This window comes from Pseudomonas sp. 910_23 (assembly GCF_052850795.1).
The window spans coordinates 57,672-115,342 of record NZ_VXCZ01000012.1 but is presented as its reverse complement, the minus strand read 5'-3'; the positions used below and the strand labels follow the sequence as shown (position 1 = coordinate 115,342).

The 57,671-nt window shown below is 61.6% G+C and carries 35 protein-coding genes and 1 pseudogene (2 of these 36 cut by a window edge); 18 read left to right on the top strand and 18 right to left on the bottom strand.

Going from position 1 to position 57,671, the window contains the following annotated elements; genetic code table 11:
* A protein-coding gene (locus FW800_RS16165) for a N(5)-hydroxyornithine transformylase PvdF (protein ID WP_446437966.1) crosses the window boundary here: on the bottom strand, window positions 1-224 show its start. 604 nt of this gene lie to the left of the window's left edge; 224 of the gene's 828 nt are visible here — the first part of the coding sequence; the start codon lies at window positions 222-224; its stop codon lies beyond the left edge, outside the window.
* Window positions 225-426: 202 nt separating this feature from the next.
* Here FW800_RS16165 and FW800_RS16160 point away from each other — a divergent pair, with 202 nt between their 5' ends.
* Together FW800_RS16160 and FW800_RS16155 are read left to right on the top strand one after the other, a co-directional pair.
* Window positions 427-2,079, top strand: a complete 1,653-nt coding sequence (locus FW800_RS16160; protein WP_446437965.1) for a cyclic peptide export ABC transporter — start codon at window positions 427-429, stop codon at window positions 2,077-2,079.
* A gap of 117 nt (window positions 2,080-2,196) precedes the next feature.
* Window positions 2,197-4,638: a TonB-dependent siderophore receptor gene (locus FW800_RS16155; protein WP_032876307.1), complete on the top strand. Its 2,442-nt coding sequence runs from the start codon at window positions 2,197-2,199 to the stop codon at window positions 4,636-4,638.
* Between the two features lie 173 nt (window positions 4,639-4,811).
* Here the strand turns inward: FW800_RS16155 and FW800_RS16150 are convergent, their stop codons facing one another.
* Together FW800_RS16150 and FW800_RS16145 are read right to left on the bottom strand one after the other, a co-directional pair.
* Complete coding sequence (locus tag FW800_RS16150) at window positions 4,812-16,661, bottom strand: amino acid adenylation domain-containing protein (RefSeq protein ID WP_446437964.1); 11,850 nt, start codon at window positions 16,659-16,661, stop codon at window positions 4,812-4,814.
* A gap of 3 nt (window positions 16,662-16,664) precedes the next feature.
* Window positions 16,665-30,698 (bottom strand): non-ribosomal peptide synthase/polyketide synthase, encoded by a 14,034-nt coding sequence (locus FW800_RS16145; RefSeq protein ID WP_446437963.1) that lies wholly within the window; start codon window positions 30,696-30,698, stop codon window positions 16,665-16,667.
* A 210-nt stretch (window positions 30,699-30,908) separates the two neighbouring features.
* On the opposite strand from FW800_RS16145, the gene FW800_RS16140 reads away from it, so the two are divergent.
* The 3 genes from FW800_RS16140 (at window position 30,909) to FW800_RS16130 (ending at window position 32,748) form a co-directional block, all read left to right on the top strand.
* The gene (locus FW800_RS16140) at window positions 30,909-31,160 is read left to right on the top strand and encodes a type II toxin-antitoxin system HicA family toxin (RefSeq protein WP_032876316.1); all 252 of its coding nucleotides are present in this window, start codon (window positions 30,909-30,911) and stop codon (window positions 31,158-31,160) included.
* The gene (locus FW800_RS16135) at window positions 31,157-31,516 is read left to right on the top strand and encodes a type II toxin-antitoxin system HicB family antitoxin (RefSeq protein WP_103735389.1); all 360 of its coding nucleotides are present in this window, start codon (window positions 31,157-31,159) and stop codon (window positions 31,514-31,516) included. Before FW800_RS16140 ends, FW800_RS16135 begins: the two co-directional genes overlap by 4 nt.
* Before the next feature lie 227 nt (window positions 31,517-31,743).
* Entirely contained in the window at window positions 31,744-32,748 is a 1,005-nt protein-coding gene (locus tag FW800_RS16130) for a family 2 encapsulin nanocompartment cargo protein terpene cyclase (RefSeq protein ID WP_103735388.1), read from the top strand.
* 12 nt (window positions 32,749-32,760) lie between these two features.
* Here the strand turns inward: FW800_RS16130 and FW800_RS16125 are convergent, their stop codons facing one another.
* Window positions 32,761-33,933 (bottom strand): MFS transporter, encoded by a 1,173-nt coding sequence (locus tag FW800_RS16125; RefSeq protein ID WP_446437962.1) that lies wholly within the window; start codon window positions 33,931-33,933, stop codon window positions 32,761-32,763.
* Window positions 33,934-34,064: 131 nt separating this feature from the next.
* Between FW800_RS16125 and FW800_RS16120 the strand changes: the two genes are divergently transcribed.
* Window positions 34,065-34,652 (top strand): TetR/AcrR family transcriptional regulator, encoded by a 588-nt coding sequence (locus FW800_RS16120; protein ID WP_446437961.1) that lies wholly within the window; start codon window positions 34,065-34,067, stop codon window positions 34,650-34,652.
* On the opposite strand, the gene FW800_RS16115 is transcribed toward FW800_RS16120, so the two are convergent.
* Window positions 34,636-35,991 (bottom strand): MATE family efflux transporter, encoded by a 1,356-nt coding sequence (locus FW800_RS16115; protein WP_078821098.1) that lies wholly within the window; start codon window positions 35,989-35,991, stop codon window positions 34,636-34,638. The two genes, FW800_RS16120 and FW800_RS16115, sit on opposite strands and share 17 nt — an antisense overlap.
* A gap of 84 nt (window positions 35,992-36,075) precedes the next feature.
* On the bottom strand, window positions 36,076-36,924 hold the full coding sequence (locus tag FW800_RS16110; RefSeq protein ID WP_032876330.1) for an IclR family transcriptional regulator: 849 nt from the start codon (window positions 36,922-36,924) through the stop codon (window positions 36,076-36,078).
* A gap of 225 nt (window positions 36,925-37,149) precedes the next feature.
* Here FW800_RS16110 and FW800_RS16105 point away from each other — a divergent pair, with 225 nt between their 5' ends.
* Genes FW800_RS16105 through FW800_RS16075 form a run of 7 tightly spaced genes read left to right on the top strand, consistent with a single transcriptional unit; the run spans window position 37,150 to window position 43,589 of the window.
* Window positions 37,150-38,178, top strand: coding sequence for an ABC transporter ATP-binding protein (locus FW800_RS16105; RefSeq protein ID WP_005787624.1), 1,029 nt, complete (start codon window positions 37,150-37,152; stop codon window positions 38,176-38,178).
* The gene (locus tag FW800_RS16100; protein WP_446437960.1) at window positions 38,175-39,020 is read left to right on the top strand and encodes an ABC transporter permease; all 846 of its coding nucleotides are present in this window, start codon (window positions 38,175-38,177) and stop codon (window positions 39,018-39,020) included. Before FW800_RS16105 ends, FW800_RS16100 begins: the two co-directional genes overlap by 4 nt.
* Before the next feature lie 4 nt (window positions 39,021-39,024).
* Window positions 39,025-39,819, top strand: a complete 795-nt coding sequence (locus FW800_RS16095; RefSeq protein ID WP_005787620.1) for an ABC transporter permease — start codon at window positions 39,025-39,027, stop codon at window positions 39,817-39,819.
* A complete protein-coding gene (locus tag FW800_RS16090) occupies window positions 39,819-40,109 on the top strand; it encodes a (2Fe-2S)-binding protein (RefSeq protein WP_005787618.1) in 291 nt (96 codons plus the stop codon). The genes FW800_RS16095 and FW800_RS16090 overlap by 1 nt, the downstream gene beginning before the upstream one ends.
* The gene (locus tag FW800_RS16085; protein WP_223018660.1) at window positions 40,106-41,449 is read left to right on the top strand and encodes an FAD/NAD(P)-dependent oxidoreductase; all 1,344 of its coding nucleotides are present in this window, start codon (window positions 40,106-40,108) and stop codon (window positions 41,447-41,449) included. The genes FW800_RS16090 and FW800_RS16085 overlap by 4 nt, the downstream gene beginning before the upstream one ends.
* Window positions 41,446-42,543, top strand: a complete 1,098-nt coding sequence (locus FW800_RS16080) for an NAD(P)/FAD-dependent oxidoreductase (RefSeq protein WP_223018659.1) — start codon at window positions 41,446-41,448, stop codon at window positions 42,541-42,543. Before FW800_RS16085 ends, FW800_RS16080 begins: the two co-directional genes overlap by 4 nt.
* Before the next feature lie 14 nt (window positions 42,544-42,557).
* Window positions 42,558-43,589 carry an ABC transporter substrate-binding protein gene (locus FW800_RS16075; protein WP_032876340.1) on the top strand — a complete coding sequence of 344 codons (1,032 nt, stop codon included), beginning with the start codon at window positions 42,558-42,560 and terminating at the stop codon, window positions 43,587-43,589.
* On the opposite strand, the gene FW800_RS16070 is transcribed toward FW800_RS16075, so the two are convergent.
* Window positions 43,534-44,241 (bottom strand): isochorismatase family protein, encoded by a 708-nt coding sequence (locus tag FW800_RS16070; protein WP_256858639.1) that lies wholly within the window; start codon window positions 44,239-44,241, stop codon window positions 43,534-43,536. The genes FW800_RS16075 and FW800_RS16070 overlap by 56 nt on opposite strands.
* A 127-nt stretch (window positions 44,242-44,368) precedes the next feature.
* Window positions 44,369-45,142, bottom strand: coding sequence for an L-iditol 2-dehydrogenase (locus tag FW800_RS16065; protein WP_032876342.1), 774 nt, complete (start codon window positions 45,140-45,142; stop codon window positions 44,369-44,371).
* A gap of 242 nt (window positions 45,143-45,384) precedes the next feature.
* Here FW800_RS16065 and FW800_RS16060 point away from each other — a divergent pair, with 242 nt between their 5' ends.
* The gene (locus tag FW800_RS16060) at window positions 45,385-46,332 is read left to right on the top strand and encodes a helix-turn-helix domain-containing protein (RefSeq protein ID WP_446437959.1); all 948 of its coding nucleotides are present in this window, start codon (window positions 45,385-45,387) and stop codon (window positions 46,330-46,332) included.
* On the opposite strand, the gene FW800_RS16055 is transcribed toward FW800_RS16060, so the two are convergent.
* Window positions 46,326-47,126, bottom strand: coding sequence for an aminoglycoside phosphotransferase family protein (locus FW800_RS16055; RefSeq protein WP_446437958.1), 801 nt, complete (start codon window positions 47,124-47,126; stop codon window positions 46,326-46,328). The genes FW800_RS16060 and FW800_RS16055 overlap by 7 nt on opposite strands.
* Before the next feature lie 208 nt (window positions 47,127-47,334).
* Between FW800_RS16055 and FW800_RS16050 the strand changes: the two genes are divergently transcribed.
* A complete protein-coding gene (locus FW800_RS16050) occupies window positions 47,335-48,285 on the top strand; it encodes a nucleoside-specific channel-forming protein Tsx (protein WP_005787604.1) in 951 nt (316 codons plus the stop codon).
* A gap of 14 nt (window positions 48,286-48,299) precedes the next feature.
* Entirely contained in the window at window positions 48,300-49,331 is a 1,032-nt protein-coding gene (locus tag FW800_RS16045; protein WP_005787602.1) for a purine-nucleoside phosphorylase, read from the top strand.
* Between the two features lie 47 nt (window positions 49,332-49,378).
* Here FW800_RS16045 and FW800_RS16040 read toward each other — a convergent pair whose 3' ends face one another.
* From FW800_RS16040 to FW800_RS16015, 6 genes are all read right to left on the bottom strand, one after another.
* Complete coding sequence (locus tag FW800_RS16040; protein WP_032876348.1) at window positions 49,379-50,338, bottom strand: quinone oxidoreductase family protein; 960 nt, start codon at window positions 50,336-50,338, stop codon at window positions 49,379-49,381.
* A gap of 28 nt (window positions 50,339-50,366) precedes the next feature.
* The gene (locus tag FW800_RS16035) at window positions 50,367-50,540 is read right to left on the bottom strand and encodes a DUF1427 family protein (RefSeq protein WP_005787598.1); all 174 of its coding nucleotides are present in this window, start codon (window positions 50,538-50,540) and stop codon (window positions 50,367-50,369) included.
* 69 nt (window positions 50,541-50,609) lie between these two features.
* Window positions 50,610-51,386, bottom strand: a complete 777-nt coding sequence (locus tag FW800_RS16030) for an AraC family transcriptional regulator (RefSeq protein WP_446437957.1) — start codon at window positions 51,384-51,386, stop codon at window positions 50,610-50,612.
* A 116-nt stretch (window positions 51,387-51,502) separates the two neighbouring features.
* Window positions 51,503-51,673, bottom strand: a complete 171-nt coding sequence (locus tag FW800_RS16025; RefSeq protein WP_032803483.1) for a metallothionein — start codon at window positions 51,671-51,673, stop codon at window positions 51,503-51,505.
* Window positions 51,674-51,762: 89 nt separating this feature from the next.
* The gene (locus FW800_RS16020) at window positions 51,763-52,218 is read right to left on the bottom strand and encodes a DMT family transporter (RefSeq protein ID WP_032876352.1); all 456 of its coding nucleotides are present in this window, start codon (window positions 52,216-52,218) and stop codon (window positions 51,763-51,765) included.
* A gap of 4 nt (window positions 52,219-52,222) precedes the next feature.
* Window positions 52,223-52,711, bottom strand: coding sequence for a DMT family transporter (locus FW800_RS16015; RefSeq protein WP_446437956.1), 489 nt, complete (start codon window positions 52,709-52,711; stop codon window positions 52,223-52,225).
* A gap of 117 nt (window positions 52,712-52,828) precedes the next feature.
* Here FW800_RS16015 and FW800_RS16010 point away from each other — a divergent pair, with 117 nt between their 5' ends.
* A complete protein-coding gene (locus tag FW800_RS16010) occupies window positions 52,829-53,761 on the top strand; it encodes a LysR family transcriptional regulator (RefSeq protein ID WP_103735378.1) in 933 nt (310 codons plus the stop codon).
* A gap of 32 nt (window positions 53,762-53,793) precedes the next feature.
* Window positions 53,794-53,892: pseudogene (locus tag FW800_RS16005) on the top strand (PIN domain nuclease); the annotation flags it as partial.
* 47 nt (window positions 53,893-53,939) lie between these two features.
* On the opposite strand, the gene FW800_RS16000 reads toward FW800_RS16005, so the two are convergent.
* From FW800_RS16000 to FW800_RS15990, 3 genes are all read right to left on the bottom strand, one after another.
* The gene (locus tag FW800_RS16000; protein WP_446437955.1) at window positions 53,940-55,262 is read right to left on the bottom strand and encodes an Nramp family divalent metal transporter; all 1,323 of its coding nucleotides are present in this window, start codon (window positions 55,260-55,262) and stop codon (window positions 53,940-53,942) included.
* Window positions 55,263-55,303: 41 nt separating this feature from the next.
* The gene (locus tag FW800_RS15995) at window positions 55,304-56,857 is read right to left on the bottom strand and encodes a DUF726 domain-containing protein (RefSeq protein WP_446437954.1); all 1,554 of its coding nucleotides are present in this window, start codon (window positions 56,855-56,857) and stop codon (window positions 55,304-55,306) included.
* Between the two features lie 260 nt (window positions 56,858-57,117).
* Window positions 57,118-57,671, bottom strand: the 3' portion of a protein-coding gene (locus FW800_RS15990) for an autotransporter-associated beta strand repeat-containing protein (protein WP_446437953.1). Its footprint extends 10,846 nt past the window's final position; only the last 554 of its 11,400 coding nucleotides appear in the window; its start codon lies off the right edge, out of view; its stop codon occupies window positions 57,118-57,120.

The following is a 57,671-nucleotide window of genomic DNA, read 5'->3' as shown; positions in this document are numbered from 1 at the left end:
TCCGCTACCAACTGCTGGTCGCGCGGGTTTTGCTCATCGTCGTCATACACCACGCCCACCAGGTTGTAGACCTCGCCCAGCGGCGTGTCGTTGAGCGAGCCCACCAGAAACTCCAGCACCGACTTCATGTAGCGCTCGTGGTCCTTGTAGGCCACCGGCTGCCCGGCCTTGTCGGCAGCGGCATTTCTCAGGGACCAGACATACACCAGGTTCTTTTTCGTCATTTGTTTCGCTCTCGCTGAAAGGGCCGCGCACAGCGTCGATACGCGTGCGCCTACACAACAAGAACGAACCAGGCCCCAGGCAATTTATCGCCCACGGCCACCGCCCGGCACAGCGAGCTAAATAGTCACGCTGGCACTTCGTTTGTCATGGGTAAGGGTCTGTGTGCCCAGCCCCCTCTTTTTCATTTCCCGGGAAGTATTTATGACCGACCCCAAGCGCGGCGCCTTCAAAGGTTTGCTCGCATTGCTCCGGCCCTTTCGCACCATTGTGACGGTCTCCGTCGCCCTCGGTATGGTCGGCGGCCTGGCCATCACCCTGCTGCTGGCAACCATCAACAATGCTCTGCATTCCGAGGGCGGCATGACACAGGGCGTGGTCCTGACCTTTGCCGCCTTGTGCGTGGTGGCGCTTATCAGTTCGATCATTTCCGACATCGGCACCAACTATGTCGGGCAACGGATCATTGCCGCCCTGCGCAAGGATCTGGGTGAAAAGGTGCTGTCAGCTCCGATCGGACAGATCGAGCAGTATCGCTCCCACCGCCTGATCCCGGTGCTGACCCACGACGTGGACACCATCAGCGATTTTTCCTTTGCCTTCACGCCCCTGGCCATCGCCGCTACCGTTACCCTGGGTTGCCTCGGTTACCTGGCTTACCTGTCGGTGCCGATGTTTCTGATGATGGTGGTCGCGATCATCGTCGGTAGCGCCGTGCAGTTCATTGCCGGCGGCAAAGGCATCCAGGGCTTCGACCTGGCCCGTAGCCACGAAGATGAATTGCAGCGCTATTACAATGCGATTGCCTCCGGCGCGAAGGAATTGCGCATGCACCGCCCGCGGCGGTTTCGCATGAACACCCATCGCATCCAGGAAACCGCTGACCGCATCAGCGACATCCAGGTGCGCTCGGTCAATATTTATATTCTGGCCAAGACCTTCGGCTCGATGCTGTTCTTCGTGGTCATCGGCCTGGCTTTGGCGATGCAGGCGTACAACCCCAACCCCGACCCTACGGTGATTACTGGCTTCGTGCTGGTGCTGTTGTACATGAAGGGGCCGCTGGAGCACCTGCTGGGTTACTTGCCGGTCGTGGGCAAGGCCAAGATTGCCTTTGGGCGCATCAGCGAACTGTCGGAGCGTTTTTCTTCGCCAGAGCCCCACTTGTTGATGGACGACAGTGAAGCGCCAAAGCCGCTGGTCAACAGCCTTGAACTGCGCAGCGTCAGCTACAGCCCACCAGCGGTAGAAGGCAGCCAGCCGTTCCATCTGGGGCCGATCAACCTCAGCATCAAGCAAGGCGATATCGTATTTATCGTCGGCGAAAACGGTAGCGGCAAGACCACCTTGATCAAGCTGCTGCTGGGCCTGTATCCGCCTCAGGCTGGCGAGATTGTGCTCAACGGCACAGCGGTGACCGACCCTGAACGCGACGATTATCGGCAGTTGTTCACTACGGTGTTTTCTGACTACTACCTGTTCGACGATTTGGTACAAGGCAGCGCCGCCCAGTCCCTGGACAGCGCGACCAAATACCTGGAACGCCTGGAAATCGCACACAAGGTCAGCGTCAAGGATGGCGTGTTCAGCACCACCGACCTGTCCACCGGCCAGCGCAAACGCCTGGCCCTGGTCAATGCCTGGCTGGAGGAGCGCCCGGTACTGGTGTTCGACGAATGGGCTGCCGACCAGGACCCGGCCTTTCGCCGCATCTTCTACACCGAGCTACTGCCGGACCTCAAACGCCTGGGCAAGACCATCATCGTGATCAGCCATGACGACCGTTATTTCGACATTGCCGACCAATTGGTGCGCCTGCGCGCCGGCCAGGTGGTGCATGAAATGGAGCCTGCATGATGCATCGGAATATTTTTTCCGGTTTTGCGAAGTAGGAACGTCTCACTAGTGGTAATGAGAACTAACCTCAATAAACACTTATAATTGCCCACTTAAAACACAGAAGAGAAAGCATCCATGCCAGCACGACTCGGTCTCAGCCCCCTGAGCAAAGCGCTATCCATGCGCCGGGCCCTGAACATCAACCTCTTGCCGAGTACCCTGGCGCTGGCTGTGTCGATGCCAATTGCAGGTTATGTGCAAGCCCAGGAGATCGAGCTGAATATTCCTGCACAGTCGCTGGGGAGCGCACTGCAGGAATTTGGCCGCCAGACCAATGTGCAAGTGCTGTACAGCCCAGGCGACGTACAGGGCAAGAACAGCCGCGCCGTCAAGGGCAAAATGCAGCCGCAGCAGGCCATTGACGCGTTGCTGGCTGGCAGCCAGACCACCTATAGCCTCAATGGCAATACCTTGACCGTTGCCGCCGCCAGCAGCGGTGGCGGGCTGGAGCTGAGCCCCACTGAGGTGACCGCCAACTACTTGGGCAACATCACCGAAGGTTCCGGTTCCTACACGCCGGGCACCATTGCCACGGCTACGCGCCTGACCCTGACGCCGCGGCAAACGCCGCAGTCGATCACCGTGGTCACCCGCCAGCACATCGAGGACTTCGGCCTCAACAACATGGATGACGTGATGCGCCACACCCCGGGCATCACCGTGTCAGCCTATGACTCCGACCGCACCAACTACTACTCTCGTGGTTTTTCGGTCAACAGTTTCCAGTACGACGGTATCCCGTCCACCGTGCGCAACGTTGGTTATTCGGCGGGCAACACCCTCAGCGACATGGCGATCTATGATCGTGTCGAAATCCTCAAGGGGGCCACGGGCCTGCTCAATGGCGCGGGCTCATTGGGCGCTACCATCAACCTGATCCGCAAGAAACCCACCTCGGATTTCAAGGGCCACGTCCAACTGGGCGCGGGCTCCTGGGACAACTACCGCAGCGAAGTGGATGTCAGCGGCCCGTTGACCGACAGCGGCAATGTCCGTGGGCGTGCGGTGGCGGCATACCAGGACAAAAAGTCCTTCATGGACCACTACTCGCGCAAGACCGAAACCTACTACGGCATCACCGAATTCGACCTCTCCCCGGACACCATGCTGACGGTGGGCTTCGATTACCAGGACAACATTCCGCAGGGGTCGAGCTGGTCCGGGTCCTTCCCGTTGGTCAACTCCAACGGCAGCATCAACAAGATGCCCCGCTCGTATAACAACGGTACCACCTGGAGTTCCTGGGAGCAGAACACCCGTACCGCCTTCGCCATGCTCGAACATGACATGGGTGACGGCTGGGTCACCAAATTCCAGCTAGACCACAAGATCAACAGCTACCATGCCGACCTAGGTTCGATTCAATTCGTCCAGCCAGCAGCCGATGGCACCGCCGAGATTAATGGCCAGAAATACACCGGAGAGACCAAGAGTACATCGGCTGACCTCTACGCCACCGGGCCGTTCAGCCTGTTTGGCCGCGAACATGAACTGGTGGTGGGTGGCTCCATCGGCACCTCGCGCTGGCAAGGCAAGGGCTACTGGACGCCGGAATGGCCAGGCGGTAACAAGGTCGACTTCTATAATTGGAACGGCCATATCGCCAAGCCGATCTACGGCCCGGCCCAACAGCACATCGATGACACCATCCGCCAGACCGGCTACTACCTGACCGCACGCTTTAACGTGATAGACGACCTGAACGTGATCCTGGGTGGGCGCGTGGCCAACTATCACGTCACCGGCAACAATCCTTCCTACAAGGAAACGGGTCGCTTTATTCCCTACGCCGGCGTGATCTACGACCTCAACGACAACTTCTCGGTATACGCCAGCTACACCGATATTTTCCAACCCCAGGAAAGCACCTATAAGGACCGCAACGAAAAACTGCTGGAACCGGACGAAGGACAGAACTACGAGTTGGGCCTGAAAGGCGAGTTTTTCGACGGCCGCCTCAACACCAGCATCGCTTACTTCGAAGTGCATGAGACCAACCGCCCGATCTCGGACGATGCCTATAACAACCAAGTACCAGCCCCGCAAAACTGGGCGTTCAAGGGCTCCAAAGCCGTCACCAAGGGATATGAAGCAGAGATCTCCGGTGAGTTGAGCCCAGGCTGGCAACTGCAGGGTGGCTACACCCACAAGATCGTACGAGACGAAGACGACAAGAAGCTCTCTACCTTCGAGCCCGAGCATCAGGTCAACCTGAATACCACCTACAAGCTCAAGGGCGACCTGGACAAGTTCACCATCGGTGGCGGGGTACGCTGGCAGACCAAGGGCTGGAACTCAATCTGGAACGAGCCGCTCAAGCAAGATCAGGACATCACCCAGGAATCCTACTGGTTGGTGGACTTGATGACTCGCTACCAGGTCACCAAGAACCTTTCGGCCACCGTCAACTTCAACAATATCTTCGACAAGTCCTACTACAGCAACGTGGGCTTCTATAATTCGGCCGCCTACGGCGAGCCGCGCAACGTGATGGTCAGCACCCGCTGGGACTTCTGATCGCACACCTTGATCGACCGCACGCCCGGTGAGAGTTGAACGCTCACCGGGCGTTTTTTGTCGTACGAAAATAGTCTGTGGCTGCTTCATTGATCGGCATCAGCCAAAAAGACTATGCCGCTCACCCACAAAAAACCCGGATACAGGATCCGGGTTTCTCGTAAAGCGGCGGCTTACCTCATCGCATCCACCAAACTGCTGATGAACACCGCGCTGTCGATGATGCCGTCATGATCAGTCTCAATCATCACCGAGCGCTCGATACGCCCCTGGCTGATCACCGTCGCCATCTGCTGCTCAATCACTTCCTTGAATCGCCCTGCCCGGCTCTTGGCTGCCCACCAGCAACTGATGGGAGCCTTGATCGGCTTGAAGTCCGCCTGCAGCAAGCGCTCACTCAGTGCCCGGTCAACGTCCCAGGATATCTGCGCCTCATTGCCACGCAGCAGTTCCTCTTTGACGGCAGTAAATGCTTCGCCCAAGGTCTGTTCAGCCCAGCTCACGAATCCCAGCCATTGCTGCGCTTCATCCTCGGTATCCCGCCGGCATTGCTGCCAGGCACCCTGGATGGACTCGGCAAATTCGGGGAACATCACCCCCAACAAGGCGGCACGGCGCTCATTGGCTGAGACTTCGAGGTCGTCCTCGACCTCCACAGCATCCCAGTAGGGTTTGACCCACTGCGGCGGCGCAGCGTCGATCCAGCCGACAAACTCAACCTCGCGGCCGGCTTGCTCCAGGCCGTAGGCCACTTCCATGGCCAGATTACCGCCCAACGACCAGCCGGCCAGGCGGAACGCGCCATGGGGTTGGGCCGCCAACAATTGCGCGGTGTAGTCCTCGACCATCACCTGCCAATGCGGCACCGCGGCACCCTCTTCAGCCAATGCGCGACACATCACCCCGTACACCGGGCGCTGCTCACGCAGGGCCAGAGCAATCGCGGTGTAGCAATGCACCGAGCCGAAGCTTGGGTGGAACATGAACAACGGCGTGCCTTGCGTCTGCTGGTTAAGCTTGACGATCAACGACGCTCGGCTCTCGCCCTGCAAACACTTGACCTGCCCCGCCACGGTGGGGTTAAGCATCAATTGGCTGACGGAGAGGTTCACGCCGCTGACCTTGCGAATCCGCTCCTTGAGCATCAGCACCCGCAACGAATGGCCGCCGAGTTCGAAGAAATTGTCGCGAAGCCCCACACGCTCCACCTCCAGTACCTCGCGCCAGATCGCCGCGATCTGCTGCTCGATCTCGGTGACAGGTGCCTGGTGTTGCTCAGCGCTCTGAGCCTCAGGCTTGGGCAGTGCCTTACGGTCCAACTTGCCGTTCGGGCTCAGCGGCATCTGCGTCAGCACCACCCACTGCGCCGGGACCATGTAGTCCGGCAACTGCGCGGCCAGGTACGCAACCACCGCCGCCTTCCAATCCTCAAGCGGCTGCTGCAGCACCAGGTAACCCACCAGGTGCGTGCCGTCCACCGCCAGCACTGCGGCTTCGCGGACACTGTCGAGCTCCAGCAGGCGCGCTTCGATTTCTCCCAACTCGATACGCAGGCCACGCAGTTTGACCTGATGGTCCATGCGCCCGGCATATTCGATCACGCCATCGTCGCGATAACGCGCCAGGTCACCGGTGCGATACAGACGTGTGCCGCTACCGAACGGGTCAGTCACAAAACGCTCAGCGGTGAGTGCCGCACGGCGATGGTAACCCCGCGCCAAGCCAATACCGCCCAAGTACAATTCACCCAACACGCCCACCGGTGCAGGCTCCAGATTGTCATCCAACACGTAGCAACCCAGGTTGGCAATCGGTCGGCCAATCGGCACGGCATCGCGGCCTTCCTCGACACAAGTCCAGTGGGTCACATCGATAGCCGCTTCGGTGGGACCGTACAGGTTGTACAACCCGGCGTGGGGTAACTTGGCGAACACCTGTTGCTGGGCGTCCGCGGGCAATGCCTCACCGCTGCAGACGATGCGTTGCAGGCTCTGGCACGAAGCAACTGCCGCGTCTTGCAAGAACGCTTGCAGCATGGACGGCACGAAATGCAGCGTGGTGATCTGCTGCGAGTTGATCAGGCTCACCAGCCTGGCAGGGTCACGATGATCCCCCGGCGCCGCCACCACCAGGCGGGCGCCGGTCATCAACGGCCAGAAGAATTCCCACACCGACACGTCAAAGCTGAATGGGGTTTTCTGCAATACGCTGTCGCGGGCGTCCAGACCATAGGCCTGCTGCATCCAGCACAGGCGGTTGGTCAGTGCGTTATGGCGGTTGCCGGCGCCCTTGGGTTGGCCGGTGGAACCGGAGGTGTAGATCACGTAGACGAGGTTTTCGCCGTGCACGGTAATATCCGGGTTGTGGCTGTCGAACGCCTCCAACCAGGCATCGCCCTGCTCCAGCACCAGAGTGTTCACACCCGCTGGAACCGGCAGCTGCGCCAGCAGGTGGGCCTGAGTCAACAGCAGTTGCACGCCACTGTCTTGCAGCATGTAGGCCAGACGGTCACCGGGGTATTCCGGGTCCAGCGGCACATAGGCGCCACCGGCCTTGAGCACCGCCAACAGGCCGACCACCATTTCCACCGAGCGCTCCAGCGCCAGGCCCACCAGCACATCCGGGCCGACTCCGGCAGCCATCAAGCGGTGCGCCAGCCGGTTGGCCCGGGCGTTCAACGCGCTGTAACTCAGGGTTTGCCCGTCAAACACCAACGCCTGCGCATCCGGCGTGCGCAATACCTGAGCCTCGATCAAGCGGTGTACTGCTTGATCGAGCGGGTAGTCCACCGCCGTGGCATTCCAATCCTGCACCACCAACTGACGCTCGGCCTGCGCCAGAGACGGCAACGCGCCAAGACGTTGACTGCCATCGGTGGCCAGGGCCAGCAGCAACTGCTGGAAGTGCTCGGCCAATCGCTGGATATGCGCGGTGCTGAAGACCTGGCGGGCGTAATTGAATTCCAGGCCCAGTGTCTCGCCGAGGGCCAACAACACGGTCAATGGATAGTGGGTCTGCTCCAGGCTGTGCACTGCACCAAACCGCAACCCCGACGGTGCACCCTGCTCCAGCGCCTCGGACACCGGATAATTTTCAAACACCAGGATACTGTCGAACAAGGCTTCACCGCCCAGCCCGGCCCAACGCTGGATCTCGAACAGCGGCGTGTGTTCTTGCTCACGCAAGCCAACGTTCTGCTGCTGGAGCTGCTGCAACCAGTGGCTGACCGACATCTGCGCATCCGGCGTCGCCACCACGGGCAGCGTGTTAATGAACAATCCGACCTGCTGTTCAATCCCGCGAAGTTGCGCCGGACGCCCTGCCACCGTGGCGCCGAAGGCTACGGTGGCTTGCCCGGTGTGGTGATGCAACAGCAACAACCAGGCGCCTTGCACCAGGGTATTGAGGGTCACCTTGTGGCGCTGGGCAAAGGTTCTAAGCTGTTCGGTTTGCGCGGCATCCAGGCTCAAGCGATGTTCGCCATTGACCGCCAGGACCGCGTCCGCCTCAGACTGTGCGGAACGGGACAGACGCGTAGGCTCTTGCAGGCTGGCCAGTTGGTCTTTCCAGAACGCTTGACTGGCAGCTTTATCCTGCGCCTGCAGCCAGGCGATATAGTCACGATAACGCCCGGTCGGCGCGGGCAGCGCCTCGCCCGCATACTGTTGCAGCACCTCGCCGAACAGCTGCGAACCACTCCAGCCATCCATCAGGATATGGTGATTGGTGTAGATCAGGTGGTAGCTCGATACCCCCGTGCGCACCACCGTCAAGCTCAGCAACGGCGCCTGCTCCAGCACAAAGCCCTGGGCCCGTGCCGACTCGGCCAAGTCATCAAGGGCCTGGTTGCAGTCTGCACGCGTTTGCCAATCCAACTGCACAAACGGCAGGTGCGCCTGCTTGTAGACCACCTGCAAAGGCTGCTCAAGCTCCGCCTGCCAGACAACACCGCTGCGCAGGATCTCATGACGCTCCACCGCCACCTGCCATGCCTGGTGGAAGCGCGCTGCGTCCAGGCCCTGCACATCAATGCGCATCTGGTTGATGTAGTCACCCGAGCCTTCGCCGTACAGCGATTGGAACAACATGCCTTGCTGCATCGGTGACAACGGGTACAGGTCTTCGACCTCGGCCACGTTCAGCGCCAGGCCATCCAACTGTGCCTGGGACAAACGCGCCAGGGGGAAGTCCGACGGCGTCACGCCCTGGTGCGTCGACTCACAGCAGTGGTCGATCAGCGCCTTGAGTTCAGTTGCATATTCATCAGCCAGGCATTGCACCGTCGCCTCATCGAACATCGCCTGGCTGAAGCTCCAATTCAATTTCAGCTCGCCGCCAAAGACTTGGCCATTGATCTCCAGCCAGTTGCCCAAAGGCGCCTGCTGGCTTTGCTCGGCACCGCTGGCATCACCGGTCGGTGTGAACAGCCCTGGCTGTTCGCCATTGTCAAAACTGGCGTCAAACTGCCCCAGGTAGTTGAAGGTAATACGTGGGCGTGGCAAGGCCGCCAGCGTCAGTTGCGCCTCGGTATCGCCCAGGTATCGCAATGCGCCAAACCCTAGGCCCTTGTCGGGCACGGCGCGCAATTGCTCCTTGATGTGTTTCAGGGAAGTACCCAGGGAGTCAGCCGGAACCAATTGCAATGGGTAAAGGCTGGTAAACCAACCGACCGTGCGGGTCAGGTCGATCTCATCGAACAGGTCTTCACGACCGTGGCCTTCCAGCCGTATCAACATCGAGGCCTCGCCGCTCCAGCGTGTGATCACCCGCGCCAGGGCGGTGAGCAGCAGGTCGTTGATCTGGGTACGGTAGGCACTCGGCGCGTCTTGCAGCAAACGTCGCGTATACGTGCCGTCCAACTGCGTGCTCACGCTCAGCGCCAGCTGATTGCTCAAGCTTGCCTGTGGATCAGCGCCGGGCAAGCCGACCGGGCTGCCTTGCAATTGCGTCTGCCACCAGGCCAGTTGGTGTTGCAGCGCAGCGCTACGGGCATAGATCTGCAAGCGTGCGGCCCAGGCGCGGGTGGCGCTGGTCTTGGCGGGCAACGCCACAGGAGCGCCCTGCGCCAGTTGCTGGTAAGCGCTTTGCAGGTCTTCAAGCAGGATGCGCCACGACACACCGTCCACCACCAAGTGATGGATCACCAGCAACAAACGCTGGGAGCCATCGGCCAACTGCGCCAACACAGCGCGCACTAACGGTCCGATAGCCAGGTCGAGGCTGCGTTGGGCTTCTTCACCCAGGGCGTCCAGCTCCTCGACGCTGTTCAAGGTGGTTTGCCACAGCACCTGTTCAGCCTGGTGCTGATCGGGGCCGCGGTAAGCTGCGCTCCAGCCTTGCGGCCCCTCGACGAAAGTGCTGCGCAAGGCATCGTGATGCACGATCAACGCCTGCAGTGCCGCCACCAGCAGCGGCGCCTGCAACGGCTGGTGCGGTTGCAGCACCACAGACTGGTTCCAGTGGTGACGCTGGGGAATGTCATCGGCAAAGAAGCCTTGTTGCACTGGTAGCAGCAGCAACTCGCCGGTCAGCGCCGACTGGTCCAGTTGCACCGTGCCCTCGCCTTCCCGGGCGACGGTCGCCAGGCTTTGCACAGTCTGATGCTGGAACAGATCCTTGGGCGTGAAGCGCACCCCGGCCTGGCGAGCCCGGCTGACCACCTGGATCGAAATGATCGAGTCGCCACCCAGTTCGAAGAAGTTGTCATGCAAGCCGACTTGCGGCAGGCGCAGCACGTCGGCCCAGATGGTGGCGATCTTCTGCTCCAACTCGCTCTGAGGTGCCACATACACCTGCTGCATCTGGCTCACATCCGGCAGCGGCAAGCCCTTGCGATCGAGCTTGCCGTTAGGGGTCAGCGGCATACGTTCGAGGAACATCAAGTGCGTCGGCACCATGTAGTCCGGCAAGCGGGATTTCAACGCGCGACGTAAGGTTTCGCGGCCGTTTGATTGAGCGACTGCGTCGTCCAGAAGTGTTGAGTCCAGCGGCACGACATAGGCCACCAGCTGCTTGCCGGTCGGGCCCTCCTGAGCCACTACCACGGTTTCACCGACGCTGACCTGCTCGCGCAAACGCGCTTCGATTTCACCCAACTCGATACGGAAACCGCGGATCTTCACCTGATGGTCGACACGCCCCAGGTAGTCCACCACCCCATCCGGACGCCCACGGGTCAGGTCGCCGCTGCGGTACACACGGCTGCCCGGTTTGCTGTATGGGTCCGGCACGAAACGCTCGGCAGTCAGTGCCGGGCGCTCCAGGTAACCCCGGGCCACGCCCTCGCCGCCCAGGTACAACTCGCCTGCCACGCCGATGGGTTGCAGATTGAGTTGCGAATCCAGCACGTAACCACTGCGATTGCCGAGTAAGGTGCCGATGGGCGCGTAGACAGCGCCGCATGGGTCGCCCTTGCGCGCTTTCCACAGCAACGGCGTAACCACGGTTTCGGTCGGGCCGTAGCCGTTGAACAAATACGTTGGCTTGAGTGCACGCCATGCCAGGTCATAGCTGGCTTGAGCGACGGCATCACCACCGAAGCAATACACCCGCACCGCCGGTGGGTTGCCGTCGCGTTCGGCATGTTCGGCCAACTGTTGCAGGTACACCGGCGGGAATACCGCCATGGTCACGTTATGGCGGTGCATCTGCTCATAGGTGTATTCGGGCAACCACAGGCTGTCATCACGGATCAACACGCTGGCTCCGTTGATCAACGGGTGCATCCAGCCTTCGTGGGAGCCGTCGAAGGCGAACGACATAAAGTGCAGTTCGCAATCGGCCGGCGAGGTTTCATAACGCTCACCGGTGGCGATGATGTGCGCCACCAACGGGCCGTGAGACACCGCCACGCCCTTGGGCAGGCCGGTGGAACCGGAGGTGTAGATCACGTAGGCGAGGTTGTCGCCGTCCAGCGCCACATTCGGTGCTGTTTCGCTATAACCTGACCAGGCGTGTACCTGATCCACCGCCAAGGCTTCCAGGCCCTCCGGGATCGGCAACCGCTGCTGCACTGCCGAATGGGTCAGCAGCAATTTCGAGCGGCTGTCCTGCATCATGTACAGCAAGCGATCACGCGGGTACTCGATATCCAGCGGCACATACACGCCACCGGCTTTCATCACCGCCAGGAACGCCACCATGATTTCGGCACTGCGCGGCATGGCAATCGCCACGCGCACTTCCGGGCCGACGCCACGGGCAATCAGGGCATGAGCCAGACGGTTGGCCTGGCGATCCAGTTCGGCGTAGCTCAGGGTTTGCGCGTCGAACTTCACCGCCACCGCCGTCGGGTTTTCCCGGGCGCGATCGGCAAACAATTCGTGCACCCAGCGCTCGGCCGAGAAGCCAGAATCCGTGCGGTTCCAGAGTTGCAGGATCTGTTGTTGTTCGGCCGCGTCCAGCAAGCTCAACTGACTGAGCTGCTGCCGCGGGTTGGCAACCATCCCCTGCAGCAGGTTCTGCCAGTGGCGCGCCATGCGTTGCACAGTGCCAGCTTCGAACAGGTCCTGGGCATAACCCAGGGTGGCCCATATGCCTTCGGTGGACTCCTGGATATCCAGGTCCAGGTCGAAATGAGCGGTCTTGCTTTCCCACTCCAGCCCTTGCACCTGCAACGCTGGCAATTGGCGCTGAACCTGGACCTGGCCGACATCGGTCTGGTGGTTGAACATGACCTGAAACAACGGGTTGTGACTCAGGCTACGCTCAGGTTGCAGAGCTTCCACCAGTTGTTCGAACGGCAAGTCCTGGTGGGCCTGGGCCTCGACCGCGCGTTGCCGAACGTGCTGCAACAACTGCTCGACGCTCATCTGCCCATGCACATCCGCCTTGAGCACCTGAGTGTTGACGAAAAAGCCGATCAGCCGCTCGGTCTCGCTGCGATTGCGGTTGGCAATCGGCACACCGACGCGTATTTCTTCCTGGCCGCTGTAGCGGTGCAACAAAGTCTGGAACGATGCCAGCAGCAACATGAACAGGGTCACGCCCTGCTCTTGCGCCAACACCTTGAGGCCCTGAGTGAGTTCGGGCGCCAGCTCGAAGGCCAGGCGCGCGCCACGGTGGCTCTGCACCGCCGGGCGCTGGTGGTCGAACGGCAACTCCAGCACGCTCTGCTCACCGCCCAACAGCTCACGCCAGTAGGCCAGTTGGCGTTGCTTCTCGCCGGCGTCCATCCAGTTACGCTGCCATACGGCATAATCGGCGTACTGGATCGGCAACACCGGTAGCGGCACATCCTGGCCTTGGCTGTAACCGGCATACAACTGCACCAACTCCTCGACCACCAACTGCATTGACCAACCATCGGAGACGATATGATGCTGCACCAGCACCAACACATGCTCGTCGGCGGCCAGGCGCAGCAACGTCACGCGTAGCAACGGGCCTTGCTGCAGGTCGAACGGCTGGGCAATCAACGCTTCTACCCGGGCCTGAAGCTGGGCCTCATCGACATCAGTCTGGGTGATCGGCAAGGCCACCTGCGGTTCAATCACTTGCACCGCGCCGTCGTGATCCTGGCGAATATGGGTGCGCAAGCTTTCATGGCGCGCCAGCAAGCTATCGAAACTGTGCTGAAGCGCGCCTAGATCCAACTGCCCTTTCAAGCGTAATGCACTGGGGATGTGATACGCCGCACTCTGGGGCTCCAGTTGCCACAGAAACCATTGACGCTCCTGGGCATAAGACAGCGGCAAGGGCTGCTCGCGGCCCGCCGGCAGCAGAGGTGGCGCCGTCGGCATCGGGCTGTCCTGGGCCTGCAAGGCGGTGACAAATGCCTCCAGGCGTGGGTGTTCGAACACGGCCTTGAGCGGCACTTCCAGGCTCAGGGTCTGGCGAATCCGTGATACCACCTGCATCGCCAACAGCGAATGCCCGCCCAGTTCGAAAAAGTGCTGGTTCAGGCCCACGTGCTCGGTGCCGAGGACATCCGCCCAGATCGCTGCCACCTGTTGCTGCAACGGTGTGACCGGCGCCAGCCAGTCCTGTTGCAAGGCGGCGGCTTCGGGTTTGGGCAGCGCCTGGCGGTCCAGCTTGCCGTTGGGGTTCAAAGGCATGTGGTCGAGGAAGATCAGGTGCGCTGGCACCATGTAGTCCGGCAGGTGTTCACGCAAGGTCAGCATCAGTTGTTCGCCAGCCTCCGCGCGCTCGGTTTCAGACAGCGTCTGCGCCGGCACCAGGTAGGCCACCAGTTGGTTGTCAGCGGCCAGCAACAAGGCTTCACGCACACTGTCCTGAGCCAGCAGTACGCTTTCAATCTCACCCAGTTCAATGCGGAAACCACGGATCTTGACCTGGTGGTCGACCCGCCCGACATACTCCACCACGCCGTCGGCGCGATAACGCGCCAGGTCGCCCGTGCGGTACAGGCGCTCGCCTGCCGCGCCGAACGGGTCCGCGACGAAACGTTCGGCAGTCAGGCCCGGCCGTTGTAAATAAGCGCGGGCCAAGCCACTGGCGCTGGCGATATAGAGTTCACCGACTGCGCCCAGCGCCAGCAAGTTCAGGTCGCGGTCCAGCACATACAGACCACGCCCTGGCAGCGCCCGGCCAATCGGGCTGGCACCGGCGGCGCTGACGGCGCTCGCGTCGGTGCAGTCCAGCACACTGGAGACCACAGTGGCCTCGGTAGGCCCGTAGGTGTTGAGCAAGCGCACATGGCCGAGCCCGGCGCTCTGCCACAGGAGTGGGCCATCCAACGGCATGGCTTCGCCGCCGATATGGATCTGGCGCAAGGCACCATAAGACCTCGGGCCCGCTGCCAGGCAGTCTTGCAGGAACAGCTTCCAGTAGGCCGTGGGCAAGTCGGCCAAGGTGATGCCCTGGGCGATGATCTGCCGATACAGCTCGGCACCGTCCCACAGTTGCGGGCCGCGCAGTACTACGGTGGCACCGAGGGTCAGGGCCGGGTACAACTGCTCGACAAAACCGTCGAAGTTCAGGGTGGCAAACTGCAACACCCGGTCTTGGGCAACCAGTTGCGAGTAATCCGCCGCGATGCCAACGAACTCACTCAAGGCAGCATGGCTGATGGCAACCCCCTTGGGCTTGCCGGTGGAGCCGGAGGTGTAGATCACGTACGCCAGGCTCTGGGGCTCGACATCAGTCGGTAGATTGTCCTCGGAGCACTGCACCAATGGGGCCAGATCAATATCCACGGACGACACATGAGCCGGCAACGGCAGGCGCCCGCGCAGGTGGGATTGAGTCAACACCAGGCCGACGCCGCTGTCCTCAAGCATATGCACCAGGCGTTCGCGCGGGTACTCAGGGTCCAACGGCACATAGGCTGCGCCCGTCTTGAGCACCGCCAGCAAGCTGACCACCATGGCAAAGGAGCGCTCGATGCAGATCCCCACCGGCCCATGAGGGCCGATGCCCTGGGCCAGCAGGTAATGCGCCAGGCGGTTGGCCTGACGGTTCAGTTCGCCATAGCTGAGGGCCTGGTCATCCAGGGCCAGGGCCTGGCGGCCTGGCTGCCGGTCGGCCTGGGCTTCAAACAGCCGGTGCACCGCGTGCAGGGTGGTGGCACACGCCGGAGCATTCCAATCCTGGAGCATCACCTGTTGCTCCACGGCACTCAGCATCGGCAGCTCGCAGAGACGGCTGCGCGGTGCGTTCACCACCGCCTGCAACACGTGCTGCCAGTGCTGCGCCAAGCGCTCGACGGTAGCGGCGTCGAACAAGTCAGTGGCATAGGTCAGCGCAGCCCAGAGGCCCTCGGCGGATTCATGGGTATCCAGGCTCAGATCGAAATGGGTGGTCGGGCTGTCCCAATCCAGTTCCACCACACGCAGGCCAGGTAACTGCTGGCCTTCGCGGCCGCCCTGGGCATCGGTCTGGTGGTTGAACATCACCTGGAACAATGGGTTGTGGCTCAAGCTGCGTTCGGGCTGCAACGCCACCACCAGTTGTTCGAACGGCAGATCCTGATGGGCCTGGGCCTCCAGGGCGCGACGCTTGGTTTGTTGCAGCAGTTCGGCAAAGCTCATCTGCCCGTCGAGGTCAGCCTTGAGCACCTGTGTATTGACGAAGAAGCCGATCAACCGCTCGGTTTCGACACGGTTTCGGTTGGCATTCGGCACGCCAATACGAATGTCCGACTGCCCGCTGTAGCGATACAACAGGGCTTGGAACGACGCCAGCAACAGCATGAACGCCGTCACACCCTCCTGCTGCGCCAGGCGCTTGAGACCGGCCACCAGAGCCGGTGGCAGATGCACCTGCACGCTTGCACCGCGATGGCTTTGCTGCGCCGGACGCGAGCGGTCCAGCGGCAGCTCAAGCACCGGCTGCTCGCCGCCCAGCAGGGCCTGCCAATAGGCCAGCTGGCGCGCCTGCTCTCCGGCCTCCATCCAGCCTCGTTGCCACAGGGCGTAGTCGGCGTACTGGATCGGCAGCTCAGGCAGTTGCAAATCATGGCCCTGACTGTGAGCGGCGTAGAACTGCACCAGCTCTTCGACCATCACTTGCATCGACCAACCATCGGAGACGATGTGGTGCTGCACCATCACCAGCACATGTTCATCTTCGGCCAGTTGCAACAGCGTCACGCGCAACAACGGCGCCTGGTGCAAATCGAACGGCCGTGCGACTTCGGCTTCCACCCGCGCCATCAACTGTGCCTCGTCGATACGCGCCTGGTGGATCTGCACCCGCGCCTGGGGCATCACCGCTTGCCAGAGGCGTTCGCCGTCCTCGACCAGTTGTGTGCGCAAGCTCTCATGCCGGGCCAGCAGGCTGTCGAAACTGCGCTGCAATGCCGCCAGGTCCAAGTGCCCGTGCAGACGCAGGGCGCCGGGGATGTGATAGGCGGTGCTGTCCGGATCCAGTTGCCAAAGAAACCACTGGCGCTCTTGAGCGTAGGACAGCGGCAGATGTTGGCCGTCCTCGCGGATCGAGGCAATCGGCAGTTGAGCGAAACTCATGCCCCGGCTTTGCAGGCGCTGGTAAAACTGCTGGCGCTGCTCCAGAGGCAAGCGAAGAAAGCGCGACACCAAGTCGATATTAGGGTTGGAAAGCATGGTTCAAATCGCCTCTAGTTCGCTCAAAAAGTCACGCAGGTCATCAAAATCTTCCACGCTGCCGGCGCGGAAAGTGGCTGCCGCCTGCACGTAGGCACGCAGCGAATCGGTCTGGAACAGTTCCATCAGCGGCACGTCAAGGCCCAATTCGGCTTGCACCCGGGAGGTGATCTGGATCGCCAGCAAGGAATGGCCGCCGACTTCAAAGAAGTTGTCGTTCAGGCCCACTTGCGGCAGGTGCAGGATGTCGGCCCAGATCGCAGCGATCTGTTGTTCAAGCTCGGTTTGCGGGGCCACGTACTGTTGCTGCATCTGGCTCGCATCCGGCAATGGCAACCCCTTGCGGTCGAGCTTGCCGTTGGGGGTCAGCGGCATTTGCGCCAGGAATACGAAGTGGCTGGGCACCATGTAGTCCGGCAGGTCGGCCTTCAAGGCTCGCCGCAGGGCATCGCGGAACTCGGCGGGGTCTGCCAGGCTGACATCTGCCGGCACTACATAGGCCACCAACTGCTTGCCGGTCGGGCCCTCCTGAGCCACTACCACGGTTTCACCGACGCTGACCTGCTCGCGCAAACGCGCTTCGATTTCACCCAACTCGATACGGAAACCGCGGATCTTCACCTGATGGTCGACACGCCCCAGGTAGTCCACCACCCCATCCGGACGCCCACGGGTCAGGTCGCCGCTGCGGTACACACGGCTGCCCGGTTTGCCGTATGGGTCCGGCACGAAACGCTCGGCAGTCAGTGCCGGGCGCTCCAGGTAACCCCGGGCCACGCCCTCGCCGCCCAGGTACAACTCGCCTGCCACGCCGATGGGTTGCAGATTGAGTTGCGAATCCAGGACGTAACCGCTGCGGTTGCCGAGCAAGGTGCCGATGGGTGCGTAGACTGCACCGCATGGATCGCCCTTGCGCGCTTTCCACAACAACGGCGTAACCACGGTTTCGGTAGGGCCGTAGCCGTTGAACAGGTACTTGGGTTTCAGCGCGCGCCAAGCCAGGTCATAGCTGGCTTGAGCAACGGCATCACCGCCAAAGCAATACACCCGTACCGCCGGTGGGTTGCCGTCGCGCTCGGCATGTTCGGCCAACTGTTGCAGGTACACCGGCGGGAAGACCGCCATGGTCACGTTATGGCGGTGCATCTGCTCATAGGTGTATTCCGGCAACCACAGGCTGTCATCACGGATCAACACGCTGGCGCCGTTGATCAACGGGTGCATCCAGCCTTCGTGGGAGCCGTCGAAGGCGAACGACATGAAGTGCAGTTCGCAATCGGCCGGCGAGGTTTCATAGCGCTCGCCGGTGGCGATGATGTGCGCCACCAACGGCCCATGGGACACCGCCACGCCCTTGGGCAGGCCGGTGGAACCGGAGGTGTAGATCACGTAGGCGAGGTTGTCGCCGTCCAGCGCCACGTCTGGTGCCGTATCACTGTAACCGGTCCATTCTTCGCTACGATCAATCGCCAGGGTGGTGAGCCCCTCGGGGATCGGCAGTTGTTGCAACGCACGGCTATGGGTCAGCAGCAGTTGCGCACGGCTGTCCTGCATCATGTACAGCAAGCGATCACGGGGGTACTCGATATCCAGCGGCACATATACGCCACCGGCTTTCATCACCGCCAGGAACGCCACCATGATCTCGGCGCTACGCGGCATGGCAATCGCCACGCGCACTTCCGGGCCGACGCCACGGGCAATCAGGGCATGAGCCAGGCGGTTGGCCTGGCGATCCAGTTCGGCGTAGCTCAGGGTTTGCGCATCGAACTTAACCGCCACCGCATCCGGGGTTTCCCGGGCACGGTCGGCTACCAACTCGTGAACAAGACGCTCGGCGCAGAAACCGGCGTCGGTCTGGTTCCACAGTTCAAGGATCTGCTCTTGCTCCTCCTGGCCCAGCAGCTTCAATTGGCCGATAGCCTGTTGTTGATCGGCAACCATTGCCCGCAACAGGTTCTGCCAATGCCCGGCCATGCGCTCGATGGTCGCCACAGCGAACAGGTCAGTGGCGTAACTCAGGGAGGCGCGCAGCACGGTCGGGCTTTCTTCCACATCCAGCGCCAGGTCGAACTGGGCCACGCCCTCATCCAGATCCAGGACCTCCACGTGCAGGTCGGTCAGGCGACTCAGGTGGCTGTCGGCACCGCTCACACGATGGTTGAACACTACTTGGAACAACGGGCTCAGGCTCAGGCTGCGCTCCGGTTGCAAAGCCTGCACCAACTGCTCGAAGGGCAGGTCCTGGTGCGCCTGAGCCTCCAAAGAGCGCTGGCGTACCTGGCGCAGCAATTGCTCCACGCTCATCTGGCCATGAATATCGGCCTTGAGCACTTGGGTGTTGACGAAGAAGCCTATCAAACCCTCGGTTTCGAGACGGTTGCGGTTGGCAATCGGCACGCCGACGCGCACGTCCTCCTGGCCGCTGTAGCGATGCAACAAGGCCTGGTAAGACGCCAGCAGCACCATCGGCAGCGTCACACCCGCGCTGCGTGCCAGGCTGCGCAAGCCGTCCAACAGCTCGGGGGCCAACTCTATGCCCAAGCGGGCGCCGCGATGGCTTGGCTGTGCCGGGCGCGGGTGATCGAACGGCAATTCCAGCACCGGTTGCTCGCCGCCCAAATGCTCGCGCCAGTAGGCCAATTGACGTGCCTGCTCGCCCGCAGCCATCCAGTCGCGTTGCCATACGGCGTAGTCGGCGTACTGGATCGGCAGCATCGGCAGGCTTGGGGTTTGACCCTGGCTGAAGGCGGCATACAACTGCACCAACTCCTCAACCATCAGTTGCATCGACCAACCATCGGAGACGATGTGGTGCTGCACCAGCACCAGCACATGATCATCGTCGGCCAGACGCAGCAACTTGACCCGCAACAGTGGCCCGCGCAGCAGGTCGAACGGGTGGGCGACCACTTCGGCGACCCGCGCCTTGAGGCCAGCGTAATCGCTATCGACCCGGTCGATATCGACGCAGCCAACGGCCTCAATGACCTGCAACGCACCGGTGGCCTGTTGCTGAAAATGCGTGCGCAAGCTTTCATGGCGCGCCAGCAGGCTGTCGAAGCTGCGTTGCAGTGCACTCAGGTCCAGCGGCCCCTGCAAACGCAAGGCGCTGGGGATGTGGTACGCGGCGCTGGTGGGGTCCAGTTGCCAGAGGAACCATTGGCGCTCCTGAGCGTAGGACAGCGGCAAAGGCTGCGTGCGGTCGGCCTTGAGCAACGCTGGCGCAGTAGCGCACTCCTCGCCCAAGGCCCGAACGAAATCACTCAGCAGCGGGTGTTCGAACAAGGTCTTGAGCGCAACTTCCAGTGTCAGGGCCTGGCGAACCCGCGACACCACACGCGTAGCCAGCAATGAATGGCCACCCAGCTCGAAGAAGTGGTCGTCGAGGCCGACCTGCGGCACCTCCAGCACTTCGGCCCAGATGGCCGCCACCTGCTGCTCGCGCAGGGTTACCGGTGCTATATGGCCTTTGAGTGAATCGCCAACCTCCGGTTTGGGCAGCGCCTTGCGGTCGAGCTTGCCGTTGGGGGTCAAGGGCAGGCTATCGAGGAACATCCAGTGCGCAGGCACCATGTAATCCGGCAGGCGCTCGCGCAGCGCGGCTTTGTACGCCTGCTGTGGCTGCGGTGCGGAGCTGACCAGATAGGCGATCAGGCGGTCGTTATCGGCCAGCACCACCGCTTCGCGTACACCGTCGTGCTCACGCAGACAGGCTTCAATTTCACCCAGCTCGATCCGGAAACCACGGACCTTGACCTGATGGTCGACGCGCCCGATGTACTCCACCACGCCGTCGGCCCGATAGCGTGCCAGGTCGCCGGTGCGGTACAGGCGTTCGCCCGGCGCCCCAAACGGGTTGGGCACGAAGCGTTCGGCAGTCAGCGCCGGCTGCCTGTGGTAACCGCGCGCCAGGCCGACACCGCCGATCAGCAGCTCGCCAGACGCGCCTTGCGGGCATGGCGTGAGGCCGGGATTGAGGATAAACAACCCGGTATTGGCAATCGGCCGTCCAACGAAAGGCTGCGCTTGGTGCAGACGATGAGCCGCTGACCAGATGGTGGTTTCCGTCGGGCCATAGAGGTTCCATACGGGACCTTGCAGCTCGAGCAGGCGCTGGGCCAAGTCGGCTGGCAGCGCTTCACCACCGCACAGACAGGTTATGCCACGCAGTAAATGGGCGAGCGGGCTATCGAGCAACATGCGCCAGCTCGATGGCGTGGCCTGCAGCACACTCGCGGCCTGACGCTGGGCCAGTTCGAGAATCGCCTCAGGGTCGAGGGCCATGTACTGGGCGCTCAGTAGCACTGTGCCGCCCATACTCAGCGGCACGTACAGCTCCAGGGCGAAGATATCGAACGAGAAAGTCGTCAGCGACAACAGCCGCGTCTGCCGGCCAATATCCAAGGTGCCGGCCATACCGCTGGTAAAGCTGCACAGCGCCTGGTGGCCTACCATCACCCCTTTAGGCTTGCCGGTGGAGCCGGAGGTGTAGATGACGTAGGCCAGATTTTGCGGTGTAACGGCAACCTGCGGGTTATATGCCTGCGTGCCGACATCCTCGACCATCAGCACCTGCACGCCTTGCGGCTGCACCAGGCGCCCTTGCAGGTGCGCCTGGGTCAGCAGCACCCGGGCGCGGCTGTCTTCGAGCATGAACGCCAGGCGCTCTGCCGGGAATTGCGGGTCGAGTGGGACATAGGCGCCACCGGCCTTGAGAGTCGCGAGCAAGCCGACCACCATGTCCAGGGAACGCTCCACGTGCACTGCCACCAGCACGTCCGGGCCGACACCCATGGTGATCAAACGATGGGCCAGGCGATTGGCGCGGCGGTTGAGTTCACCGTAGCTCAGGCGCTCCTCGTCGAAGTGCAGCGCGATGGCGTCGGGTTGCGCCACGGCCTGGGCCTCAAACAGCTGGTGTACGCAGTGTTCGTGTGGGTATGGGGTGTCGCTGCGGTTCCAGTCGTGCACCATTTGTTGCCATTGCGACGTGCTCAGCATCGCCAGTTCATCCAGGGGCTGGGAGGCATCGTGCACGACCGCGCGCAGCAGGTTTTGCCAATGCTCGGCCAGACGTTCCACGGTTGCAGCGTCAAACAAGTCGGTGGCGTAGGTCAGGGACGCCCAGAGGCCGTCGGCCGATTCCTCGGTTTCCAGGTTCAGGTCGAACTGCGTGCTGTGACCCGCCCAGTCCATTGGCTGCAACACCAGGCCAGGCAGTTGCACTGAACCCGAACGCAGGCTGCTTTGATGATTGAACATCACCTGGAATAGCGGGTTATGGCTCAGGCTGCGCTCCGGCTGCAACACCTGCACAAGTTGCTCGAACGGCAGGTCCTGATGGGCCTGGGCTTCCAAAGCGCGCCGTTTGACTTGGCCCAGCAACTGCTCGAAAGGCATCTGCCCGTGCAACTGCGCCTGCAGCACTTGGGTATTGACGAAGAAGCCCATCAGCCGCTCGGTTTCGAGACGATTACGGTTGGCGATCGGCACGCCGACGCGAACCTGCGACTGGCCGCTGTAGCGGTGCAGCAAGGTCTGGAACGAGGCCAGCAGGAGCATGAACAAGGTCACGTCCTGGCGTTCGGCCAAGGCCTTGAGCTCAGCCAGCATCACGCGGTCAAGATGGATCTGCCGGCGTGCGCCGCGATAGCTCTGCACCGCTGGGCGCGGATGGTCCAGCGGCAAGTCCAGCAGCGGATGGTCGTTACCCAGACGGGCGCACCAGTAATCGAGCTGGCGTTGTTGCTCCCCTGCCGCCATCCAATCCCGCTGCCAACGGGCATAGTCGGCGTACTGGATCGGCAAGGCCGGCAAGCCCGCGTCACCTTGGTACAGCGCTACCAACTCGTCGATCATGACCTGCATCGACCAGCCATCAGAGATGATGTGGTGCTGGGTAATGACCAGCACGTGGTGCTCAGGCGCGACGACCAGCAACTTGACGCGCATCAATGGGCCGTCAAGCAGATCGAACGGGCGCTGGATTTCTTCGCTGACGGCGTGCTCGATGGCATCGGCGTCGATCGCTTGCTGCTCAATCGGCACGGTCAGACTGGGGTGGACGACTTGCAAGGTGTGCTCGCCCGCCTCCACAAACGTAGTGCGCAGCGGTTCATGACGCTGCACCAGGGCCTGGACGGCGCGTGCAAGTGCCGCACTGTCGAGTTGACCGCGCACGTGCAATGCAGTCGGTACATGGTAAGCCGCGCTGGCCGGGTCCAATTGCCACAGGAACCATTGACGCTCCTGAGCAAAGGACAACGCCAGCGGCTGCTCACGTCCAAGCGCTTGGAGCGCTGGCGCCGTATCGGCCGTCAAGCCTGCGCAAGCCGCCGCGAAGGCTGCCAGCGTCGGCTGTTCGAACAGGGCCCGCAACGGCACGTCCAGCTTGAGGTCGTGACGCACCCGTGAGATCACCTGAGTCGCCAGCAACGAGTGACCGCCGCGTTCGAAGAAGTGGTCGTCCAGGCCAACCCGCTCCACGTGCAGGACCGCTTGCCAGATCGCTGCCAACTGCACCTGCAAAGGGCTCTGAGGTGCCACGTACACGGCGCACGCCTGGCTCAGATCCGGTGCCGGCAGCGCCCGGCGGTCGAGCTTGCCATTGTTGTTGAGCGGCAAGGCATCGAGTACCACCCAATGTCCCGGCACCATGTAATCCGGTAACGCCTGACGCAAGCGTGTCGCCAGTGCCTGCGCTTCCAACTGCTGATCATCGGCGGGTACCACATACGCCACCAACTGCATGCCGATCGCGCTCGGCTGGGCAATCACTGCCGCTTCACGCACGTCGGGCAAGGCTTGCAGGCTGGCTTCGATCTCGCCCATTTCGATACGAAGGCCGCGAATCTTCACCTGATGGTCGATACGCCCCACGTATTCCAGCGCCCCCGCCGCGTTGTACCGGGCCAGGTCGCCACTGCGATAAAGCCGCGCACCGGGCGTGGCGGAAAATGGGTCAGGCAAGAAGCGCTCGGCAGTGAGCGCCGGGCGATCGAAGTAGCACTGGGCCAAGCCCGCCTCGGCGCCGATGCATAACTCGCCCACACCGTCGGTGCTTAGCAGTTCGAAACCGCTGTCGAGCACATACAGCGCACGCCCCGCAATCGCCTGCCCAATCGGTACGCCGTACGCGTCGTTGGCATCGGTCAACTGGCAGTCATGCACGCTGGACACCACCGTGGCTTCGGTCGGCCCGTAGGTATTGACCAGGCGCACATGACCAAGCCCTGCGGCATGCCAGGCACGTACACCCTCCACCGCCATGGCTTCACCGCCCACATGCACCTGGCGCAGCTTGCCCAGGGAGCGGCAGTGCACTGCACATTCCTGCGCCAACAGATACCAGTAGGCCGCCGGCAAGTCGGCCAGGGTTACGCCTTGCTCGACGATCTCCCGCGCCAGTTGCCCGGCGTCCCACAGCTCATCACTGCGCATGATCAACGCTGCACCCACACACAAGGGCGGGAAGCACTGCTCGACAAAACCGTCGAAACTGAAGGTCGCAAACTGCAAGACGCGATCCTCGGCACTCAAGCGGCTGTACAGCGTGGCACTGTCGCAGAATTGACCGAGGGCGGCATGATCGATGGCCACACCTTTGGGCTGACCGGTGGAGCCCGAGGTGTAGATCACATACGCCAGATCAGCAGCGGCGGCAGGGTTGGGCACGTTGGTCGTCGGGTAGCCGGCCAGCTCGTCACCGCAGGCGGTGAAATCCACACGTGCCAGTCCTTGGGGCAATGGCAGATCGACGAGCAAACCCACTTCGCTGAGCAGCAGGTTGAGTCGGCTGTCGGCGAGCATGTAGGCCAGGCGCTCGACGGGGTATTTCGGGTCCAGCGGTACGTAGGCCGCGCCACTTTTGAGTACCGCCAACAGGCTGACAATCAACTGTGGGCCACGACGCGAAGCCAGGCCCACCCGTTGTCCGGGACCGACACCAAGCTCCAATAGGCGATGGGCCAGACGATTGGCCCGCTGGTTTAGCTCGGCGTACGTCAAGCCTTCGCCACCGGCCAGCACAGCCAGGGCGTCTGGGGTGGCCTGGGCTTGGGCTGCGATGCGTTGATGCACGCGCTCGTTACCCTGGGCAGCCGCGGCCGACCGGCTGAGACCGAGCATATTCTGCTGTGCGGTGGCGTCGAGAAGGCGCAGGTTACCAAGGGGTACATGGGCATCTGCGAGCAATTGCGCCAGCAGGTGTTGCAGGTTGGCGTTCAGGCGCGCGACTTGCGGCTCGCTGAACAGCGAACGGTCGTAGCTGAACTCCAGGCGCAGGTTGGCCCCCAGCTCAATGCCCAGGGTCAGTGGGTAGTGCGTTTGTTCATGGTTGTGCAGGCGACCGAAGGTCAGGCCAGCCGGCGCACCTTGCTTGAGCGCCTCGGCAACCGGGAAGTTTTCGAACACCAGCAAGGTATCGAACAGCGCGCCGTGATGGCCGGCCCAGGCCTGGATATCGTAGAGCGGTACATGCTCATGGTCGCGCAGGCTGAGATTGAGCGCTTGCAACTCGCCGAGCCAGCTTGCGACCGACTGGGCTGGCGAGGCTGCACTGATGATCGGCAAGGTATTGATGAACAGGCCCAGTTGCTGCTCGATCCCTGGCAGTGGCGCAGAACGCCCGGCCACGGTGGCGCCAAAGGCCACGCAATCCTGGCCTGTGTAGCGCTGCAACAGCAGGCCCCAGGCGCCTTGCAACACGGTATTGAGGGTCACTTTGTGCTGGCGCGCAAACTCGCCGAGACGTCGGGTAACGTCGCTGTCCAGCGCCACGTGATGGTCCGCCATGCCGATCCCGTCCACCGGCTTGCGCAGTGCCTGGGACAGCAAGGTTGGCGCCGGCAATGCTGCCAGTGCGGCTTTCCAGAACGCTTCGCCAGAGCCTTGCTGTTGCAACCAGCCCAGATAATCGCGCCATTGCCCCAGTGGTGCGGGCACAGCCTGGCCTGCGTAGTGAGCAATGACTTCGCCAAGCAACTGCGCGTTGCTCCAGCCATCCATGAGAATGTGGTGGCTGGTAAAAATCAGGTGCCAGGCCGCGCCCGCACCGCGCACCAGGGTCAGGCGAAACAGCGGCGCGGCATTCAGTGCGAAACCGCGCTCACGTTCAGCCTGGGCCAGGGCGTCGAAGTCGGCATACGGGTCTTCAATCACTTGCAGTTGCAGGTCAACCTGGTGCTGGATCAACTGGTGAGCACTGTCCATGCCCAGCCAATGGAAGCTGCTGCGCAGGGTGTCATGGCGGTCCAGCGCGGCCTGCCAGGCACGCCCGAAGGCCAATAGGTCGAGCCCTTCGATGTCGAGGCGCAACTGGTTGATATAAGACTGGGCCTCGGGCGCAAGCAACGTGTGGAACAACATGCCCTGCTGCATCGGCGACAGCGGGTAAAGATCGGCAATGGCCGACCCCGCCACGGGCAATGCATCCAGTTGCTGCTGAGTAAGACGTGCCAACGGAAAATCCGACGGGGTCACCTGCCCTGCCGGAGCAGCACAACAATGTTCGATCAACGCCTTGAGTTCAGCGGTGTATTCATCCGCCAGACGCTGGACGCTCGACACGTCAAACATCTCGCGACTGAAGCCCCATTGCAGCGCCAACTCACCGCCATACACCTGCCCTTCCACCGTCAACCAGTTGGCCAGCGGTGCCTCGGGATCCTGGGCTTGGCCGCTGCCTTCACTGGCCGGTACGAAGAGTGCCGACTCATTGAACTGACGGTCGAACTGGCCCAGGTAGTTGAACGTAATGCGCGGTGCGGCGAGGTTCGCCAGGCTTTCGCGGGCCTGCGGCGACCCCAGGTAACGCAGCAGACCGTAACCCAGGCCCTTGTCGGGCACGGCGCGCAGTTGCTCCTTGACCGATTTGATCGCATCGGATAACTCGCCTTCGGCGTGCAGACGCACCGGGAACAGGCTGGTGAACCAGCCGACGGTGCGGCTCAGGTCGATGTCGTCGAACAGGTCTTCGCGGCCATGGCCTTCGAGCTGGATCAGCGCAGCGGGTTGTTCGCTCCAGCGGCTGATCACCCGCGCCAGGGCCGTCAGCAGCAGGTCGTTGACCTGGGTGCGATAGGCCGCCGGTGCGTCTTGCAGCAACCGGCGGGTCTGCTCGGCGTCGAGGCGGGTTTCCAGTTTGGTGCCCAGCCGGTTTTGCAGGCCGCCCTCGGGGTGGTCGCAAGGTAGATCGGTGTCGACCGATTGCGCCTGCCAGTACGGCAGTTGTTCGTCGAGGGTTTGCGCGTGGTCGTGAAGTTGCTGCGCCCAATGCTGGTACGCGCTGGTTTTCGCCGGCAGCGACTGTTCGCGGTAAGCCTGTTGCAGGTCTTCGAGCAGGATGCGCCAGGACACACCATCGACGACCAGGTGGTGGATCACCAGCAGCAAGCGTTGGCTGCCATCGGCCATGCTCACCAATGCGGCGCGTATCAGCGGGCCTTGTTCGAGGTCGAGGCTGCGCTGGGCTTCATCACACAGCGCTGCCAACTCGGCGTCGATGTTGGCGTGGGACTGCCACAGCAGCGGCTCGGCGAGGGGCGCCGCATGGCTCTGATGCCAGCCATCCGCCTGCTGCACAAAACGCAGGCGCAAGACGTCGTGATGCTGGATCAGCTGGTTCAAGGCCGCTTCCAGCTGCGCGGGCTGCAACGCCTCTCGCGGGGTCAGCAGCAACGACTGGTTCCAGTGATGATGTGTCGGGATCGCTTGGGCGAAAAAGTGCTGTTGCACTGGGGTCAGAATCACCTCGCCACTGATCTGGCCCTGGTCGATCAGGCTGACTTGGTCGAAGCTGGCCACCCGTGAAAGGCTACGGATGCTTTGGTACTGGAACAGGTCCCGGGGGCTGAGTCGGATACCGGCCCGGCGGGCGCGGCTGACCACCTGGATAGAAATGATCGAGTCGCCACCCAGCTCGAAGAAGTTATCGTCCTGGCCGACCTGTTCAACGCCGAGCACATCGCTCCAGATCGCCGCCAGGGCTGTTTGCAGGTCGCCTTGTGGGGCGATAAACGCCTGTTGCAGCGCTGCATCCGGCAGTGGCAATGCCTTGCGGTCAAGCTTGCCGTTGGCGGTCACCGGCAGCTTGGCCAGGGTGACGAAGTGGGTCGGCACCATGTATTCCGGCAGGCTGCCGAGCAGCCAGGCCTTGAGGTCGGTCGGCTCCTCGCCTTCACACACCAAGTACGCGACCAATTGTTTGCCACCTTGTACCAACACCACCGCTTCGCGCACTTGCGGGTGCTGCATCAGGCGGGTTTCGATTTCGCCCAGTTCGATACGCAAGCCGCGCAACTTGACTTGGTGATCGAGACGGCCGAGGTATTCGATCACACCATCGGCGCGCTGGCGCACACGGTCACCGGTACGATACAGCCGCTCACCCGTCACGAACGGGCTTGGCACAAAACGTTCGGCGGTCAACGCCGGGCGCCGATGATAACTGCGCGCCAGGCCAGTACCGCCCAGGTACAGCTCGCCAGCTATACCGTCAGGCACCGGGTTGAGTTGGGCGTCGAGCACATAGGTGGCGAGGTTGGCGATCGGGCGGCCGATGGGTACGCTGTCGGCGCCTTCGTCGATGCAGGTCCAGTGGGTGACGTCAATGGCCGCTTCGGTCGGGCCATAGAGGTTGTACAGCGCCGCACCCGGCAACTTGGCGAACACCTGCAGTTGCGCATCCAGAGGCAAGGCTTCGCCGCTGCACACAATGCGCTTGAGGCGGGTGCACGCCTGCACGCCCGGCTCGTGGATAAATGCCTGCAGCATCGACGGCACGAAGTGCAACGTGGTGATGGCGTGCCGGCCGATGGTTTCGATCAGGCGTGCCGGTTCACGGTGCTCCCCAGGCGCCGCAACCACCAGGCGCGCACCGGTCATCAGCGGCCAGAAGAATTCCCACACCGAGACGTCGAAGCTGAACGGGGTTTTCTGCAACACTGCATCCGCGGCATCCAGGCCGTACGCCTGCTGCATCCAACTCAAGCGGTTGACCAGCGCTCGATGGCTGTTGCCGGCGCCCTTGGGCTTGCCGGTGGAGCCGGAGGTGTAGATCACATAGGCGAGATTGAGTGCATCAATAGCGACGGCGGGCGCTGTGTGGCTGTAGCCGTCGAGCCACAGCGCCGGCTGATCCAGAGCGATCACCTGGATTCCGGCAGCCGGCAGCGCGGCCAGCAGGCTTTGCTGGCTGAGCAGCAACCGAATGCCGCTGTCTTCGATCATGTAGGCCAGGCGTTCCTGGGGATACTCGGGGTCGAGGGGCACGTAGGCGCCACCGGCCTTGAGAATCGCCAGCAGGCCGATGACCATTTCGACGGAACGCTCGACACAGATCCCCACCAGCACGTCGGGGCCTACGCCCTGCTCGCACAAGGCGTGGGCCAGCTGGTTGGCCCGGCTGTCGAGCTGGGCGTAGGTCAAGGTGGTTGTACCGAATACCAGTGCCGGTGCATCCGGGGTGCGCTGAACCTGGTCTTCGATCAGGTGATGAATTGCGCGTTCGGTTGGGTATGACTCGGCAGTCTGGTTCCAGGTGTGAACCAGCCGGTGCTGTTCTTGGGCATCAAGCATCGACAATTCGCCGATACGCTGTTCGCCATCCAACACCATCGCCTGCAACAGGCTGATCCAGTGTTGGGCCATGCGGTCGATGGTCGGCGCGTCAAACAGGTCATTGGCGTAGGTCAGCGCGGCGTGCAGGGTGCCGGATTTTTCATAGGTGTCCAGGGTCAGGTCGAACTGCGTGGTGCGGCCTTGCCATTCCACCAGGGCCAGCTCCAGGCCGGACGCGGTACTGACCGAAGCGATGTCGGCGACGACCGGCTGGTGGTTGTACATCACCTGGAACAGCGGCGTGTGACTCAGGTTGCGCTCGATTTTCAGCGCTTCTACCAGGCGCTCGAAGGGCAATTCCTGATGGGCCTGGGCACCCAGCGCGTGTTCCTTGATGCCTTGCAACAGCTCGGTGACGCGGGTTTGCCCGCTCAGTTCGGTGCGCAACACCTGGGTGTTGACGAAGAAACCGATCAGCCCTTCGACTTCAGTGCGGTTGCGATTGGCAATCGGCACGCCGACGCGGATATCACCCTGGCCCGTATAGCGATGCAGCAGCACATTGAACGCGCCCAGCAGCAGCATGAACAAAGTGACGTTGTGTTTTTGCGCGCAACTGCGCAGTTGTACCGCCAATGCCGGATCAATCGCGAAGTTATACCGCGTGCCTTGATGGCTGGGAATCGCCGGGCGTGGGTGGTCGGTGGGCAGTTCCAGTACCGGATGCTCGTCGCCCAGGCGCGCCTGCCAGTATTCCAACTGGCGCGCCTGCTCCCCCGCTTCCAGCCAGCGCCGTTGCCACAGGGCATAGTCGCTGTACTGGATCGGCAGCGCCGGCAATTGCGGTTCTTCGTTGCGCTCATGGGCGTCATAGCAACGAATGAACTCGTCGATCAGTACGTTCATCGACCAACCATCAGAGACGATGTGATGCAGGGTTAGCAGCAGCACGTGCTCTTGATCGGCGAGTTTGAGCAGTTGCACACGCAGCAGCGGGCCGTGCTCCAGGTCGAACGGCAACAGGGACTGGCGGGTAGCGGCGTCGCTGACGGCCTGCTCGCGCTCGGCGGCTGGCAAGGCGCTGACGTCCAACTGCTCGACATTCACCGCCGGTTCTACCGCCACCTGCGTCAAGCGCTCGTCGGCCTGTCGCTGGAACACGGTGCGCAGGGTTTCGTGACGCGCCACCAGGCTGGCGAACGCCTGCTCCATCGCAGGCAGGCTCAGCGCGCCGGTCAAGCGCACCGCGCCAGGCAAATTGTAGGCGCCACTGGCCGGTTCCAATTGCCAGAGAAACCACATGCGCTGCTGCGCGTAGGAAAGCGCCTGGCGATCCTCAACCTCCACCCCTGCCGGTATCGGAAACCTGGAAAAATCCACGCCCTCTTTCTGCAGGGCTTGCAGGAACAGTTGGCGTTTTTCCAGGGGCAGCCCGATAAACCGGCGAGCAAGTTTCAAGGAGTCTTCAGCATTCATTTCTTCGAATCCGGGGCAATAGGCGGGAAGCACAAAGGCACGTCGTCCCTATAAAACGAACCGGGAAGGGAAAAATTAGCGGGGGGATGGGTGGCATCGAGCGAGCTGTCATCAAGGGTTACATCAATTCCGGGAAAGGCACACGCCCCCGAGCTAGCATTGACGAACACCACTTTTTGCAACTACATTTAGTTACACGCAAGGAACGCCGTGTCCAAAAATGAAAAGCTGCTCGCCAAATTGCTCAATGAGCACATGGCATTTACCTGGCCCGAGCTCGTCACGCTGTTACGCCGACTCGGATACACACTGATTGAAGGGGCTGGAAGCCGCGTCAAGTTCGATATCGGCGACCCCAGTGCAATGATCACGTTGCACAAGCCTCACCCGGGCAACGAACTGAAACATTACATTCGGCGCCAGATCATCGAACAATTGAAATCAGGAGAACTGATTCAGTGAACAACCAGCTCAAACATAAAGGCTACATCGGCTCTATCGAGGCCAGCCTCGAAGACAACTGCCTGTTCGGCAAGATTTTATTCATCAAGGCATTAGTGAGCTACGAAGGCAAAACCGTCGCAGAACTGGACGCAGCCTTTCGCGAAGCCGTGGACGATTATCTGGCTACCTGCCAGACCCTGGGGCAATCACCTGAGAAGCCATGCAAGGGCTCGTTCAACGTACGCGTTGGGCATGAACTGCATCTGGCAGCCGCTCTGGCCGCAATGCGTAAAAAGGTGACGTTGAACGACCTTACGCGCCAAGCGCTGAATGAGTTTCTGCAACAGCACGACGACGGTCTAGCGGCGGTTTGAATTGGCCAGTCAGGCAACATCGCCACAGGGCTCGTTCGATGCGTGTGGCGAAGTGACGACGCGAGTCATCCCAAATGGTCTTATTCGGGCATTAGAGGTCGTTGACTCCAATCAGAACTAAAGGGTCCATTGTGTTTTTCCACCCGGACTTCTAAATTGAAATCAACGCCCTTCCTGATCCTTGGTCCGCAGTAACGTCCAATGGCATAGACACCCGGAGTCTTGCTATGAACGACATTAGCCCGCCGCCTCCCCCACAAAAAAACTCAACCGGCCTGGAAATACCTGCGCTTGAATGTCCATTACCGATACGACTGGACGAAGCGCTCGGCAACCGTATCAATGCGCTGTTAATGGCGTGGATCAATCGAATCGGTATTTTCGAGGGGCAGTTGGATCACGTAAGGGCCTCGAACTTCGGGCGTTTCGTAATGCTGTGTCACGCCGACACCGACGACGTTCAACGCTTGCTACTGTCTGCAAAATGCATGGCGGCGCTGTTCGCGGTAGACGATCACTATTGTGATGATGAGCGAAGTGGCGCCAACCCCAAGCTCCTGGGCGCACGCTTGTCACTGGCCCTGGCCGCCCTGGACAGGGCATATCTGATTCCATCCCACGACCTCGCGCTCAAACGTGCGCTCAACGATGATCCGGTTTTACGTGGATTGCGGGGATATATGAACCACCTGGATCGCTATGCGACACCCTCGCAGAAAGCTCGCGTTCAGTCGGAGACCATTGCGATGTTCGTGACCATGAATGCGGAAGCTTCATGGCGCATCGAACACAGCCTGCCTCAAGTCTGGGAATATTTGGCACATCGTCAAGTCAACAGCTTTTTACCTTGCATGGCCCTCATTGATATTGTCGGCGGCTATGAACTGGGTGCCGATACTTATTTTTCTGCGCCTGTACGCGAAGTGATCGCCCTAGCTGCAAGTTTGACCATGCTCGTCAATGACTTGTATTCCGCATCCAAAGAGCAAGAGCCTGGCATCGGTGATTTCAACCTGCCATTGCTGCTGGCAAACGAACAAGGTTGTTCATTACAGCAAGCCTTGTGGTTGACAGCCGATCTTCACAACACGCTTATACGTAGATATGAAGCCAAGGAAAGAAGGCTGCTCAAACAGGCCTCCCCCACGCTCAAGCGCTTCCTCGGCGGGGTAAAAGCCTGGCTGGGCGGCAATTACGAGTGGCATCGACACAGCGGTCGCTATCAAGTGTGAACAAGCCGGCACTCAGCCCAACCGCCGATACCCCAACCATGCGGCCAACAACACCACCGCCCCCGCCGCCAACGCCACCCGGAACCCACTGGCAGCGCCGAAATGATCGATCATCCAACCAGAGCTGGCGGCGCCGATAGCAACGCCGATGCTCAGCCCGGTGATCAACCAGGTCATGCCTTCGGTGAGGCGGCTGGGCGCAACGATCTGCTCGACCATGGCCATCGACACGATCAAGGTGGGCGCAAAGAACAGACCGGAGATAAATATGGCGACGGCCAGGCCGGGGATGTTGCTCACCAGCAACAAGGGCAAGGTAGTCAACGCCGTGGCCACACCGCAGAACAGGAACTGACGCGGCAACGGCGCCTTGAGCTTGAGGGCACCGAAAGCCAGCCCGGCCAGGCACGAACCGATGGCGTACACCGACAGCACAATACTCGCCGCCGCCGGCTGGCCCTGATGCTGGGCGAACGCCACACTGACCACGTCCACCACGCCGACGATCACACCCATGGCCAGCAGCAAGGTCATCAGAATCAAAACCGCAGGGGAAGCGATCAGCCAGCGGCCATGCGCGCCGTGGTGCTCGTGTATGGGTGGCTCGGTTTGCCGCTGCAATACAAAGGTGGTGACGCCCACCGCCAGCAACAACGCCGCCACCAAAGGGCCGGCTTCGGGGAACAGCACTACGCTCAGGCCCACAGAAATGGGTGGGCCGATAATAAAGCACACCTCATCCAGCACCGACTCCAGAGCAAACGCGGTTTGCAGCCTGGGCTGGCCGCGGTACAACTCGGTCCAGCGCGCACGCACCATGGCGGACATATTGGGCATGCAGCCGGCCAGCGCAGCAAACAGGAACAGCGTCCAGCTTGGTGCCTGCAAACGCGTACACAGCAACAACATCAATAGCGCCCCGCCGCCGATCAGTGCGGCTATCGGCAGGACCTTGCCCTGGCCGTAGCGGTCCACCCAACGCGACACTTGCGGCGCACAAAACGCCGTGGCCAGGGCAAACACCGCCGCCACCGACCCCGCCAGCCCATAACCGCCATGGACTTGGGCGAGCATGGTGATCAGGCCGATACCGGTCATCGAGATTGGCATGCGCGCCAACATGCCTGCGAGCACAAAGGCTCGGGCGCCTGGGACCTGGAATAATTCGGCGTAAGGGTTTGCCATCCTGCGTAACCTCTTGCTCAAGCTGCGGCCTTGCTATCTGAAGCGATCCGGGCAGAATACATACGGTGCGTATGTGAGGGATCATGCTTCGCATACGCACCGTATGTCAATCACCAACCGATGAGACTTCCATGAGCCGAGCCCGTGCCGAAATGATCGAAGAGACTCGCGCCCGCCTGATCGCAAGTGCGCGCCGGGCATTCGCCACCCAAGGCTATGCCCATACCTCGATGGATGACTTTACCGCTCAAGCCGGGCTGACGCGCGGTGCGTTGTACCATCACTTTGGTGACAAAAAAGGCTTGCTGGCAGCCGTAGTCGCCCAGCTCGACAGCGAGATGGACGAGCACTTGCAACGCATCAGCGCGCAGGCCATAGAGCCCTGGAGCGGGTTTTGCGAACGCTGCCGAGCTTATCTGCGCATGGCCCAGGATCCGGAAATCCAGCGCATTGTGTTGCAGGATGCGCCAGCGGTGCTGGGGGATACCGGCTCACAACACCACTGCGTTGAGTCGTTGCGCCAACTCCTGGAGGTCCTGATGCAAGCCGGATGGGTCGCGCCGGCACCCAGCCAGGCACTGGCGCAGTTGATCAACGGCAGCCTGGTCAACACGGCGTTGTGGATCGCCCGGGATGCACACCCGAGCACGCGCCTGGAGGAAGGCTTGCAGGGCCTGGAGGTGTTATTGCGCGGGCTCAGCCTCAAACCAACCGCTTGATCTGCTTATGCCGCCATACCAGCCGGTAATACGCGGTCTGCAATACCAGCATTGCCAGGTAGGTCACCGGGAACGCCATCCACACCCCCTCCAGCCCGAAGTGTGCGTTGAACAGATAAGCCATCGGCAGCTCCACGCAAAGCACGCAGAAAATCGAGATTGCCACCGGCATCAGCACCACACCGCTGGCGCGCATGATGCCGCCGATCACCGCCTGGAAGCCGAACACCAGGATGCTCCAGAGCATGATGTGCAGCAGGTGTTCGGCTCTGATCCGGGCGCTGTCGTCAGTGATGAACAGCCCCAGCAACCAGTGCGACAACCCATAACCGAGCACAATCAGGCCCCCGGTCAGGCACAGGTTGATCACCAACCCCGTGCGCAGGATCGGCCCGATGCGCTCCAGGCGCCCGGCGCCGATCGCCTGGGCACCGAGGATCGAGGCGGTGATGGCAATCGACAGCGCCGGGAACTGGACGTAGTTGACGATCTGCGTCACCGCGCCATAAGCCGCCGTGGCCTGGGAGCCGTGGCTATTGACCAGGGCCAGGATGACCAATTCCGACAACGACAACACCACCATCTGCAAGCCTGTCGGCAGGCCGATGCGCAGCACTTTACCGAGGATGACGCGGTCCAGGCGTAAAGCCGCGAGCAGCTCGCGATCCGGTGCCATCACATGGTTTTTATGCCGCAGGCGCAGCACCAGGAACAGCATCGCCAAGGCGTTAGCCACCAAACCTGCGTAAACCGCACTCTGGATGCCAAGGGGCGGCAGGCCGATCCAGCCGCGAATCAGCGCTGGCGTGAGCAGCAAGCCCACCAGGGTCGAAACCATTAACGCCAGCAACGGTGAAATCGTATCGCTCACCCCACGCAGCAATTGGGTATAGAGGATGAACACCAGCAACAGCGGCATGATCAACATCATCATCTGGGCATAGCCCACCGCATCGTCGAGCACATCCAGCGGCGTACCCAATGCCTGCAAGGCCGGGCGCGCAAACAGGCTGCCCAGCACCGCGGCAATCAGGCCCACCAGGGCGCCCAACGTCAGGGTGGCGCCGGTAATCACCTTGACCAGCCCCGTCTCCTGGGCACCCCACGCCTGGCCGATCAACACCGAGGCGCCCGCCCCCAGGCCGATCACCAGGGCGATAAAGAAAAACACGATGGGGAACATCCCCGACACCGCCGCCAAAGCCTGGGTGCCGAGCATTTGCCCGACATAGATACCGTTGAGGGTGCCGGAAAAGCTTTGCAGAAAATTGGACAGCACCATCGGTGCCAGAAAGATCAGATAGATCTGCCACAGCGGGCGTTGCAAAGGGGTCAGCATGAAAAATGGGACCTCGAATAACGAAAGCGTCGCAGGGTTATACCGTAAGTGGATCCAATGCTAATGCGTTTTAGCAAAGATCACTCATCCACCAAACGTCTGCGACGGCCTGCGCAACGTAGGGTCGAACGGGTTGATGCGTGGCCCGATTGCTGCAGCTTCGCGCTTGAGCAATTCCACCACCATCGGCAATCGGCTTGGCCCCAGGCGGTCACTGATGGTCGCCACACTCAACGCTGCGACCGCATGCCCCTCGCGGTTGAGGATCGGCACTGCCAACCCCGCCATACCTTCCAGCACCCCGGTGTTGCGTGCCGCGTAGCCCAAATTGCGAACGTTCTCAACTTCGGAGCGCAGCAGCACTTCGTCATACAAATGAAAATCCTTGAGCCGTGGCAGGTTGTAGCGGATGACCGTCTCGCGCTCTTCCTGCGGCAGAAAGGCCAGAATTGCCAGGCTGCCCTGCCCTACCCCCAGGGCTACGCGCCCGCCGATATCACCGGTGAAGGTACGAATCGGGTACGGGCCTTCGCTGCGGTCCAGGCAAATGGCGTCGAAGCCGCTGCGAGCCAGCAGGAACAGCGAATCTCCCAACGATGCACTCAGGCGCAACAGGCTTGGGCGCACCAGATCGCGCAGGTTGCCAGTCTTGCCGGCATTGGCCGCCAACGCAAAGAACTCCAGGCTCAGGCGATAGCGTTTACTGCGCGCATCCTGCTCGACCATGCCTTCATCCATCAGGCTGCGTAGCAAGCGGTGAGTGGTGGGCTGGGAGAGGCCAACGCGGTGGGCGAGCTGGGTGACACGTTCACCTCCCTCGGGCACTTCACCCAGAGCGCGTAGTAAGGCAAACACGCGGGATACGCCACCAGCACCGACTTCCTTGCCGCTACTATTCCGCTGAATGGAGTCTGTATCACTCGATATCAACATAAATTCTGCTCAGTGAATAAATCTTAAAATAGTAGTCCGCTGAATGAAATCCCATCTTCCGCCCATCCTAGTCTTCGCTCTAATCTGCGTCCACAGGGGCGAAACGAACAACAACTGGCAGCCGACTCAAGATCGAGCGTCAACGCACCGGCAACACTCTTTTCGCATCTGCCCAAAACAAAAAAGCGCGCTTCGGCGCGGCGGAATAAAAGGTGGAACGCAGACATGGCATTTCTCCAACTCAACGCCTTGAGTAAACGCTACGGCGCCGTTGATGCAGTAGTTGCCACCGACCTCGCGGTGGAAAAAGGTGAATTCGTTTCCCTGCTTGGTCCTTCGGGCTGCGGCAAGACCACCACCCTGCAAATGATCGCCGGCTTTGTCGAGGTGAGCAGCGGCCAGATCCTGCTCGATGGTCGCGACATTACCCGCGCCAAGCCTGCCAGTCGTGGCCTGGGCGTGGTGTTCCAAAGTTATGCGCTGTTTCCCCATATGAGCGTGCGCGACAACGTCGCCTTCGGCTTGAAGATGCGCAAGGTACCGGCCACCGAGATCGCAAGCCTCGTCAAGACCGTACTCGAACTGGTGCGTCTGGCCCCCCATGCCGAACGCTACCCTCGGGAACTCTCCGGCGGCCAACGCCAACGCGTCGCGCTGGCCCGTGCATTGGTGATCGAGCCACCGGTTCTGCTGTTGGATGAACCGTTGTCCAACCTTGACGCCAACCTGCGTGAAGAGATGCAGTTCGAGATCCGCCGCATTCAATGTGCGGTGGGCATCACCACCTTAATGGTCACCCACGACCAGGCCGAAGCGCTCTCCATCAGCGATCGCGTGGTCGTGATGCAGGCCGGGCGCGTGACCCAGATCGACGCGCCATACAAACTCTATGAACACCCGCGCACGCGCTTCATCTCTGACTTTGTCGGCAAGGCCAACCTGCTGGCCGGCGACTACGACGCGCTCGGTGTCCCCCAAGTGCGTCACCAGGGCGGCGCTGGCCAACTGACCCTGAGCCTGCGTCCGGAAAAGATCCAATTGGTACAAGCAGGTTCAGGCCGCGTGCAAGGCCAGGTGCTCGACCGCTACTTTTTCGGCAGCCAATGGTTGTATCGCATCCATACCCCCCTTGGCGAAATTACCGTGGTGCGCGGCAACGATGGCAGCGCACCGCTTTGCAACGGCGCGGCAGTGGGCCTGCAATGGCAAGCGGATTTGCTGCGGGTACTGGCGGCCGATGAGGTGCACCCATGAATCGCGGCTACCTGCTCTCGTTACCGGCATTGGTGCTGTTTGGCGGGTTACTGATCTTGCCATTGGCCTTGACGCTGGTACTGTCCTTCAACGTGTTCGATTACCAGGTGGGTGTAAAGGCCGATCAGTGGACCCTGGCCCACTACCTGGCATTGTTGAGCGATGCCTATTTCTACGAGATCTTCTGGCGCACCTTCTGGATCAGTGCGCTGGTAACGTTGCTGTGCGTGCTGATCGGGGTACCGGAGGCGTACATCCTCAGCCGCATGGGTACGCCGTGGCGGTCGGTCTTCCTGATCCTGATCCTCACACCGCTTCTGATTTCCGTGGTGGTACGCGCGTTTGGCTGGAGCTTGCTGCTCGGCGCCGATGGCCTGGTCAACCAAGTGATCCAGGCCATCGGCGGGCGCCCGGTGAAGCTGCTGTATACGCCGTTCGCCGTGATCATCGCGCTGGTGCACGTGATGCTGCCGTTCATGATCATTCCGGTATGGACCTCCCTGCAAAAGCTCGACCCCTCGGCGGAACAAGCGGCGCTTTCTCTGGGCGCAAGCCAGGCCACGGTGATGCGCAAGATCGTGTTGCCGCAAGTGATGCCCGGCGTGCTGTCCGGCACCTTGATCGTGTTCGGCCTGGCCGCCAGTTCGTTCGCAATCCCAGGGTTGCTGGGCGGGCGGCGTCTGAAAATGGTCGCCACTGTGGTGTATGACCAATACCTCTCGGAACTCAACTGGCCCATGGGCGCGACCATCGCGGTGGTGCTGCTGTTGGTCAATCTACTGATCATGCTGAGCTGGAACCGAATGGTCGAAGGCCGCTATAAAAAGTCCCTGGGGGTTTAAGCGCATGTCCAGAAACGGTCCTTTGGCCCTCGGTTTCCATGGTTTGGTGGTGCTGTTCATGATGGCGCCGCTGGTGGTGGTGTGCCTGGTGGCGTTCACCCCGGAAAACACCTTGAGCCTGCCCACGTCGGGCTTTTCCCTGCGCTGGTTTCGCGCCGTATTCGAACGCGCCGACTTCATCCAGGCCTTCTATAACAGCCTGATCCTGGCGTTTACCGCCGCGTCCCTGGCGACCTTGATCGCGGTACCGGCGGCTTTGGCGATCAGTCGCTATACGTTCCCCGGGCGTAACTTTTTCAGTGCACTGTTTCTGTCGCCGATCATCATCCCGCACCTGGTGCTGGGCGTGGCGATGCTGCGCCTGTTTGCGTTGATGGGCGTTAATGGCAGCTTTACCTGGCTGATGCTGGCGCACGTGGTGATCATCACTCCCTATGTACTGCGCCTGGTGCTGGCGGCAGCGATCGGGATTGATCGCAGTGCCGAGCAGGCCGCCGAATCCCTCGGAGCCGGGCGCTTTACGTTGTTCCGGCAAATCACCTTGCCGATGATTTTGCCTGGGGTGGCCGGTGGTTGGTTGCTGGCGTTCATCAACAGTTTCGATGAGGTGACCCTGTCAATCTTCGTCAGTTCACCTGCCACACAAACCCTGCCGGTGCGCATGTACGTGTATGCCACTGAGTCCATCGATCCAATGATGGCGGCGGTATCGGCGCTGGTGATCGCACTCACCGCAGCGACCATGATTCTGCTCGATCGGGTCTACGGCCTGGACCGTGTACTGGTGGGGAAACATTGATGGCGCTGTTCAAGCGGCTGACGGAAACCCAGCGCCCAGCCCTGGCGTTCACCCTTGATGGGCAGCCGGCCACCGGGCTGCTCGGCGATACCTTGCTGACTGCCATGCTGACCTGCGCCGACCATCTGCGCGGCAGCGATTTCAGCGCCGAACGCCGCGCCGGTTTTTGCCTGATGGGGGCGTGCCAGGATTGTTGGGTACGGCTTGCCGATGGGCGACGCGTACGGGCCTGCTCGACGTTGCTCGAAGAAGGTCACGCGATCAGCCGCGATCCAGGACGGCAGCCATGAAGCCCGTGGCAATTGTAGGCGCAGGCCCAGCGGGCATCGCTGCCGCACGTACGCTGCTCGATCACGGCATAAAACCCTGCTTGATCGATGAGAACCTGCGTGGCGGCGGGCAGATATATCGGCGCCAACCGGCAAACTTCCAGCGCTCGGCCAAACAACTCTACGGCTTTGAAGCGAGCAAGGCGCAGACCGTGCATCGCATCATGGACGAGCTTGCGCCGTTGATCGACTACCGGCCGCAAACCCTGGTATGGAACGCCGAGGACAACCGTCTCGACCTGCTCACCAGCGGTCGCATCGACAGCGTTGAGTATTCGCGCATCATTGTCGCCACCGGCGCCACCGACCGTATCCTGCCGGTGCCGGGCTGGACCTTGCCGGGCGTCTACAGCCTGGGCGCGGCGCAAATCGCCTTGAAGTACCAGGGCTGCGCAATTGGCGAACGCGTAGTGTTTTGTGGTTCCGGACCACTGCTCTATCTCGTCGCTTATCAATATGCCCAGGCGGGCGCCAAGGTGTTGGCCGTGCTCGACAGTGCGCCGTTCAGTGCCCAATGTCGCGCATTACCGGCGCTGCTCAGGCAACCGGCGACCCTGGCAAAGGGTTTGTATTACCGTGCTTGGCTGACGGCCCATGGGATTGCCGTGCATCAGGGCGCAACACTGTCGCAGATCGATGGAGAGCAACGGGTCCACGGCATTCGCTGGGGCGAACAGACGCTGGAATGCGATGCGGTGGCCTTCGCGCATGCCCTGCGCAGCGAAACGCAACTAGCGGATTTACTCGGCTGTGACTTTGCCTGGAATAATCTCAACCGCGCCTGGTTGCCGCAGCGGGACTGCGCTGGGCGCAGCAGCGTCGAGGCGGTGTATCTGGCTGGCGATGGCGCAGGGATCATGGGCGCGGATGCGGCGCAGATGGCTGGCGAATGTGCGGCGTTGGCGCTGCTGGAGGATGCCGGCATTACGGTCGATCAGCACCGCCAGGATACGCTGCAGAAGCAGTTGGCGAGGATCCAGGGCTTTCGTCAGGGCCTGGAAACCGCGTTCCCTTTCCCCGAACAATGGGCTGTGCAAGCCCCCGACGAACTGATTCTGTGCCGCTGCGAAGAGGTCAGCGTCGGTGAAGTGCGGGCAGTAGTGGATGAGGGTCACTGGGAAATAAATCGGGTCAAAGCCCATTGCCGCATTGGCATGGGCCGCTGCCAGGGACGGATGTGCGGGTTGGCGACGGCGGAAATTGTCGCCCAGCGCAGCGGGCGTGGCATCGAACAAGTCGGACGCCTGCGAGGCCAAGCGCCGATCAAGCCGCTGCCGTTTGGCGTGGAGGGGCAACCATGATCGACGTCATCGTCCTGGGCGGCGGGATCGTCGGCGCTTCGGCAGCTTTGACACTCGCGCGAAAAGGCCAGCGGGTGGCGCTGGTGGAACGGGATTTTTGTGGCTCGCACTCCAGCGGCGTCAATTATGGCGGCGTGCGCCGCCAGGGCCGGCCCTTGCATCAGTTACCGTTGTCCCAGCGCGCCCATCAACTGTGGGCCGACTTGCCAGGCTTGATTGGCATTAGTGGCGAGTACGTGCGCTGCGGGCATTTGAAGCTGGCGCGCAGCCCGGTAGATTTTGCTGCGCTGCATGCGTATGCCGAACAAACCCGTGGCTTCGACCTGGGCTTGCAGCTGTTGGATCGCACTGAGTTGCGCGGGCGTTTCCCCTGGGTGGGCGACGTGGCAGTGGGTGCCTCCTTGTGCCCGGAAGACGGACATGCCAACCCGCGACTAGTGGCCCCTGCCTTCGCCCGTGCCGCCCTACGCCACGGCGCCGAGGTGTACGAGCAAGCCGAAGTGATCGGCATCGAGCACAACAGCCAACAGTTCCAGGTGCACTGTGCCAATGGCTTGCATCTGCAAGCCCCCTGGCTGCTCAACTGCGCCGGTGCCTGGGCCGGCAGTGTCGCTGCACAGTTTGACGAGCCGGTACCGATTACCTCGGCGCACCCGGCGATGCTGGTCACCGAACCACTGCCGGTGGTGATGACTGTCAGTACCGGTGTCGAGGGCGGAGGGATCTATGCGCGGCAAGTCGCCAGGGGCAACTGCATCCTCGGCGGCGGTCGCGGCTTTGCCCTCGGCCCACAGCAAGCCAGGCCAGGTCAGGCCGCGCTGCTGGAAATTCTGCGCAATGCCAGCGAACTCTATCCATTTCTCAAGGGTGCCCAGGCGATCCGGACCTGGAGCGGCACCGAAGGTTACTTGCCCGATCACGAACCGGTGATCGGCCCCAGCAGCACCCAACCTGGCCTGCTCCACGGTTTCGGCTTCGCCGGCGCCGGGTTCCAGCTCGGCCCCGCAGTCGGCGAAGCCCTGGCAGAGATTGTCTGCGCAGGGGCCAGCCGCCAACCCATCGAAGCGTTTTCCATCCGTCGTTTCCAAGCCTGAGAGGAAAAACATCCATGCACTCACGCATCGCTTTATCCTGCTTGTCCCTCGCCTTGCTCACCGGCACCGCCCATGCCGCCCCCACGCTGTATCTGGGCATGAACGGCGGTACCATGGAACGGGTGTACGCCGACAAGGTGCTGCCCGCCTTCGAGAAAGCCAACAACGTCAAGGTGGTGATCGTACCCGGCACCTCCTCGGACATCCTTGCCAAGGTCCAGGCCAACAAGGCCAACCCGCAGATGCACGTCATGTTCCTCGACGACGGCATCATGTACCGCGCGATCTCCATGGGCCTGTGCGACAAGCTCGCGCCAAGCCCGACCCTGGAGCAGATCCCGGCCAAGGCCAGAATCAAGGACGAAGCCGTGGCCGTAACACTGGGCGTCACCGGCCTGGGTTACAACGCCAAGATGTTCAAGGACAAGGGCTGGTCCGCACCCACCTCGTGGATGGACCTGGCCGACCCGCGTTTCAAGGACAAAGTGGTGTTCCAGTCCCTGGCCTCCTCCACCTTTGGCCTGCACGGTTTCCTGATGTTCAACCGCATCCAGGGTGGCGATGAAACCAATGTAGAACCGGGCTTCAAAGCCTGGCCTACCAGCGTCGGCCCCAACGTACTGGAATACATCGCCAGCTCCGCGAAAATCTCCGAGATGGTGCAAACCGACGAAGCCGCACTCTTCCCCCTGACGCCGACCCAGGTCGCCACGCAGAAGCTGTTGGGCATACCCATGGAATATGCGCAGCCCAAGGAAGGCGCGGTGGTTCTCAACGTGGCCGAGTGCGTGATCGCCCGCAATGACCAGCCGGAACTGGCGCAGAAACTCGCGGCGTTCTTGCTGACCGCTGAGGCCCAGGCGCCGGCGCTGGAGGACGGCGACCAGATCCCGTCGAACCCGACGACGCCCACCACCGAAAAGACCCGGGCACGGGTGGAAGCCATGCAGGGTTACTTGCAGACGGCGATTTCAATTGACTGGGACCAGGTTAACCAGGCGAGGCCGGAATGGAATGCGCGGTGGAGTCGCTCGATTGAGCGTTGAGGCTTGAGCGCTGCGCAATCGCGGCCAGTTCATCGCGGGTGCTACTGATGACAGCACCCGCCTTGAGCAACTCATTGACCGCCTGTACACCCCCCTCCTCGCTGATGCTGCGGCACGCCGGCAGGTGCAGGACCACTTGCAATCCGGCCTTGAGCAACTGCAACACAGTGGTCTTGACGCAGTAGTCCAAAGCCAGGCCGCCGACGATCACACGCACCACCCCTCGGGCCTTGAGGTACTCGATGACGCCGGTGGACAGTTTGTCGTGCAGGTCGTGGTAGCAGGCGCCATAAGGGTGCAGGTCGGGTTCGACGCCCTTCCAGATGAAGTAGTCATAGTCATAAGGCGCTGGCAGTTCGTCGAGCAACGTGAAGCCTTCGGTACCCGGCACGCAGTGGCTGACCCAGGTGACATCGGCGTGGGCAAGGCCAGTGGGCTGCAACATCTGGCTGTGCTGCGCAACCACCCAAGGGGCATGCGGGGTGTGGGCGTCCTTGCTGCCGATGCGATGACCGGCGAGGCTGGCCATGTAGTTGAGTTCGGCGCCAATGCGGTCGCCACCGACCACCGGCAACTCGTTGGGGCACAAAGGCGTGAAGCTTTTCTGCGCGTCGACGTCGAATGAAGCGATGGCGGTTTTCGCAAGGGTCATGGTGATTCTCCGGTGGCAGGCCCCAGGTGACGGAGTGTCAGTCACTTTATAGATGGCTGGCAACACCGCCATGGGTACAAGTCGAATCGTCGCACCGCCCCTCCCATGTTTTTAACGGTGCATGGCTTCAGTTCATCCAGTTGCCGCCATCCACGTTGTAGGTCTGGGCCACCACATAATCGGCTTCCTTCGACGCCAGGAAGATCGCCATTCCAGTCAGATCTTGCGCCGTGCCCATGCGCCCGAACGGCACCTCATCCCCTACCCGCTTTTTCTTCTCGCCAGGTGCCAGCCCCTCATGCCTGGCAAACAGCGCATCAACGGCGTCCCAGTGCTCGCCGTCCACTACGCCCGGGGCGATGGCATTGACGTTGATGCCCTGCTTGATCAGGTTCAACCCCGCCGATTGCGTCAGGCTGATCACCGCCGCCTTGGTCGCACAATAGACGGCTACCAACGGCTCTCCCCGCCGTCCGGCCTGACTGGCCATGTTGATGATCTTGCCGCCATGGCCCTGGCTGATCATCTGCCGGGCCGCGGCTTGTAACGTGAACAGGGTGCCGGCGACGTTGATCGAGAACAGCCGCTCAAAGCTGTCGCGGGTAATGTCGATAATAGGTGCCAGGTCGAACAGCGCAGCATTGTTGATCAGGATATCCAGCTTGCCGGCATGGGCCACGACCGCGGCGATGGCGGCGTCGATGCAAGCTTGATCGGTGACGTCCATCGCCACGGCGTAAGCCTGGGGGCCCAATTCGGCGGCGGTGGCCTGGGCGCGTTGCAGGTTGATGTCGGCAATGGCAACGGTAGCGCCTTCAGCAATATAGGCCTGGGCAAATGCTCGGCCGATACCCCGCGCCGATCCGGTGATCAACGCGCTTTTACCTTCGAGTCGTTTCATCGCGGTGTCCTGTAAAAATGAGTTCGGGTCGCCGGCACATTGCACCTGTTGTTTTTGTGGGCGTGCCTCGATTACAGCAGCTCGGCCTGGCCCTCACAAACGACTGGCGACTGCGCGGCTGATACTTTTTTAACCTCAAGCCCAGGATCAAAAAAGTACCAGTGCAAGGCAAAACCGGGGTAGCACACTGATTGCCGGTGCGCGTATTTTGAGTCCATTGCACAACTACAAGAGGCAGCACCATGCCCATCAGCCGCGCCAGCCCGTTCGAGCACCGCCCTGCGGAGCTTGAAGTGATCCTGCCCGAACCGGAGCATGGTTTTCGCTGGTTCGAACATGACTATCCCTATGAGCTGGCGCGCTGGAACCATCACCCCGAGTTCGAGATTCACCTGATCCGCCAGGGCAGCGGCAAGCTGGTGGCGGGCGACTATATTGGTGCGTTCAACGCCGGTCATGTCGCGTTGATCGGTCCTGACCTGCCCCACGACTGGATCGGCGACCTGGCGCCGGGCGAATACCTGAGCGGCCGCGACGTGGTGCTGCAGTTCGACGGCGCCGCCCTCCTCGCCCTGCGCACCACCCTGCCTGAGCTCGGCGATCTACAACCGTTGTTTGAACGGGCGCGATGCGGCCTTGAATTCAGCGGCGAAGCAGCAACGAGTGCGGCACGACTGATGGAGGCCATCGGCAGCGCCCATGGCCTGCAACGCCTGACCCTGTTCCTGCAGCTGCTCGACACCCTGAAGAACGCCTCGCCCACACAGGCCAAGACCCTGGCCAGCCCGTACTACGCACCCACCCTGGATGCGCGCAGTGCCGATCGCATCAACAAAGCCTTCGATTACCTGATGCGCGAACTGACCGGCGACGTGCGCCTATCGGACATTGCGCGGCAATTGGAGATGAGCGAGCCGGGCTTCTCGCGTTTTTTCAAGCGCAACACCGGCCACGGTTTTATCGACCTGATGCGTAAGTTCCGCGTGCAACGTGCCTGCCGGTTGTTGTTGCAAAGCCAGATGTCGGTGGCGGATATCTGCTTTGAAGTGGGCTACGCCAACCTGTCCAATTTCAACCGCCACTTTCGCATCGAAATGCATCAGACGCCGAGCGAATACCGGCGGCAGACTGCACTGCGTGTATTCAATCCCATCGCCAATCAACCACCACGCGCCAAGCTCACCTATTGACCCAGTGCCTGTTGCGCCAGGCAAGCCACCCGCAACTCATCCTCGGCGCGCTCGCGCTCCTGATCTTCCAAAAACCAGGCGGCGGACAGCCCAGCGTGAGCCACCACCCATTGCAGCAAACGCGTGCGCGACAGCCCCGCCGCCTGGGTAAGCACCTCGACCTGGCGGCTGAAACGCTGCGGGTCGCTAGCAGTAGGCAAATCCGGATTGCAGATCAGGTTGACGTAATCGTAGCCGCGCTCACCCACCACCCGTTTTGGATCAATCGCCAGCCAGCCCCGAGGGCCGAAGTCGAGAATATTGTTGTGATGGATATCTCCGTGCAGCACCACCCTATCCTCTTGCGCCACCAACAAGGTACGGGCCATCGCCGCGCAGTCGCGTAGCACGCCACCGTCGCGCTCGGCGGCGCTCCACAAGGACTTGAACCATTCATCCAGCCCAAGCAAACCCTCGGGCGGCGACGCACGGGGCGCATGCAGTCGGGCCACGGTGGCGCAGGCGATCTGACTGGCTTCGTCGTCCTGGCCATTGAGGGCCATGCGCATCAAGGAACCTGGCCCAGTGGCGCGCTCCATCAATACTGCGGTGTGGTCATGGGCAAACACCTGCGCCGCGCCGTCGCCCGCCCACCAACTCAACAAGCGACCGCCAAGTTTTTCTTCCGAGGTATGGGCAATTTTCAGCATCGCCGCCATGCCTTGCCAGCGCACCGGCAAAAGGTGACTGCCAGGCGTAACGATAAGCTCGCCATCGGCACTCAAGCTCCAGGCGCGCAGATAGTGATCGAACATATGGGTGCTCCAGTGGGTGGACACAGGATGACATGTAACCCGCTGGTTTTCTGACCAAAGCGTCGGCTAATTCGCATTTTTTCCAAACAGTTCAAGCCATTGACACAAGTTGGTACAGCCTGTGCAAACGTTTGCGGAACGAACTTGGCTGCCAAGTTCAGCCCTACCCGATGAATCGGGCTAAACCGTGTACGAATAAGGACTTTCAATGCATCCCACCTCTAAGCCTCGTGCTTGCCTTGGTGTTTCCCTGCTACTGGCCGCCGTTACGGGAGTACTCAGTGGCCCCATTTTGGCGCAACAAAAACCCGTCGATGATTCAGCCCAGGGCGAAACCCTTAGCCCTGAGGCCAGCCCACCGGCGAAAAAAGGCGTTTACCTGTCGGAGTGGTTCAACCAGGACCTGACGCTGATCGGCAGCAAAGACATCAGCTTCGGCCCCAAGCCCCAGGATGACGTCTACCTGGAGTACGAGTACTTCGGGCGCAAGGGGCCCTTTGAGCTGTACGGCTATATCGACGTGCCGAAGATCCTCACCATCGGTAACAGTAATGACAAAGGTGTATGGGACCATGGCTCGCCGGTATTCATGGAGCATGAACCGCGGATCTCCATCGACTACCTCGCAGGGCGCAGCCTGGCGATCGGCCCGTTCAAGGAGTGGTATGTGGCCTTTGACTGGATTTACGATCACGGCAGCCATAAGGAAAACCGCGCCAACACCCTGTACAGCGGCCTGGGCACCGATATCGACACCCACTCGCGGGTCAACCTGTCGGCCAACTTTTATGGCCGCTACCAGTGGGAAAACTACGGCGCCAGCAATGAATATTCCTGGGATGGCTACCGCGCGCAGATGAAGTACATCGTGCCCATCGGCAAGTTCGACAACGGTGCTTCGCTGACCTATATCGGCTTTACCAACTACGACTTCGGCTCAGACCTGCACAAGGACAACCCGGCGCGCACCGCCAATTCCCTGGTGGCTACCAACGTGTTGCTGTACGCGTTCACCCACCTGCGCTTTACCCTGGTGGGTCGTTACTTTCACAACGGTGGCAACTGGGAAGACGGCAGCGAGTTGAATTTCGGCGAAGGCAACTTCCGCGCCCGCTCTGATGGCTGGGGTTACTACGCCGGCGTGGGTTACCAATTCTGATCAAGGAGCTGTACATGAACGCACTGACTCGTATCTCGCTGGCCGTCGGCCTCGCTCTACTGCCCCACGTAGTGCTGGCGGATAACCCCGCACCGATCAAGCCCAAGGTGATGTTGATCACCATGTTCGCCCCCGAGGCGCAAACCTGGATCGACCGCCTGGAACTCAAACAGGAAGTACGCGTGCCGGGGCTGTCTGCCGAGTACCCGGTGATTCGCTGCAACACCCAGGACGTGTGCCTGCTGGTAACCGGCATGGGCCAGACCAACGCCGCTGCGTCGACCCTGGCCCTGGCCTTGTCGCCCAAATTCGACCTGCGCCAGAGCTATTTCCTGATCGCCGGTATCGCCGGTATCAGCCCCAAGCACGGCACCATCGGCACCGCCGCCTGGGCCCATTACCTGGTGGAGTTCGGCACCCAGTGGGAGCTGGATTCACGGGATGCGCCCAAGGACTGGCCGACCGGTTATATCGGCATCAACACCAAGGGGCCCAACGAAAAGCCACCGCTGGACTACAAGACCGAAGTATTCGAGCTCAACCCCAAGCTGCAAGCCAAGGCGTTTGCCTTGTCGCACAAGGTGGAGCTGACCGAGAGCAAAGAATCCGCCGCCTGGCGCAAGCACTATCCCGACGCTCCGGCCAACCAGCCGCCGCAAGTCACGCGCTGCGACACGCTGGCGGGCAATACCTGGTTTTCCGGCACCCGCCTGAGCGAACGCGCCGAAGTCTGGACCAAGTTGCTCACCGACAATAAAGGCGAATACTGCACCACCCAGCAGGAGGACAACTCCACTTATGAAGCCCTGCTGCGCGCCAGCCGTGAGGGCCTGGTGGATATCCAGCGCCTGGCCGTGGTGCGCGCAGGCTCCGATTTTGACCGGCCTTATCCGGGTTACAGCGAGGTCGACAACTTGCTCAAGTATGCGGACCAGGGCGGCTTTGTACCGGCACTGGAAAACCTGTACCGCACGGGCAATCCGCTGGTACAGGCGATTGTGAATCAGTGGTCGGCGTGGGAAAAAGGCGTACCCGAGGTCGAGTAAAGATCTGAAGTGGGAGGGGCTTACCCCCTCCCACATTTGCGACGATGTCACGGCAGCAGGATGAATTTGTCCGGGCTGCCGCTGTTCACTTGCTCATAACACTCAACTCCATCAGCCAACGCCACTTCGCGCAGGCCGGTGGGCAACGGCAACAACCCCTCATCAAAGAACCGCCCGAACGCCCCTAACATCACCGCACATTGCTCACAGCTATAGAGCAACGAATTGACGCCTACCACCGTCCCCCCCTTGCGATACAGCGCCAGAGCCGGCAGTTGCACGTGGCCGTCGACCGGCGCGGCAATGATTGCGATACGGCCGAAAGGCGCCAACCCCGCCACTGCAGCGGGCAGCCAGAAACCGCTGGTATCGAAGATCACCTCGGCGCCGCCCTTGAACACGGCGTGCACTTGTACGCCCAGTTCCTGCGGTTGGCCCAGGGCAATCGCCTCCACGCCTTGCGCCTGTAAGACATCCACCTGATCAGGGCGACGCACCGCTGCCAGCACCTGCGCACCACGAAGCTTCGCCAGTGCCAACGCCGCGCTGCCAACGGCACCATTGGCGCCGATCACCAGCAACCGCGTGCCCTTGCCCACACCACTGCGTTCCAGCGCATCCCAGGCCGTGGTATACGGCACGCCAAGGCTCGCGGCCTGGGTGAAGCTCAAGTGACCGGGCTTGGGCACCACGCCTGTGGCCAATACCCGAAGGTATTGGGCATGGGAGCCGTCAGCAAAAAAACCCAGGTCGCGACCGGTGCCCCAGACTTCCTGACCGAGCAAGGCTGGCGGACCTTCGACCACCACCCCGGCAAAATCACGCCCGGGAATGCGCGGCAGCGTGGTGTAGGGAAACCGGCCGAGTACGTTTTTCACATCGCTGGGGTTCAGACCGGCGGCTTTGACCTGGACCAGCACTTCATCGGCAGACGGTACGGGCGTGGCAACATCGACCAGGCGCAGGTCGGCGAGGTCGCCACTGGCGCTAAATTGTAGTGCTTTCATTAAAGGCATCCGTCGAAGAAGAAAAGGATCAGGACAACCAACCGCTGACCAACTGCCGCCCCATGGGCCACAACTGTTCGCCGAGCAGCATGCCCATCAGCCCCACCAGAGCAATGGCCGGCGGTGCGGGCGAACGGAAGCCCAGCGCGCCGTAGATCACGCCGACAAACAGGCCGATGGCCAAGGAAATCAGATAGTTCATGGTGACTACGCCCGGTTGATTGATGGGCTCAGCTTAAGGTGCGACTGGCTTCGACATCGGCCAAGTGCTTCAGGATTTCGGCCAACCCGCGTACTGCGAAGGCGATACACCCAGTTCACGGCGGAACATGTCGCTGAAACTGCTGGGCGAATACCCCAGGCCGCGGGCAATGCCGCTCACCGACCGGCCCTGGACCAGCTCCGCGGCTGCCGTCGCCAACTGCACTTGGCGCCGCCACTGCGCGAAGCCCATGCCCAGGTGGTTCTGGAACAACCGCGCCAGGGTGCGCACGCTGGCACCGACAGTTTCGGCGTGCTGCTCGAAAGGGATGTCCAGGGACGGCGCAGCCATGACCGCCCGGCATACACTGCTTAGCCGACGATCAGTCGCCACCGGCATGACGATACGGATTTGCGAGCGGCGTGCCCGTTGCAGCTCCAACAGGGCCAGGCCAACGAGCGCCTCGTAGTAGCCGGCATCGGCGTGATCGACCTGCTCCACTAACGTCACGATCAATTCACGCAATAACCGGCCCACCTCAATCACCTGCACCTGACTGTCCAGCGTCGCCGCCAACGCCGGGCGCAGGTAGATGTTGCGCATCTGCAAGTCGGAGACAACACGGATGCCGTGTTCGACTCCCGGCGGCAACCACACGGCGCGCTGCGGCGCAACTATCAGGGCTTCACGGGGCGTCTCGACCCACATCACGCCGCTCATCGCATAGAGCAACTGGCCCCATTCATGGCGATGGGGTTCCACATACAACCCACGCGGGTACCTGCGTGCCAGGGGCTGCACTGGGACGGCTTGATCACTGAGGTCGGGGGGCGCGGCCAGGGCCATGGCGGGTATATGTCAATCAAGGGAAAGGCGACCATGGTAAAGACTGGCCGCCGACAAGCGAACTGTTTTTACTCACCCGGCAGGCCCGGGTTGTCCGAGCCTGCAGGTAGATCACGTCAGGTGCGGGCCGACTTGGCGCACTCACAGCCGGTCGCGGCGGCGCAAGGCTCACCGTGGGCATGGTGCTCGGCACAGCCCTGGCAGCAATAACCTTTACCGTCCTTCATGATCGCATCGGCACCCAGTACGCATTTGCAGTGTGGGCAAGCACAGGTTTTATCTGGCATGGTCAGACTCCTTCTTCATGGTCGTCCCGGTGCAGCGAACGCCACACCTTAAGCAGTGACTCCACGCAGAGCGCCAAGGTTCAGCGCCGTCAGTCGGCCGCCCGGGTATTGCTGCGGTACATGAACACCAGTGCCAGCGCCAGGCAGAGCATCGCCACGATGCGGCTGCCCGACAATTCGATCGCCGGGTTGCCCAGCCAGCCGAAGTTGTCGATCAGCATGCCCATGCCCAACTGCCCGACAATCACCGCCACCGTGGCGACAGCCGTGCCAACCACCGGCACCGCGCCGACCATCACAAGCATGTACACCACACCGAACAAGGCGCCGGTCAATTGCCATTTCGGCACATCCAGCAGGCTGACGGCCTGGGCCGGCTCGAAGAAAAATATCAACAACGCCGTGGTGAGCGCACCGACGGCAAAGGTCAGCAGGCTGCTGCGCAATACGCCTACCGTCTGGCCCAGGCGCCCATTGATCGCGGCCTGCACACTCAACACCGCCCCTGCCGCAATCACCACCACCAATAACAGAATCAGATTCATCGTCTTACCCTCGTGCAATCAGGACCAATGCCGCCACAATCAACGCCAGCGCAATCCAGCGCTCGCCATTGACGCGCTTGCGCGCCGTGCCGAACCAGCCGAAGTGGTCGATCAACACACTCTTGCCCACCTGCCCCGACAAAATCGCAATCATGGTCATCGCGATACCGATATGGGGCGTAGCCAGCGTCAACACCACCACGTACATCGGCCCCAGGAACCCGCCGATCAACTGCCAACGCGGCAGTTCGGTGAACGCCGGGCCCTGCTGCGGGCCGCTGAACAGCAGCAGTAGAAGGAGAATCGCGGTGCCGACGCCAAAGATGCTCAAGGTCGCCCACAAATGCCCGACCTGCGCGCCCAACGGCCCGAGCAGGCCAGCCTCCACCGACAGGCCCATGCCCGCCAGGATCACCAACGGCAACAACAGCAACCGCAGAAAATTTTTGTTAGGTCTGGCCTGCGCCACACCTTCGATAGAACGTGCCTGCATGGATCACCTGCGCATCAACAAAGAAAACATGGCGCGCATTATCCGGTGGCCGTCCTGTGCGATAAATGGGAGCATGCAAACAACACCTTTGCGCAATACGCACAGCCAGGAGAGATGATGCAGGGTTTGAATGAGCTGAGTTTCAAGGCGCTGCGCCTGTTCGTCGCCGTGCTCGACCATGGCAGTTTTTCCGAAGTGGCCCGCCGAGAAAGCCTGGCGCCCTCCTCCATTTCGCGGCAGATTCAACTGATGGAACAGGCCCTCGGCCAGCAATTGCTGTACCGCCACACCCGCGCCGTAAGCCCCACCGAAGCCGGGCGCCTGCTGGGGCGTCACGCGCGGCTGGTACTGGAGCAGTTGGAAACGGCGAACCAAGCCCTGCAGGAACAAGACAGTGAGCCCAGCGGGCTGGTGCGTATCAATGCGCCGATGGTATTCGGCCAGCGCCACCTTTCACCGTGGTTGGGGCAACTGTGCCGGCGCTACCCGAAGCTGCAACTGGATATCCAGCAAACCGATACCTTCGTCGACCCACTGCAAGACGGCACCGACCTGCTGTTTCGCATTGGCGTGCTCAATGATTCGGGTATGCAGGCACGCATCTTCGCGCCCCAGCGCTTTCGCATCGCCGCAAGCCCCGCCTACCTGGCGCAACACGGCACGCCGCGCCACCCCGACGAACTGGTCGACCACCACTGCCTGGCCTACAAAGGCATCACGGGCCAGCAACGCTGGTTCTTCCGGCGCGGCCAAAGTGACTGGACCTCCTACAGCGTCAAGGGCCCGATCACCGGCAACCACGCCGACACCCTGACCCACGCCGCCGAACAGGGCCTGGGCCTGGTGGTGTTTCCGTCCTGGCTGATTGGCGAAAGCCTGCGCGCCGGCAGTTTGCAGGCTGTGCTGACTGAATATGAAGTGGCGACCACCCTGGAGCCCCAGCAGATTGCCGCACTGTGGCCGGGCAGCCGGAGATTGTCGTTGAAAGTGCGTACGGTGATCGACTATTTCGTGGAGTGTTTTGGGACGGTGCCGTATTGGGATCGGTAAGTGAAGCCGCCCTTGCTGATGGGCAACCACTCGTGAGACTGTTGCTGGATACCCATATTCTGCTGTGGGCGCTCAACGATGACCCCAGACTATCCGGCAAAGCTCACAAGCTGATTGAAAATGCCGCAGACTCATTGGCAATGTTGGTGTAGGCCTGTATTCCAGCGGCCCTATATCGTCAATCCAACAACCACTGCCCAATCAACCACGCATTCGCCCCACTGATCACCGCGAACAGGAACCACGCCAACAGCCGCGTGGGCAATCGATTGACGAACGGCCCCATCAACTGCTTGTCACCGGTCATGCGAATCAGTGGATACAGCGCGAACGGCAACTGCAGGCTGAGTACCACCTGGCTGAGAATCAGCAGCTTGCCGATGGCATCGTCGCCCATCAGCCATACCCCAAGGAACGCCGGGATCAACGCCAGTCCGCGAGTGATCAGGCGACGTTGCCAGCAGGGTATGCGCAGGTTCAGGTAGCCCTCCATGATCACTTGCCCGGCAATGGTGCCGGTAAAGGTCGAACTCTGCCCAGACGCCAGCAACGCGATACCGAACAGGATGCCGGCGAAGGCGCCACCTACCAGTGGGTCGAGCAGGTGATAGGCGTCCTGGATTTCCACCACATCGGTATGGCCCGTCTTGTAGAACGCCGCAGCGGCCAGCACCAGGATCGCTGCGTTGACCAACAGTGCCAGAGCCAGGGAACCGATGGTGTCGATACGCGCCAGCTTGACCGCGTCCTGCTTGCTCGCCAGGTCCTTGCCGATCAGGCGCGTCTGCACGATGGAGGTGTGCAGGTAGAGGTTATGGGGCATGACCGTGGCGCCAAGGATGCCGATCGCCAGGTACAACGGCGCCGCGTCGCTGATCGCCGACAGTGAAGGCGTGAAACCGCTGAGCACGTCGGGCCAGTAGGGTTTGATCAGCACCAGTTCGATAAAGAAACACACGCCGATGGTCGCCACCAGCGCCAGCATGATCGCTTCAAGGCGGCGGAAACCGCGGTTTTGCAGGGCCAGGATCAACAGCGTGTCGAAGGCGGTGATGACAATGCCGGTGGTCAGCGACACGCCAAGCAGCAGGTGAAACGCCAGGGCGCAACCGAGCACTTCGGCAAGATCGGTGGCGATGATGGAGATTTCCGCCAGCAGCCACTGGGTACGTGAGGAGCGCTTGCTGTAACGCTCGCGGCACAGCTGCGCCAGGTCCTTGCCAGTAGCGATGCCCAGCCGTGAGCACAGGCACTGCACCGCCATCCCCGCAAGGCTGGCCAGCAGCACCACAAATAGCAGGCTGTAGCCGTAGCGTGAACCGGCTTCAATGGCCGTCGCCCAATTGCCCGGGTCCATGTAGCCAATGGAGATCAACAAGCCGGGGCCGGCGAACATCAACATGCGTTTGAAAAACGAAGCCTTGGGGTCAACGGCAACAGAGCCGGCCACTTCCGGCGGGCAGAACGGGGCGGTAGCGATTTTCGGCAGGTTGAATTTCACGCGCAATTCCAGACAATACACTAGACTTGGGCAGCAGCTTATCAGTCGGACGCGACTGTGCGCATCACCGTATCTCGCGGCAAATCAAAGGCCTCTACCACTTGCACAACCAGGTCCAGCTCCTGGTTCAGCGCCTCGCGCTCCATGCGCTGACGAATCACACCAACCACCAATACCGCCAAGGTGGTGATCGAATACGCCGGGCCGGAAAACGCTCGCACGCCGCTGACCAGCAACATCGCCGCAGCCAGCGCCTGGCCCACCACCGGAATCGCCGTGGCTGCACCCCGACGCAGGATAAACCCGGTCAGCCCGGCCAGCGCGGTACCGCTCAAGGCCGTGGCGGCTGAACGGCCCACGTCGAAGCGGGTGAACAGCCCCTGCTCTTTTTGCGCGGCGGCCTTGAGTTCGGCGTCGAACGCCTGACGGTCGGTGCGGCTGAGTTTGTCCTTGTACTGCTCGATCAGTTTTTCAGCGACCTGCGCTTCGATATCCGCCAGCGCCACGCTTTGAAGTGGCTCGTCGAACTTGATGCCCAGGCGTTGCGCCACCTCCTCGGCAATCTGGCGATAGCTCACCCCGTGACCACGGGCCAGGTTCATGAAGCTGTCACCGCCCATGCGCTGCAACTCGATGGCCAGTTTCAGCGGTTCACGCACACTGGCGTCGATCGAGGCACTGCGCTTTTGCGCCATCAGCTCGGCGAGGAACTTCAGCTCTTCAGGACGCGCCTGCACCAGCGCCGGGAACAGTTCGGCATCTTCTTCGGCAAAGCGCACTTCGCTGCTGCGCAGGTCAGCGCGGATCAGACCACGGCGCTCCTGCAGCAAGTCGGTGTACTGCACCACCGTCTTCAATTGCGGCCAATAAGCGGCATGATCGAAGCTGGCCAGATGCACATTGGTGACCTTGGTCTTGAGTGCAGGCGTAACGTCAATCGCATAACGGCCGATGCAGCGCTCGCTATCCGGCTTCAAGGCCAGCGCCCAGTCCTTGCTGGAATGGCAGTTGATCAGCCGACCCTTGAGCGGCGCCGACACGTCATCCCAAGGGCTTGACGTACAGATCGCCCCGCCCATCAGCAACAGGTTATTCAACGGCAGCTCGCGGGCGATATCGGGGCTGGCCAACAGACTCTTGACCAGAATACGTGCGCCCAGGGAATGACCGATCAGGTTGATGCGCCGCACCGGCAGCGCCTCGTCGTGCAGGTAGCCGGCCAGTTCAGGCAACAAGGTCCTGGCCACTTCATCGACCCGCGCCTCGACACTTTTGTAATGGTCAAGAAAATAGGCAATCGCCCTACCGACGCCCACCGTCGCTGCGCCCAGGCCACCACCGCCAAGCATCGAAGCGATCACATCCTTGAACGGCGCGAACAGGTTTTCCAGAAAGTGCCCCGCCGGCCAGAACAGCATCAGGTTGGTCGAGCCTTCGATACCCGCCAGTTGTGCCTTGAAATTGCCCAGTTGCTGGCGGTTGAAGAAGGCCGAATAACCGTGAACATAGAGATTGAGCACATCCCCCTGGGGCTCGCCACATAGAACGAATGTGGGCTTGCGGGTGCGGTGCATTTCATCCCACTGGTGTTGCATGGGCCGGTGACTCCTGGTGGCAAGGGATGGCGATAGTAACAAACAGTGCCCGCAAGGAAGGTGAATCCTGACGGGCGTTAGCCACGTTCAGGACAACGGGAATAACCCGAGTCGAGCACGCCACACCAGCCGCGCTCCGGAAGAAATTGTGTGTACATTCTTCAGCCTGGCGGGTGAGCAATAAACTCTGTGCATTCAGGAACCAGTATTACTTCAAAAAAAAACCGCCCTTTCGGGCGGTTGAAAAAACTCGGCCTTGATCAAAAACCGAGGGAGAAACTCACCGTCACTGCATGGTCCTTGTCGTTGCGCGAGAGTTGACCCGAGTAACCCAGGCCCAGCTTGCCGTTCTGGCTGATCTGGTAGTCCAGGCCCGCTTCCACCACCGCGCTGTCCTTGGCAATCGGCACGCCCTGGGTGCTGAACGAGCCACCGCCATTGATGAAGCTCAGGTCGGCGTCAGGCTTGGTATCGCCGAAGGCATGGCGCCAGCCGATGCTGCCCCGCGGGGTGATTTTCGAGCCGTTGCCCAAGGTAAGGGTCTGACCGATGCGTACGCCCAAGGTCGAGTAGGTAATACTTTGGTCGGCATCGCCACGCAGGGCTGCCGAGCCGCCTTTTTCCTTGATCGTATCGCTGTCGTAGTTGACGTAGGCCAGGCCGGCGAACGGTTCCAGGGCCACGCTGGCGGTTTGAATGGTGTAGCCGACTTCACCGAACACCTGGGCACTGCGTGCCTTGTAGTCGGCTTTCAGGCGTTGGCCCTCACCGCCGACCGCCACGTTGCGTTTGCTTTCGATGTCATGCCAGCTGT

Bases quoted from the DNA above. Each gene is read 5' to 3' on its own strand.
- FW800_RS16160 (WP_446437965.1), top strand. From the start codon at position 427: ATGACCGACCCCAAGCGCGGCGCCTTCAAAGGTTTGCTCGCATTGCTC.
- FW800_RS16155 (WP_032876307.1), top strand. From the start codon at position 2,197: ATGCCAGCACGACTCGGTCTCAGCCCCCTGAGCAAAGCGCTATCCATG.
- FW800_RS16150 (WP_446437964.1), bottom strand. From the start codon at position 16,661: ATGCTTTCCAACCCTAATATCGACTTGGTGTCGCGCTTTCTTCGCTTG.
- FW800_RS16145 (WP_446437963.1), bottom strand. From the start codon at position 30,698: ATGAATGCTGAAGACTCCTTGAAACTTGCTCGCCGGTTTATCGGGCTG.
- FW800_RS16130 (WP_103735388.1), top strand. From the start codon at position 31,744: ATGAACGACATTAGCCCGCCGCCTCCCCCACAAAAAAACTCAACCGGC.
- FW800_RS16125 (WP_446437962.1), bottom strand. From the start codon at position 33,933: ATGGCAAACCCTTACGCCGAATTATTCCAGGTCCCAGGCGCCCGAGCC.
- FW800_RS16120 (WP_446437961.1), top strand. From the start codon at position 34,065: ATGAGCCGAGCCCGTGCCGAAATGATCGAAGAGACTCGCGCCCGCCTG.
- FW800_RS16115 (WP_078821098.1), bottom strand. From the start codon at position 35,991: ATGCTGACCCCTTTGCAACGCCCGCTGTGGCAGATCTATCTGATCTTT.
- FW800_RS16110 (WP_032876330.1), bottom strand. From the start codon at position 36,924: ATGTTGATATCGAGTGATACAGACTCCATTCAGCGGAATAGTAGCGGC.
- FW800_RS16105 (WP_005787624.1), top strand. From the start codon at position 37,150: ATGGCATTTCTCCAACTCAACGCCTTGAGTAAACGCTACGGCGCCGTT.
- FW800_RS16100 (WP_446437960.1), top strand. From the start codon at position 38,175: ATGAATCGCGGCTACCTGCTCTCGTTACCGGCATTGGTGCTGTTTGGC.
- FW800_RS16095 (WP_005787620.1), top strand. From the start codon at position 39,025: ATGTCCAGAAACGGTCCTTTGGCCCTCGGTTTCCATGGTTTGGTGGTG.
- FW800_RS16090 (WP_005787618.1), top strand. From the start codon at position 39,819: ATGGCGCTGTTCAAGCGGCTGACGGAAACCCAGCGCCCAGCCCTGGCG.
- FW800_RS16085 (WP_223018660.1), top strand. From the start codon at position 40,106: ATGAAGCCCGTGGCAATTGTAGGCGCAGGCCCAGCGGGCATCGCTGCC.
- FW800_RS16080 (WP_223018659.1), top strand. From the start codon at position 41,446: ATGATCGACGTCATCGTCCTGGGCGGCGGGATCGTCGGCGCTTCGGCA.
- FW800_RS16075 (WP_032876340.1), top strand. From the start codon at position 42,558: ATGCACTCACGCATCGCTTTATCCTGCTTGTCCCTCGCCTTGCTCACC.
- FW800_RS16070 (WP_256858639.1), bottom strand. From the start codon at position 44,241: ATGACCCTTGCGAAAACCGCCATCGCTTCATTCGACGTCGACGCGCAG.
- FW800_RS16065 (WP_032876342.1), bottom strand. From the start codon at position 45,142: ATGAAACGACTCGAAGGTAAAAGCGCGTTGATCACCGGATCGGCGCGG.
- FW800_RS16060 (WP_446437959.1), top strand. From the start codon at position 45,385: ATGCCCATCAGCCGCGCCAGCCCGTTCGAGCACCGCCCTGCGGAGCTT.
- FW800_RS16055 (WP_446437958.1), bottom strand. From the start codon at position 47,126: ATGTTCGATCACTATCTGCGCGCCTGGAGCTTGAGTGCCGATGGCGAG.
- FW800_RS16050 (WP_005787604.1), top strand. From the start codon at position 47,335: ATGCATCCCACCTCTAAGCCTCGTGCTTGCCTTGGTGTTTCCCTGCTA.
- FW800_RS16045 (WP_005787602.1), top strand. From the start codon at position 48,300: ATGAACGCACTGACTCGTATCTCGCTGGCCGTCGGCCTCGCTCTACTG.
- FW800_RS16040 (WP_032876348.1), bottom strand. From the start codon at position 50,338: ATGAAAGCACTACAATTTAGCGCCAGTGGCGACCTCGCCGACCTGCGC.
- FW800_RS16035 (WP_005787598.1), bottom strand. From the start codon at position 50,540: ATGAACTATCTGATTTCCTTGGCCATCGGCCTGTTTGTCGGCGTGATC.
- FW800_RS16030 (WP_446437957.1), bottom strand. From the start codon at position 51,386: ATGGCCCTGGCCGCGCCCCCCGACCTCAGTGATCAAGCCGTCCCAGTG.
- FW800_RS16025 (WP_032803483.1), bottom strand. From the start codon at position 51,673: ATGCCAGATAAAACCTGTGCTTGCCCACACTGCAAATGCGTACTGGGT.
- FW800_RS16020 (WP_032876352.1), bottom strand. From the start codon at position 52,218: ATGAATCTGATTCTGTTATTGGTGGTGGTGATTGCGGCAGGGGCGGTG.
- FW800_RS16015 (WP_446437956.1), bottom strand. From the start codon at position 52,711: ATGCAGGCACGTTCTATCGAAGGTGTGGCGCAGGCCAGACCTAACAAA.
- FW800_RS16010 (WP_103735378.1), top strand. From the start codon at position 52,829: ATGCAGGGTTTGAATGAGCTGAGTTTCAAGGCGCTGCGCCTGTTCGTC.
- FW800_RS15995 (WP_446437954.1), bottom strand. From the start codon at position 56,857: ATGCAACACCAGTGGGATGAAATGCACCGCACCCGCAAGCCCACATTC.